Here is a 55,827-nt window from a genome sequence, read left to right as displayed (position 1 = left end):
GGAGCCGTCGGCCAGCAGCGGGGCGACGGCGTCCTCCTTGGTGCGGAAGTAGCGGTAGAAGGTGCGCAGCGAGACGCCGGCGGTGCGGGCGATGTCCTCGGCGGTGGTGCCGTCGGCGCCGCGTTCGGAGAACAGGCGGGCGGCGGTGAGCGCGATCTCCTGCTGGGTGGCGGCCTTGCGGCGTTCGGTGAGGGAGAGCGCGGGGCGTTCGGGTTCGGCCATGGTGTGGTCCCCCGGGGTGGTGGTCGGGCGGTGGGCGGCCGCCGGGCGGGTGCGAACCGGTGCAGGTCGGACGGGTCGGCGGCGGCCGGGCGGTCCTCAGCGTAGCCGCCCGGGCGTCACGGGATGCGGGTGTGGCACAACGTGCCATGTTGGCGTACCGTGCAGGAACGAGAGGTCGGAGTGCACCCCGCCCGACCCGCCGCACGACAGGGAGACCCCCATGAACCGCTTCGAAGGCCGCCGCGTCCTGATCACCGGCGCCGGCTCCGGCATCGGCCGGGCCACCGTCCACCGGATCCTGGCCGAGGGCGGCACCGTGGTCGGCGCCGACGTGGTCGAGGCCGGGCTCGCCGCGACCCGTGCGCAGGCCGAGGCCGACGGCACCGCCGACCGCCTGATCACCAAGGTCGTCGACATCTCCGACGAGGCGTCCGTCAAGGCCGGCGTCGGCGCCGCGATCGCCGAGCTCGGCGGCCTGGACGCGGTGGTGAACGCGGCGGGCATCCTGCGCTCCGCCCACACCGAGCAGACCACGCTGGAGTTCTGGAACCGGATGCTGGCGGTCAACCTCACCGGCACCTTCCTGGTCACCCGTGAGGCGCTGCCCGCGCTGCTCGCCACCGGCCGCGGCGTGGTGGTCAACTTCTCCTCCACCTCCGCCGCCTTCGCCCACCCCTACATGGCGGCGTACGCGGCGACCAAGGGCGGCATCCAGTCCTTCACGCACGCGATCGCCGCCGAGTACGCCAAGCAGGGCCTGCGCGCGGTCTGCGTCGCCCCCGGCTCGATCGCCTCCGGCATGACGGCTGCCCCGGGCCTGCCTGAGGACGCGGACATGTCCTGGTTCGCCAAGCTCCAGCCCGCGCTCGGCCAGGGCTTCGCCGGGCCCGAGACGGTGGCCGGCGTGATCGCGATGCTGGCCTCGGACGACGGCGCGTTCGTCACCGGCACCGAGATCCGCATCGACGGCGGCACCCACGCCTGACGCCCCGTCAACCCGACCCCCGCCGTCCCGCCCGTCCGTGACCGGGGCGGCGGGACGGACATTCCCGGGCGGCCGCCGGTGCGGGCGCCGCAGCGTGCATACTTAGCCGGCACGTTCGGCACGGCCGCGCCGAGCCCGTTCGTCATCGGCTGGTGGATGCGCGGCGAGGGGAAGACACGGGGATCACGGCCATGGGGCTGACCGGCACGACGCTGCTGCTGTTCACGATCGAGATCGCACTCGTGGTGCTGGGCGCCACCGTCTGGTGGTGGCCCGCGTTCGCGAAGCGCCACTGGCGGGCCGTCCTCGGCCGGGTCGGCCTGCTGTTCGGCAGCCAGCTCGCACTGCTCGCGGTGATCGGCCTGCTGGTGAACAACTACTTCTCGTTCTACAGCAGTTGGAACGACCTGCTGGGCACCGGCAAGGACGGCCCGGTCTCCGTGAAGGCCGCCGCCGCGCCCGCCCCGCCGCTCGGGGCGACAGCCTCCCCGAGCGCCTCCCCCACCGTCGAGCCCGAGCCCGCCAACCTGCCGGTGCTGCCCGCGCAGGAGCTCGGCAGGGAACCCGTCGACACCACGGTCGGGCGCGACCCGCAGAAGGTCGGCGAGATCCGTTCCGTGCGCATCCCTGGCGCGCGCACCGGCCTGAGCACCGACGGGTACGTCTACCTGCCCCCGCAGTACTTCCAGTCCGGCAACGAGCAGCGGAAGTTCCCCGCGGTCATCGCGATGACCGGCTTCCCCGGCGACGCCAAGGCGCTGATCACCCGCTTCAACTACCCCGGCGTCGCGCTCGACGAGATGCGGGCCGGCCGGATGCAGCCCACCGTCCTCATCCTGATGCGGCCCTCGCCCGCGATGCCCGCCGACCCCGAGTGCGAGAACGTCCCCGGCGGGCCGCAGGCCGAGACCTACTTCGCCAGGGACGTCCCGCGCTCGATCGCCGCCGCCTACCGGATCTCCACCGCCCCCGGGGCGTGGGGCGTGATGGGCAACTCCACCGGCGGGTACTGCGCCGCGAAGCTCGCCATGCGGCACCCCGAGATGTTCGCCGGCGGCGTCTCCATCTCCGGCTACCTGAAGGCCGCCGAGGACGTCACCACCGGCGACCTGTTCAAGGGCAGCCAGCAGCGCCGCGACGAGGCCGACCTGCTCTGGCGGCTCCAGCACCTGCCGATGCCCGCCACCGCGATCATGCTCAGCGGCGCCGAGAAGGGCGACGGCGACTTCCGCAAGGACGCCGACGCGTTCACCGCCGCCGCCAAGGCCCCGATGACCACCGGCGTCGCCTCCGTCCCCGAGGGCGGCCACAACTTCACCACCTGGATCAAGCTGCTCCCCGCCGGCTTCCAGTTCCTCTCCGCCCACCTGAAGCCGTGACCCGGCCTGAAGCCGTGACCCGCCCCGGGGCCGTGATCCCACCCGGGGTGTGACCGGGCGCGGGCCCGCGGCCGGACGGGCCGGCGGGCGGGTGCGGTAGGCGGGCCAGCAGGCAGGCGGGTGCCGGCGGGCCGGGCGTCAGGCCGGGGTGAGGGTGCCGGTGTGCAGCTCGCCGACCCGGCCGGACTCGCCCTCCCACGTCCAGAAGGCCTTGACGGTGAGCGAGTTGAGGTCCATGACGTGGCTGACGGTGAGGCCGCTGCGCTCCGTCCAGGAGACGAACCAGATGCCCGGGGCGATGGCCGCGGTGTGCAGCGGGACGTCCTCGAACTGGCCGGCGGACTCGCCGAGGCCCTCCCAGCGGAGCCGGGCGCCGTCCGCGGAGTAGGAGTTGCGGAAGGCCGCGCCGTTGTCGACCTGGAAGAGGTAGGTGCGGCCGGCGAAGCCCGGCAGAGCGGCGGTCATGTGTGGGCGGTCCTTCGGGCGGGTCGGTGCGGTGGACGGGTGCGACCGGTGGGGTCGCACCCGTCCCAACCTATCGGACCGGGGTCAGACGCGGGGCTCCGATCAGCAGGCGAAGTCGACGCGGCGGAACGTCGCGTAGTGGTCGGCCGTGTAGTAGTCCTCGTGGTGGACCTTGCCGGTGATGATCCGTCGGGTGCCGCGGGTGGGGCTGCCCGGGGTGATGACGGTGTACTCGTGGTAGTACCCGGTCGACTGGGCGGGCAGGACGCCCTCGCGGTTCTGGAAGACCACGCCGTCCTGGGAGTACGGGAAGGGCCCGCCGGCGTCGATCAGGCGGATGGTGTCGCGGCCCTGGCTGGGCAGCGCCGTGTAGCAGACGTTCCCGCTGACGGCCGCGTGCGCCTCGGTGGCGACCGCGGCGGTGGGGGCGAGGGTCAGCAGACCGAGGGCGGCGACCGAGGCGGCACGGACCTTCAGCGCGCGTGGAGTCATTCGCATGCCGCCAGTGTGATGCGGCGTCAGCCGCCGCCGTAACCCTTGTCGCGAACACTTCACCTGCTGGTCGCGGCCGGAAAACCCGGACGACGCGCGGCGTACCGGGACCGGCCTGTGGCGGGCCGACACCGCCGGACCCCGCGCCCTGTGGTTCCGACACATGGGTGGCCGGACGCACCGCCCCTAGCGTGACCTGACCCACAGTCGGACCGCCGACCGGCCCACCCCCACGTGGCCGACCGCCGGCGGTCCACCCGTCCGTCGAAGGAGGACCAGGTGCGCCACCCGCTCAGGTCCGTGTTGACCGCCCTGTCGGCCGGTGCGCTGCTCGCGCTCGGCCTCGCCCCCACCCAGGCCGCCGCGGCCCCCGCCGTCCCCTCCTACCTCAGCCAGGAGGCCGTGTTCGGCTCGCCCGGCAACGGCTGGGCGCAGGTCGAGCGCTACCTGGACGGCACGTCCGGGTTCACGCAGGAGCAGTACCCGTCCGACGGGCGCGGCGACCAGGACGGTGCGCGGGTCGGCTACTTCGGCGGGGTCAAGCGGCCGTTCTCCGGCCGGTTCCTGCTGTACAGCGCGCAGGGCTGGAACACCGCCACCGGAACGCCCGTACTGCTGGTGCACGGCGCCAACGACAACGCCGACCGGGCCTGGGCGAACCCCGGCGAGACCGGCAACTGCGGCGCGTCCGGCTGCCCGGGCACCGGCATGGCGCAGGCGCTGGCCGCGTCCGGCCACCGGGTGTTCGCGATCGGGTTCGCGCACAAGCAGGGCGACAACCTGATGCAGGCCCAGGCCGTCGGCGACGCCATCGCGGTGATCAAGGCCCGCACCGGCGCGGCCCAGGTGGACGTGGTGGCCTGGAGCAAGGGCGAGGTCGCCGCGCGCTCCTACGTGTCGTCCGTGAAGCCGGGCTGGGGGCGCGCCTACGCGGGCGACGTCCGCCGACTGGTGACGCTCGGCGGCCCGAACGGCGGCCTGGACTACACCTACGCCCACGGCTGGGCGTTCTCGCTGGCCACCTGGCCGGCCTGCGGCGGCACCGCCAACGCACCCTCCCCGCACCTGTACATGACCTGCTACGGCACCTACACCGCGCAGCCCTGCCTGGGCGTGCTGCCCACCGGCGGCTACGACTGCTTCCCCGGACAGCGCCAACTCCTCGCCCGCTGGGACGGCCCCTACGGCGTGGACGCCACCATGCAGGACTGGTGGACCACCTACTACGGCGGCCAGGGCTACTACACCTCCAGCCAGGGCATCCAGGCCGCGATCGACGCCGGCTCGCTGATCAAGCCCCTCCAGCAGGCCGGCGTTCCGGTCACCGTCCCCACGTACCTGCTGGCCGGCGGCTCCGCCGACATCCCCGGCATCCTCAACGAGGGCCGCGGCCCGAGCGACGGCCTGGTCCTCACCGCCAGCGCGCTGGACACCACCGGCATCGCGAAGGTCGGCGGCACCGCCCTGCTCGGCGGCCTCAACCACATGGAACTCGCCTGGGCCCCCGCGGCCGTCTCACAGGTGACGGCCTGGCTGGGCTGACCACCGGGGCGGGTGGCCGTCGTCCACCCGCCCCGTACCCGCTGTCGGGCGTCCGCACTACAGTGCCGCGCATGACGACGTCTCTGCTTGCCATCGTCCGCGACCGTGCCGCCGTCGCCGACTACTTCCGCTGGCCGGGAGAACTCGACCTCACCCGGACCGAGCACGTGGAGCCGGTCCACCTGGCGTCCGGCCTCCGGCTGGAGGCGTTCGCCGGGGACGGCGGGGGCGGGACGTACTTCTTCTGCGGGGAGGGCGGCGAGGGGCGCCCGATCCTGTTCGCCGACTCCGAGGGCGGCGCGGCCCTCCTCGCCGTCGGCCTGCCCGAGCTGCTGCGCCTGCTGCTGGCCGCGCCCTGGTGGCGCGACTGCCCCACCTGCACCGCGGAGGAGAGCGATGAGGCCGCCGTCGAGTACCTGGAGGACGAGCCCGCCCTGCTCGCCGCCCGCGACACCGTCGCCGCCACCCTCGGACTCACCTACCCGACCGCCGCCGAGGCCCTCGCCCGCCTGCACCTGACCGCCACCGGCATCGGCCGCGAGTTCGACCTGATCTACACGCCCGAGGGCACGTCCTACCGGACGCTGATCGGCTGACGTCCTCGACGGGACGGCCGGCTTCTCCCGGCCGGAGGTCAGCCGACCGCGAGGCCGATGGCGATGCCGATGCCGATCAGGATCAGCACGCAGGCGACGACGCTCACCGCCAGGGCTCTTTTCACCACGCGCGGGATGGCGCGGGGGTCCTTCCTGTCGAGTGTCCTGCAGGCTCTGAGGCGGACGTACCAGGTGACCCAGCGGAGCCAGCGCTTGTCGGCCTTCTGCACGGCCTTCGGGTCGGTGGCGACGAGGGGGCGGGTGACGGCGAGCACCTTGCGCCACTGGGGGCCGGCGGCCGCCGATGCCGCGGCGGCCTCGTCCCGGTCGGTGTTGCCCAGCAGCGCGGTCGCCGAGCAGATGATGGCCCGCAGGCCGGCCGTGCCCTGTTCGGTGTCGAGGATCCGGTCCAGCAGCTCGGTGTCCCTGGTGGTCCGAAGCTCTTCCAGGTTGTGCTCCAGCTGGTCCTTGGCGGAGGTCGTGGCCGCGTGGTCCCGGGTCTCCGCTTCGAGGATGGCGAGGTGGAGCTTCTCCTCCCAGGCCAGGCGTTCCTCGCGGGACGGGACGAGCAGGAAGAGCAGGTGGTGGGCGGCGTCGAGTCGGCCCCAGATGAAGTCGGAGCGGCGCCACTCGCGGTTGATGAAGGCGCCGAAGTGCTGGAAGCGGATGCCGTAGAGCTTCCGGTCGCCGAGATCGGCGAACCGGTCGACGTTGAACACCGGACTCATGCTGTCCGGCCCGAGCCGCAGGAATTCGAACGCCGGGGTGAGCGGCCCGGCGGCCTTCGACGGGGGCGCGTACATCCTGGTGACCACTTCGACCGCCAGGCAGTCGTGCACGACGTCCCCGAGACCCTTCCAGTGGCCGAGGCCGGCCTGCCGGGTCACCTCGGCGAACCGGCTGCAGGCCTTCGCGACGAGCCCGCCGATCGTGGCCGGGACGTCCAGATCGTCGAAGACCCGGCCGAGGAGCCCGCCCAGTTCCAGGTTCGACAGCTCCAGCCCCGGCCGGTACTGGTCCCGGATCCGGTGTCTGACGGCCTTCGCGACGGCGAGCGCGCGGCGCTGCTGCCGGCTGATGTCCGTCGCGCCGTCGAGCAGTGCGCGCTGTCCGTCGGGATCCGCGTGCAGGTCCTTGGAGTCGAGGTACTGCTGGAGGTAGCCGCCGAGGGTCTCGAAGAGCCGTTCGGCGGTGATGAGTCCCCAGCGCCACTGGGACATGTCGGGGCTGTTGATGTCCTGGCTCGGCCACTGCGGGCTCCAGTTGGGGTTCTCCCCGAGGATCCGACCGAGCTCGTCGGGGTCCGCCTCCGGCACGGCGACGAGCTCGGTCACCGTGCCCACCTCGGCGAGCCGCTGACGGGTCTCCCAGAGCACTGCGCTGGCCCGGCTCAGCCGGTACTCGCCGAGCATCGTCTCGGCCGCGTCCCGCACGTAGTCGCGGAGGTCCTTCTCCTTGCTCATCCGGTCGAACAGACTCAGCTGCGTGCCGCGCACGCTCGTCCCGAGCCGGGTCGAGAGCTCCTGCGTCCCGGACCGGAAGTCCGCCTCCCGCGGGTACTGCAGCGCGTTCAGGGCCGAGGTGACGAACGAGACGTCACCGCAGGCCGACTGTCCCGCCGTGTTCACCGTCTCCAGGCCGACCGACGGGGTCACGTAGACGACCACCCGGCGCACCCGCTCGTCCAGTTGACGTTCGGTGATCGCTTCGAGGACCGGGCCGAACGGGGCGTTGTTGAGCACCCCGCCGTCGATCACGCAGCTCGCCGGGGCGTCGGCGGCCGGAGCGGGGAGCTCGCGGAAGTGGACCATCGGCTGCTCGTCGACCGGCGGGAAGGCCACCGGAAAGCCGGCGCTCGCCCGCGCCGCCTGAACCAGCGCGTCGTTGTTCACCGTGCAGAAGTCACAACGGCTGTCGAGCTCGAAGCCCATCGTGCCGTCGTCCAGCTTCCGGAAGACTTCCGCATGTTTGTCGTACTGGAACCGGTACACGCGCCGGTGGTCACGGACGTCGAACCGGCTGCCGAAGCCGTCCTTGAAGTTGCGCGCCCGGCCGCCCAGCGAGGTGGCCGTCATGAAGAGGCTGATCGGCTGCTCGGGCGATTCGGCCTCGGGCATCTCCTCCAGCTGCGCCCTGATCCGTTTCTCGAAGTAGGTGCCGTCGAGCAGGCTCTGCCGGGAGGGCGACTTCAGCAGCTCCGGCAGCGAGGCGGCCGCTTCCCAGACCTCGCGCAGCGAGCCCAGCTCCGAACCACGGCCGATCGCGGTGGCCAGCAGGAGCCCGTTGAGGCCGCCGGCCGAGGTGCCCGAGACGATGTCGATCACCACCCGGGCGTTCGCCCCCGTCGCGTCGGTGATCTGCCGCCAGATCTCGGCCACCTCCCGCTCGGACGGGGAGAGCGATTCATCGGGTTCGTCGGCGGAGGCACGGCGCAGCAGGTCCAGCTCGTGCGTGACACCGCCCATCCAGACCGCGAGGCTGACGCCGCCGTTCATCACCAGGGCCAGCCGGACCTCTTCCTTCACCGCCATGTCTCGCACCGTAGGGCGGCGGTCTCCGGACCGCTCACGCAGTGCGAGCCGGTTGGTCCAGCGCGCGGCCCGGGGCTGGCCGGGCGGGGCCGGGGCGGCGGACGGTCGGTCAGAGCGCCGAGCCGAGGCGGGCTGCGACGGACTGCATGAGGGGGACCAGGGCGGCGGGGCCGGACTGGGCTTCGAGGGCGTGGACGCGGGCCTCGGGGCCGGAGACCGAGAGGGCGGTCGGAGTGGGGGCGCCGGGGACGGCCACGGCGAGGCAGCGGACGCCGATCTCCTGCTCCTGGTCGTCGACGACGTAGCCGGACTCGCGGGCGGCGGCGAGCTGGGCGAGCAGCACGGCGGGGTCGGTGACGGTGTGCGGGGTGTGGGCCTGGAGCGGGCCGGGGCCGAGCAGGGCGCGGGCCTCGTCCTCGGGGAGCTGGGCGAGCAGCGCCTTGCCGACGCCGGTGCAGTGCGGCTGGGCGCGGCGGCCGACCTCGGTGAACATCCGCATGGAGCGCCGGGACTGGACCTGGCCGACGTAGACGACCTCGCAGCCCTCCAGGACGGCGAGGTTGGCGGTCTCGCCGGTGGCTTCCATGAGTTCGGCGAGGAACGGGCGGGCCCAGGAGCCGAGCAGCCGGTTGGCGGTCTCGCCGAGGCGGATCAGGCGCGGGCCGAGGGTGTAGCGGCGGGCGGAGTCCTGCCGGACGTAGCCCTGGGCGAGCAGGGTGCGGACCAGGCGGTGGATGGTCGGCATCGGCAGGCCGGAGGCGGCGGAGAGTTCGCTGAGGGTGGCGATGCCGCCCGCGTCGGCGAGGGCCTCCAGGAGGAGGAAGGCGCGCTCGACGGACTGCACCGAGCCGGTGGTGCGTTCGGTGGGGCTGCTGGCCACGGGACGGTTCCTTACACGGGCGGACTTCGCGACCTCTCAACGGAGCGTTGAAATTCTGCATCGCGGAAACTAATCTCACTGTACAGAACGGAACAGCGGAACGGCCCGAGGGGAGTGCCGCCGATGGCTGCAGGTCAGGGTGCGTCTGTTCCGGGCGCGGTGGTGGCGGGCCCGCCGGTGGAGCGCGCCGGCGAGGTGCTCACCCCGCAGGCGCTGGCGTTCGTCGCGGGCCTGCACCGCGCGTTCGACGGCCGCCGGCGGGAGTTGCTGGCCGCCCGGGCGGCGCGCCGCACCGAGGTCGCCCGCACCGGCACGCTCGACTTCCGGCCGGAGACGGCGGCCGTCCGGGCGGGGGAGTGGCGGGTCGCGCCCGCGCCGCCCGCGCTGACGGACCGCCGGGTGGAGATCACCGGCCCCACCGACCGCAGGACGACGGTCAACGCGCTGAACTCCGGCGCCCGGGTGTGGCTGGCCGACTTCGAGGACGCCACCGCCCCCACCTGGGCGAACGTGGTCTCCGGGCAGCTCAACCTGATCGACGCGTTCGAGCGCCGGATCGACTTCACCGACGCCCGCGGCAAGGCGTACGCGCTGAAGCCCGCCGGCGAGCTGGCCACCGTCGTGGTGCGCCCGCGCGGCTGGCACCTGGACGAGCGGCACCTGACGGTGGACGGCGAGCCGGTGGCCGGCGCGTTCGTCGACTTCGGCCTGTACTTCTTCCACAACGCGGCCCGGCTGCTGGCGCGCGGCGCACAGGACCCCAACTCCGGCCCGTACTTCTACCTCCCGAAGACCGAGAGCCACCTGGAGGCCCGGCTCTGGAACGAGGTCTTCACCCACGCGCAGGCCGCACTCGGCATCCCGCACGGCTCGATCCGCGCCACCGTGCTGATCGAGACCATCACCGCGGCCTTCGAGATGGACGAGATCCTGTACGAACTGCGCGAGCACGCCGCCGGGTTGAACGCCGGACGGTGGGACTACCTGTTCTCGATCGTGAAGAACTTCCGGGACGCGGGCGCGCACTTCGTGCTGCCGGACCGCAACGGCGTCACCATGGCGGCCCCGTTCATGGCCGCCTACACCCGGCTGCTGGTGCGGACCTGCCACCGGCGCGGTGCGCACGCGATCGGCGGGATGGCCGCGTTCATCCCGTCCCGCACCGACCCGGAGGTCAACGCGGCGGCGCTGGCGAAGGTCCGGGCCGACAAGGAGCGGGAGGCCGACGGCGGCTTCGACGGCTCCTGGGTCGCCCACCCCGACCTGGTGCCGGTGGCGCGCGAGTGCTTCGACGCGGTGCTGGGCGAGCGGCCGCACCAGCAGGAGAACCCCGGTGCGGCGGACGACGTGACGGCGGATCAGCTGCTGAACGTGGCCGGTGCGGAAGGCAGTTGCACGTCCGCCGGGCTGCGCAACGCCGTCCGGGTCGGCGTCCGGTACATCGAGGCGTGGCTGCGCGGGATCGGCGCCGTCGCCATCTTCCACCTGATGGAGGACGCCGCCACCGCCGAGATCTCCCGCTCGCAGATCTGGCAGTGGATCCACAACGGGGTGGTGCTGGCCGACACCGGCGAGCAGGTGACGGCCGAGCAGGTGCGACGGCTGCTGGCGGAGGAACTCGCCGTGCTGCGGGAGGAGGCGGGCGCCGGGCGACGGTGGGACGACGCCGCCGCGCTGTTCGAACAGGTGGCGCTCGGCGAGGAGTTCCCGGAGTTCCTGACGCTGCCGGCCCTCGCGCTGCTCGACCCGAGCGGCGACGAATAATCCGGTGCGGCCGGTGGCGGCGGGCGACTAGGGTCGTCCTCGTCCAGGTGCGCAGGCAGGGGTTACTTCCACTCTGAATGGGCAGGTCGCGGGTTCGAGTCCCGCCGCCGGCTTTCCAGCCGGCGTAGCTCAGTCGGTAGAGCAGCTGATGTCGCCTCCGCCGCTTCTGTTCTCTGGACGTCCAACTTCAGAAAACTGCCACCTCCCGGTGCGCAGGCGCCGGTTACTTCCTCCAAAGAACTCCACCGGCGCCACCTTTGATCTCGGGAGGGCAACCGCGCCGGGGCGTCCGGTGCGCAGGTCGGGGGTTACTTCCGGATCTGGCGGTTCCGGGTTCGAGTCCCGGTCGACCGTGCGCGAGCACGGCCGATAGCTCAAGGGAGAGCACCAGACTTCTACCTCCGCCGAGGCCGGCCCGTGCGGTCGGCAATTCTCGGACGCCCCGGTTCGGCCTGCCTGCCCGCAGGAGGAGTCGACCATGTCCCGCTTCAACTTCCGCCGTTCGAAGAAGACCGCCCCCGCCGTGACCGAGGCCGGGCCCGGCTCGCCCGTCACCACGACCGGGCAGCTCACCGCGAACCACCAGGGCGGGCCGGGACACCTGCGCGACGAGAAGTCCGAACTCTTCCTGCTGGCGATGGCCAACCTGGTCGGCCAGGACACCTTCTACGAGCGCGGCGGCGCCCGCGACGACCGCTACACCGCCCTGGTGCGCTCGCTCGCCGTCAGCGATCCCGAGTGGACGCTCGGCCTGCTGCGCTGGCTGCGCCACGGCGCCGCGATGCGCACCGCCTCGCTGGTCGGCGCTGCCGAGTTCACCCGCGCCCGGCTGGACGCGAAGTTCCCCGGCCACTCCCGGCAGGTGATCGACGCCGTCCTGCGGCGCCCCGACGAGCCCGGCGAACTGCTCGCCTACTGGACGTCCCGGTACGGGCGGGCGCTGCCCAAGCCCGTCAAGCGCGGCGTCGCCGATGCCGTCGCCCGGCTGTACAACGGCCGGGCGCTGCTCAAGTACGACACCGGCACCAAGGGCTACCGGTTCGGCGACGTACTGGAGCTCACCCACCCGACGCCGGATCCCCGCAAGCCGTGGCAGAGCGAGCTGTTCCGCTACGCGCTGGACCGGCGGCACCGCCCCGACACCGCCGTTCCGCCGGCGGGCGACGCCCTGCTGACCGCCCATCGCGCGCTGCTGGCCGTCCCCGTGGAGGAACGCCGCGCACTGGTCACCGGCCCCGACGGCGCGCAGCGCCTGGCCGAGGCCGGGATGACCTGGGAGGCACTGGCCGGCTGGCTCCAGGGCCCGCTGGACGCCGCCGTCTGGGAGGCCGTCATCCCGTCCATGGGCGCGATGGCGCTGGTGCGCAACCTGCGCAACTTCGACCAGGCCGGGGTGTCCGACGAGGTCGCCGAAGAGGTCGCCCGGCGGATCTCCGACCGGGGCGAGGTCACCCGCTCCCGGCAGTTCCCGTTCCGCTACCTGGCCGCGTACCGGCACGCGCCGTCGCTGCGCTGGGGCCACGCGCTGGAGCGGGCGATGAAGCACTCGCTGGCCAACGTCCCCGCGCTGACCGGCCGTTCGCTGATCCTGGTGGACCGGTCCGGCTCGATGTTCGACCGGCCGAGTGCGCAGACCCAGCTCAACCGGGCCGACACCGCCGCGATCTTCGGCACCGCGCTGGCCCTGCGGGCAGCCGAGGCGGACCTGGTCGAGTTCGGCTCCACCAGCCGGGCCGTCCCGCTGGAGCGCGGCGACGCGGTGCTCCGGGTGCTGGACCGGTTCGGCAACCTCGGCGGCACCGACACCGCCGGGGCGGTCCGCCGGCACTACCGCGACCACGACCGGGTGGTGATCGTCACCGACGAGCAGGCGTACGGCGGTCGGGCGAGCCACCCGCTGGAGTCCGTCCCCGCCCGGATCCCCGTCTACACCTGGAATCTGGCCGGCTACCGCCCCGGCCACGCCGCGTCCGGCACGGCCTACCGCCACACCTTCGGCGGCCTGACCGACGCCGCCTTCCGGCTCGTCCCGCTGCTGGAGGCCGGGCAGGACGCGGCCTGGCCGTGGGAGGAGTGACGGCGGCTCACTCCTCGCGGCGGCGCCGGTGGTAGGCCCAGGTCAGGGCCAGGACCAGCGGGCCCCACAGGGTCAGCGGGAGGGCGGCCGCCGCCGCGAGGGCCTTCCACCAGCCGTTGGAGTACTCGACGAGCGGGACTCCGAGGTCGAGGAAGGCCAGCGGCAGCGGGTCCCACAGTGCGACCAGGGCCAGCCCGCCCAGGGTTGCCGGGACGATCGCCGCGAACGGCGGAATGCGTCGGCCGCCGATCAACGGCAGCCAGGCAGGCGCGACTTCGCCCCAACCGGCCACCAGACCGAAGGAGAGGTAGGCGATCCCCTCGGACAGGACACTGAGCCCGAAGACGTAGAGGATCACCCACCAGTGCCAGGTCTTGTGGACCTCGTAGACCTGGCCCATCTCGAACTCGAACGCGAAGGGCAGCCGCCAGAGGCAGGACGGAAGGACGGCCAGCGGTATCAACCGGGCGGCGCGGACGGCCCAGGGCGGGACCGGCCGTGCCGTGCCGCCCAGCCTCGGGGTCGGGTGAAGCAGCTCGAATCGCATGCCCCGATCCTCCCGACCCGACCGGCGCCGGGGATCGGCCTGAGGCAGTGTCAGGTACTCGCCCGTGCGAAGGAGATCGCCTCCTCCGCCAGGTGGAAGGCCGGCGACTCCGGTCGGGCCGAGGAATGATCCGGGCACCGGCCTATGCCCCGCCGGCCACCAGCGCGTCGCCGAGCGGGGAGCGGGCGTACAGGACGGAGCGGCCGGCGCGGGTGCGGGTGAGGAGGCCCGCGGTGGCCAGGGCGGAGAGGTGGCGGCTGACCGCGCCCGGGGTGACGGCGAGCCGGTGGGCGAGCGCGGTGGTGGAGGCCGGCTGGTCCAGCAGGACCAGCAGGCGGGCCCGCGGCAGGCCGATCAACTCGGCCAGCGCGTCCGGGACTCGGGGCGGGGAACTCTCGCCCATCAGGGCGTTGCCGCGGGCCGGGTAGGTGATCACCGGCGGCTCGTCCGCGTCGATGACGGTGTGCGCGCCCAACGCGCACAGCGTCGGCATCAGCACCAGACCGCGGCCCGCCACCGGCGTGTACCGGCCGCCCAGCGCCTGCACCCGCGGATCCGGGTCGTCCAGCCGCAGCACCCCCGCCTGCCAGGACAGCCGGGAGTCCAACTCCGCGAACAGGCCCTCCGCGCCGCGCTCCGCGAACATCCGCCCCCGGTACGCCAGATCGGCCTCCAGCACCGTCCGCGCCCGCGGCCACCACTGCGGCAGCAGGCAGCGCTCCCAGTACCCGCGCAGCTGCGCCACGCAGCGCGCCAACAGCTCCGCCGGATCGGCCAGCAGCGAGGCCACCGGCTCCGGGACCGGCGCCCCGTCGCCCCGGTAGGCGGCCGCGAAATCCTTCACCACCGTCTCCGGCGGCGTGCCTGCGATCGTCTCCAACTCGGCCTCGAAGGACGGGCGTTGGACCATCGGTCGGGGCGTCAGGAAGTCCGGCGCCCAGGCCCGGGGCGTCACCAGGGACTCCAGCAGCGGGACGTCCAGCGCCCGGTACGCCGACTCCCAGGACTCCATCCACCGCTGCTGGAACGGGTACTTGTGCGGGTAGCGGCGCGCCCGCAGGCTGAACACCGCCTCCTGCGCGGGGGAGTAGGTGAACCAGGTGGTGGCGAGGTCGTCCACGCCTAAGGCGAACTCGAACATTGACCCCAACGGTAAAAGGATTCCGGCGAGTTGGGAACCCTGGTGTGCTGACGGCCATGACCGCCACCGCCGCGCCCGCCGGGCGCCGCTCCCTGCTGCCCGCCGAGCCCGTGCTGCGCCGGCTCGCCGTGATGACCGGCGTCAACACCGTCGGCAACGGGCTCTACTACTCCGTCAGCGCGCTCTACTTCACCCGCCAAGTCGGGCTGAGCGCCGGACAGTTGGCCCTCGGTCTGGCCGCGGCCGGAGTCGCCGGGATGCTGTCCGGCGTACCGTTCGGGCGGCTCGCCGACCGGGTCGGGCACCGCCGACTGCTGTACGTCCTCGGGCCGTTGCAGGGCGCGGCCGTGCTCGGCTACGTCTTCGTGCACGGCTTCGCGCCGTTCGTCGCCGCGATCGTCGTCGCCACCGTGCTGGAACGCGGCGCCGTCGTGGTGCGCAGCGCACTGATCGCGCACCTGCTGCCCGCCGCCGACCAGGTGCGCTCGCGGGCCCTGCTGCGCTCGGTGATGAACGCCGGACTGATGCTCGGCGGCGCGGGCGCGATGCTCGCCCTCCAGGCCGACACCCACTGGTCGTACGCCACCGTGCTGGCCCTGGACGCCGCGAGCTTCGCCGCCACCTCGCTGCTGCTGCGCGGCCTCCCCGACGCGACGGTTCCCGCCGCTCCGGCCGCCGGTCGACCGCGGCCGCGCACCGCGCTCGCCGACCGCCGCTACCTGCTGGTCGCCTTCCTGCACGCCGTGCTGGAACTCCAGTTCGCGATGCTGGAGATCGGCATCCCGCTGTGGATCGCCGTCCACACCACCGCGCCGCGCGCCCTGGTCGCGGTGGTCGCCATCGTCAACAGCCTTGCCGTGGTGCTGTTCCAGGTCCGCGCCAGCCGCGGAGTGGTCGACGTGCGCTCGGCGGCCGGGGCCTGCGCCCGCGGCGGCGTCCTGCTCGGTGCGGCCTGCCTGGTGTACGCGGCGGCGGGCGGACGCGGCACCGTGCTCGCCGTGACCCTGGTGCTGGCCGGCGTGCTGCTGCACTCGCTCGCCGAACTGCTCACCTCGGCGGGCGGCTGGACGCTCAGCCTCGACCTCGCCGACCCCGCCGCGCACGGCGAGTACCAGGGCGTCTTCATGAGCGGGCAGGCCGGCTCGCACGTGATCGGCCCACTGATCGTCACCGCCACCGTGCTCGCCCACGGCGTCGCCGGCTGGGCGGTCCTGGGCGCCCTGCTGGCGACGGCCGGCCTGGCGATGCCCGCGGTCGCCGCCCGCCGTTGACGGACCGCCGGGCGGGTCGCCGTCAGTCGCCGGAGAAGCCGAACACACCGAAGTGGGTGGGCTCGCCGTCGGTGTGCAGGACGACGTACTTCCCGGTCCACCGCAGGTCGACCTCGGTCCGCAGATACGGGGAGTCGGCGAGGACCCGGGTGAACTGCTCGACCGTCGGACGCTCGGTGCCGAAGTAGTCCAGCAGGCTCTGCGCCGGGAGCGGGCGGACGCTGCCCACGTCCTCGAACCCCAGCGGCTCCGAGGAGTCCTCGACGGCGTACGGGACGTCGAGGATCGAGTGGGTGCCCTGCTCGTCCATGAACTCCTCGTCGGCCCACAGCTCTTCCAGCGTGTCGTACTCCTGGCCCGCCCAGTGGGCGGCGAACTCCGCCCGGTGCAGGGCGTCCAGACTGCGCTGCGGCGAACCGAGGTAGGGCGTGAGGTAATGCCACTCGCTGGCGCCCATCCGAGTGCTCCTCCTGCTGCGGTCGACGTGCCTGGAAGCTACCGGAAGCCGCAGACAGGCCGAGTGGCCGTCAGTCGTGGCGGGCCGCCAGGGTGCGGGCGGCCTTTGCGCAGGTGCGGGCGATGGCGGGCTCGTCGGCGGTGGTGAGGTGGCCCCGTTCGACGACGGGGCGGCCGTCGACGAGGAGGAGGGTGAGCGGGGGGAGGGCGCCGAGGACGAGGGCGGCGACGGGGTCGGCGATGGTGGAGTGGAGGAGGCCGTCGACCTTCCAGAGGGCGAGGTCGGCGAGCTTGCCGGGTTCGACGGAGCCGATCTCGTGCTGACGGCCGAGGACCCTCGCGCCGCCCATGGTGGCGAGGCGCAGGGCCTGGCGGGCGGTGAGAGTGTCGGGGCCGCCGCGCAGGCGGCTGATCAGGAGGGCGTTGCGCAGTTCGGTGCCGAGTTGGCCGGACTCGTTGGAGGCGGTGCCGTCCACGCCGAGGCCGACCGGGACGCCGGCGCCGAGCATGTCGGGGACGCGGGCGATGCCGGCGGCCAGGCGGGCGTTGGAGGACGGGCAGTGGGCGACGCCGGTGCCGGTCTCGGCGAACTTGGCGAGGTCGGAGTCGGTCATGTGGACGCAGTGCGCCATCCAGACGTCCTCGCCGAGCCAGCCCGTGGACTCGAAGTAGTCGGTGGGGCCCATGCCGAACAGCTGGTGGCAGAAGGCCGCCTCCTCGGCGGTCTCCGAGCCGTGGGTGTGCAGCCGAACCCCCTTGCGGCGGGCCAGCTCGGCCGAGCGGGACATCAGTTCGGTGGAGACCGAGAACGGCGAGCAGGGCGCCAGGGCGACCTGCAGCATCGAGCCGGAGGAGCCGTCGTGCCACCGGTCGACCGCGGCCTCGGAGGCGGCGAGGATCTCGTCGGTGTCCTCCACCGCGTGGTCCGGCGGCAGGCCGCCGTCCTTCCGGCCGCGGTCCATCGACCCGCGCAGCGCGGTGAACCGCAGGCCCAGCTGCCGGACGGCCTCGATGGACGCGCCGAGCAGGTCGCCCGCGCCGCGCGGGAAGACGTAGTGGTGGTCGGCGGCGGTGGTGCAGCCCGAGGTGAGCAGCGCCGCCGCCGAACCCAGGGTCGCCGCGTGCACCAGCTCGGCGTCGATCCGCGCCCAGGACGGGTACAGCTCCACCAGCCAGTCGAACAGGATGCGGTTCTGCGCCAGTCCGCGGGTCAGCCACTGGTAGAAGTGGTGGTGGGTGTTGACCAGCCCCGGCGTGAGCAGGTGCCCCTCGCCGTCGATCCGCCGTGCCACGTCGGCCAGGCGGGGCGGCGGGGGCCCGTCGCCGACCGACTCGACGGTGTTGCCGAGGACGACCACGTGCCCGCGCGCGTACTCGGTGCCGGCGGCGTCGACGGTGGCGATCGCCGCGTTCTCGATCACGATCCGTCGAGCGGCGGCCGGGGGCTGCACTGCCATGGGAACTCCTGGGGGAGGCGACGGGTCGTCAGGAGACGGGGATGACCGGGGTGACGCCCTCCCGGTGCACGGTGCCCTCGATCAGGCCGTACATCCGGTCGGCGGCGAAGTACACCTCGTTCTCGTTCGTGAGCCCGAACGGCGCCAGGTCGACCAGGAAGTGGTGCTTGTTCGGCAGTTCCAGGCGGACCTCGTCCACCTCGGTCCGGTGGTTCAGCACCCGGGTGCCCATCGCGTGCAGGGTCTGCTGCAACGAGTACGAGTAGGTGTCGGCGAACGCCTCCAGCAGGTGCCGCCGGACCTCCTGGTACGAGTGGTTCCACTCCGGTTGCGGCCGGCCGTCGCGGCCGTGGAAGCCGAACGCCCAACGAGCCGTCACCTGGGTGGCCAGGATCCGGTCGTAGGCCTCCCGGAGGGTGGTGTACCGGTCCTTGAGGTAGCCCCAGAACTCCGAGTCGGTGGTGTTCATCACCACCAGGTCCTTGAGCCCCGAGACCACCCGGAACCGGTCGCCGTCGTACAGCACCTCGGTGGTGCGCACCTCCTGCCCGCTGCGGACGAAGGAGTGCCCGCCGTCGCCGGCTTCCGCGGCCCGGTCCGCGGTGCGGATCCGCTCCCAGCCGTACTCCTCGACCCGGATCCGGGCGCTGTGCACCACGCCGCGCTCGGTGTGCTCCACGAAGTGCCGGGCCAGCAGGGCGGCGAACCCCTCGGCGGACTCGATGCCATACTGCTTGGCGAACGCGTACACGGTGTTCTTGGTGGAGTCGGTGGGCAGGCAGTTGGCGTTCGAGCCGGTCAGGTGGACGTCGTCGAACTCGCCGCGCAGCGAGACCGAGACGTTCAGGTCCTTGATCTCGTGGCGTCCGGAGTCGCGGCGGACCCGGACGATGCGGTTCTCCGCCTTGCCGTACTGGTTCTGCCCGAGCACGTGGGCCATGACGTGTCTCCTAAGCGGTGGGCGGCGTCCAGGGGGTTAGCTGCCGCGGTAGACCGAATAGCCGAACGGGTTCAGCAACAGCGGGACGTGGTAGTGCCGCTGGACAGGCGCGACGGTGAAGACGATCGAGACCTCCGGGAAGAACGGCGGCTGTCCCGACCCCGGGTCGGCCGCCTGCGCCGCGTGGTACTTCGCGGTGTCGAACAGCAGCCGGGCGACCGAGCCGCCCGCCACGTCCGGCAGGTCCGTGACCCGGCCGTCGGCGTCCGTGGCGGAGGCGCCGAGCACCTGCCAGCCGCCCTCGGCGTGCACGGCCAGCTCGACCGGGACGCCCTCGGCCGGGCGGCCGAGGCTGGTGTCGAGCACGTGGGTGGAGATGCCGGCCATGAACCGTCCTTGCGTGTGGGTGACCTGACGATGCGTCAGGCGGAGAGGGCGAGCAGGCGGAGCTCGTTGATCCGGCGCAGTTCCTCGCGGACGGTCTCCGCCTCGGTGGCGGCGTCGTGCGGCAGCCGCTCGCGCAGGGCGGCGAGCAGGTCGGCCGCGGTGCGGCCGGTGGCGCAGATCAGGAACAGGTGGCCGAACTTCGCCTCGTAGGCGGCGTCGGCCGCGGCCAACTCGTCCAGCACGGACGGCTCGACGCCCCGGAGGCCGGCCTGCTCGCGTTCGGACGCCGCGTCGCCGGCCTTCGGCGTGCCGATCCGGGCGTGGCCGGCCAGCGCCTCGGTCAGCTCGGCCGGCGACAGCCGGGCCGTGGCCGTCGCGTTGGCGGCCAGCAGCGCGGCGCGGTCGGGCCAGGGGCGGGAGGCCGCGACGGCGGCGGCCCAGGCGGGGCTGGCGCAGACCTCCAGCAGGATCGCCAGCAGGTGGGCGGGCTCGGCGGAGGACAGCGCGGTGAGCGGGAGAGGGGCGGCGGGCGGCTCCGGGGATGGCTCGGTCACGGAGGGACCTCCTGGGGTTGGTGCCACCCGGACAAGCTAGAGCGGGCCCGACGGGCCGTCAACGCTTTGTTGAACTGTTTGTGGCGGGGGCGTGCGGCGGCGGCCGTGCGCGGCGCCTGCCGGTCAGGACTTCTCCTGCCGGTTCAGGTAGTTGTACACGGTGAACCGGCTGACACCGAGCGCCGACGCGACCGTCTCCACCCCATGGCGGACGGTGAACGCCCCGCGTTCCTCCAACAGGGCGACCACCCGCTGCTTCTCCGTGCGGTTCAGCTCGGCCAGCGGGCGGCCGTCGAACTGGCGGGCCGTCTCGGCCAGCAGCCGGTCCAGCGCACTGCCCAGGTGCGGCAGCCGCACCGCGACGGCCGGTGCGCCGTCCCACTCCAGGACGACGTCCTCGGCCCGCGCCTCGGCCGGATCGACGGCGGTGGCGCCGATCGCCTCCAGCAGCGGCCGCAGGGCCGCCGTGAACGGGTGCTCGTCGAGCGGTGCGGGGCCGGCCGGCGCCGGGCCGTCGGCCAGCACGCTGACCTGGAGCGAGATCCGGCTGGCGCCGACCGCCAGGGTCTCCCGCAGCAGCCGGGCCGTGGCGGCCAGCGCCTGCTCGGCGTCGCCCTCGGCGCTGGTGCCGAACGGCCCCACGGCGACGGCCAGTCCGGCGTCCTCGACCGCCCGGCGGGCGGTTCTGGCGTGCTCGGGGAAGCCGTCCAGCTCGAACGGCTCGGTCGTGAACTCCACCATCACTCGCACACGCTCACCTTAGCGATCGTCCGTCGAAATGTTTGTCGGATGTAATGACCAAATGGAGCGATCGGTCGGATTCGGTGATCGCTGCCGACCTGCCGGGTTCGGCGTCAGCGCGGGCGCACCATGACGGTGAGCCGCGGCGAGTCGGGCGCGGCCCGCTGGCTGTTGAACGCCCGGTAGCCCCAAGTCCCGTACAGCGTCTGGACCTTGCCGTTCCCGGCGAGCGGGTTGACCATGAGCGTGACGCGGCTCTCGGTGCGGTGGGCGAGGAGTTCGTCGTGGATGCGGCGGGCGGTGCCGGTGCCGCGCCAGGCGGCGCGGACGCCGATCTCCTTGAGGGCGAGCACCGGGGCGTCGGTGAAGCCGTCGGGGAGCGGCTCGGCCATCCGCGACCAGTACCGGTCGTCGGCGTCGACGGTGTTGCCGTAGGCGTACCCGACCGGGAATCCGCCGCGGTAGCCGAGGACGAGTCCGAAACCGGGGTCGGCGAGGTGCCGGTCGAGGCGTTCGACGAACGCTTCGACGCGGTAGTTGGCCAGTTGCAGCAGCGGGGCCCGGACGTCCGCGTAGACGTCCAGCAGATCGCGGCGGGCCTGCGCGGTGAGGGCGGTGAGGTGGCGGAGTTCGACGGTCACGTGGTGGTCCTCCTGGCGGCGAAGCGGGTGAACCCGGCCCGGATGCGAGCGAGTTCGCTGTGGGTGGTGAGAGACAGCAGCATGCCGGTCGCATTGACGGTCGACCGGGGCGGGCCTACGCTCCCAGGACTCTCCCGGCGTTCGGAGGCCCCTGATGCCGCTCGGCGATGGTGTGGTGATCCGCAGTCGGCGGGTGGTGCTGCCGGACGGCGAACGGGCGGCCGACGTGGTGGTCCGGGGCGGACGGATCGAACAGGTGGCGGCCCACGGGGCGGTGGGCGGCCGAGGGGTGACCGACCTCGGCGCACTCGTGCTGATGCCCGGACTGGTCGACACCCACGTGCACGTCAACGAGCCCGGCCGCACCGAGTGGGAGGGCTTCGCCTCCGCGACCAGGGCGGCGGCCGCCGGCGGAGTCACCACGATCGTCGACATGCCGCTCAACTCCGTTCCACCCACCACGAGTTCGGCCGGCCTGTCGGCCAAGCGGAAGGCCGCCGAGGGCCGGCTCTGGGTGGACGTCGGCTTCTGGGGCGGGGCGGTGCCCGGGAACCTCGGCGAGCTGGAACTGCTGCACCGGGCAGGAGTGTTCGGCTTCAAGTCGTTCCTGGCCCCGTCCGGAGTGGACGAATTCCCGCACCTGACCGGCCCCGCCGAGCTGGTGGCCGCGCTGACCGAACAGGCCCGGCTCGGCGCGCTGGCGATCGTCCACGCCGAGGACCCGGCCGTGCTGGACGCCGCCCCGAACGTCGGCGGCGCACGCTACCGGGACTTCCTGGCGTCCCGTCCGGACGCCGCGGAGAGCGTCGCGGTGGCCGGGCTGCTGGACTGCGCCCGGCGCACCGGCGCCCGCGTGCACCTGCTGCACGTTTCGAGCGCCGCCGTCCTGCCGCTGCTGCGGCAGGCCCGGGCGGACGGCGTGCGGGTCACCGCCGAGACCTGCCCGCACTACCTGACCCTGGCCGCCGAACAGGTCCCCGACGGGGACACCGCGTTCAAGTGCTGCCCGCCGATCCGGGACGCGGCCAACCGGGAGCTGCTCTGGCAGGCGCTGGCGGCGGGCGAGTTCGCCGCCGTGGTCTCCGACCACTCGCCGTCGACGAGCGAGCTGAAGCTGAGTCAACGCCATGGTGGGAGCGGCGACTTCGCTGCCGCGTGGGGCGGGATAGCGTCGTTGCAGGTGGGCTTGCCCGCCGTGTGGACCGAGGCGCGACGGCGGGGGCATTCGCCGGCGGACGTGGTGCGCTGGATGGCGGCCGGGCCGGCCGGGCTGGTCGGTCTGTCGGGTGTGAAGGGCGCCATAGCGCCCGGCTGCGACGCAGACCTGGTGGCGTTCGACCCCGACGGCGAGTTCACCGTCCGGCCCGAACAGCTCCGCCACAAGAACCCCGTCACCCCGTACGCGGGCCGCACCCTCACCGGGCTGGTCCGTCGCACCTGGCTGCGCGGACGGGTCGTCGACCTCGACGGCGCGCCGCACGGCCGGCAGCTCGTCCGTCGTTGAAGTCCGTCAGGAGGAGGGTCGGTTGAGTACTGGATCGGATCCGGACGTGCCGTTCACCGAGCTGGTCGACCTGGCCTCGCGGGCGCTCGGCGCGGGCGTGGTCGCCACCAACGAGGACACCTTCGCCGACGCCGAGAACCTGCTGGTCGCCGCGCCCGCCGAGTTCCGCCCGCACACCTTCGGGCACAAGGGCCAGATCATGGACGGCTGGGAATCCCGCCGCCGACGCGGCGTCAGCGCCGAACAGCCCCACCCCGTCGACGAGGACCACGACTGGGTGATCGTCCGGCTCGGCGCGGCGGGCGTGGTGCGCGGCGTGGTGGTCGACACCGCGCACTTCACCGGCAACCACCCCGAGACGGCGTCCGTCCAGGCCGCGTCCGTCCCCGGACACCCCTCGCCGGCGGAGGTCGCCGCGGCCTCCTGGACCGAGATCGTTCCGCGGACGGCGCTGCGCGGCGACAGTGCGCACCTCTTCGCGGTGTCGGACCCCGTGCGGTACACGCACGTCCGGCTGAACATCTGGCCGGACGGCGGCGTCGCCCGGCTGCGGGTGCACGGCGTGGTGCTGCCCGATCCGCGAGAGCTGGTCGGGCTGACCTTCGACCTGGCCGCGCAGGAGTACGGCGGTGTCGCCGAGGACGCGTCCGACCGGTACTACTCCTCCCCGCACCACCTGAACGCGCCCGGGCGGGCGCGGGTCATGGGGGAAGGGTGGGAGACCCGGCGGCGACGCGACAAGTCCCACGACTGGGTGCGGATCGCGCTGGCGGGGGAGGGCGAGGTGCTGGCGGTGGAGGTGGACACCTCGTGCTTCGTCGCGAACGCGCCGGGGTGGGTGGAGCTAGTGGGTCTGGGCGGGGAGGGCGAGGTGGTGCTGCTGCCGCGGACGCGGTTGCAGCCGGACACCCGGCATCGGTACCGGCTCCCGGGGGGCGCGCCCGTGACGCACGTGCGCGTGAACGTGTATCCGGACGGGGGGTTGGCGCGGGTCCGGCTGACGGGGCGTCTGACGGAGGCGGGGTGGCACGGGCTGGTGGGGCGGTGGGTGCGGGCGGTGCCGGAGGCGGAGGCGAGGGCGGAGGTGATCGGGGGGCTTTCGGGTGCGGGTCGGAACAGGGGACCGGAAACGGCGGGACGCGACGCGCCCTGCTGATCGCGGGCAGACCCGGCCTCGCCGTTCCCCGAGCCCCTGCGAGAGCTCCCGCGCACGGACTCTTCGGGGCATATGCCTGTCAAGGGGGTGGCGCTCTGGTGGGGGAATATCCGGTGAGCTGATGATGGGGCGGTGATCGGCTGGATACGCTGGGCTGACGGTGGGATGCGAGGGAGGGGGTCCGGGAGATGACGACGGTGAGCCGGGGTCGGAGTGATCTGCTGGGGCCGGGTGGCGGGGGTGCGGGCCCGTTCGGGGTGTTGCGGCGGGCGCTGCGATTGCTGGAGGCCGTGGACCGGTACGCCGACGGGTGCACGACGGCGGAGCTGTCGCGGGCGCTGAGCATGCCGGAGTCGGCCGTCCGGCAGTTCGCGGAGGAGCTGGAGACCGAGGGGTACCTGATGCACCTGGACGGGGTGTGGACGCTCGGCGGGGCGTTCACGCTGCTCGGGGCGCAGCACCGGGAGCCGCTGGTGCGGGCCCGGTTGCACCATCGGCTGGAGGATCTGCGGGACGAGCTGGGCGCCGCCGTGTACTTCAGCCGGTACCAGGACGGCGAGTTGCTGGTGGAGGCGGTCTGCGACGGCGAGGACGCGCCGGCCGTGCACGAGTGGGTGGACTTCCGGGCCACCGCGCACGCGTCCGCGATCGGCAAGTGCCTGCTCGCCCAACTCGACCACGCCGCGAGGCTGGACCACTTCGCCCGGCACCCGGTGGCCCGGCTCACCGCGAGGACCATCACCGAGACCGACCGCCTGCTGCACCGGCTCGACCGGCAGCCCGCGACCGTCCCCGTGCTGGACTTCCAGGAGTACTCGATGGACGCGGTCTGCGCCGCTGTCCCGATAGTCGCCGGGAACACGGTGGGCTGCCTGGCCACCTCGCTGCCCGCCGAGCAGGCCCACCGGCTGCGCGAGGCCGCCGAGTTGCTCACCGCGCGGGCGACGCCGCTGATGCTCGCGATGGCGGTGTGACCGGCTGACGGGTGGGGGCGTCGTACCCCGGCATTACGGTCGCCGGCGCCGATCGAAAGCAGCAGGCCCGGGAGGCCCTGGCCCGGTGTGCGGACGCCCCGCCCACCGGGTGCTGGAGCTGCGTACCGCGCTCGGGATCGCGAATTTGCGGCAGGGGAGGGGTGACAGCACGTTGGCCGGTGCGGTGGCGGACTGGCGGGCGTACTTCGGGGAGGAGCACGACGGGACGGTCGCCGCCCGGGAGGCGCTCGCGGGGTAGCAGAACGGGGGCCGTCGCGTGGATCCGGCGATCCGGTGCGACAGCCCCCGTCGGTTTCGACGTTCCCCCCTCGTTCTCCGGACCGGCGGGCAGGCCGACGGTCCGGAGCGACGTCGAAGGTCGAGCCCGTCCCCCGGAACGGGCTTCCCCCCTGGACTCCACGCTAGGGCGGACGGGTGGGGTGCGGTTTGGCACTGGGTGCCCGGCCGGTTGGCGAGGCGTCAACTGTCAGGGCAGGAGTGGCGGCGGTGGTCGCGCGGGGCGAGGCCGTACGCGGTGCGGAAGGCGCGGCTGAAGTCGTCGGGGCGGGGGATGCCGCAGCGGGCGGCGATGGTGCCGATCGGGACGTGGCGCAGGGCGGGGTCGGCGAGGTCGCGGTGGGCCTTCTCCAGGCGCAGGCGGCGGATCCAGGCCGCGACCGTGTCGCCGTCGGTGTGCTGGGCGAACAGCCGGTGCAGGTAGCCGACCGAGATGTGGTGGGCGGCGGCGACGGTGGCGGGGGACAGCTCGGGGTCGTGCAGGTGGCGGCGGACGAAGGCGCGGACCTGTTCGACGGTGGCGCGCTGCCGGGCGGTCTCGGGGAGTTCGGTGTCGTCCGCCAACTCTTCGGCCAGCCAGGCGGCGACCAGGTCCACCGCGATCGGGCCGAGCCGGTCGGCGAGGGCGGGGCCGAGGACGGGGGCCTGGCGGTCCACGCTGAGCAGGAAGTCCGCGAGGATCGCCGCGGACCCCTCGGTGGCCCGGAAGCCCCGGCCGAGCAGTCCGCGCAGCCGGTGCGGGGGGATCGGCAGCAGCGCCGTCGGGAAGTCGATGCCGACGCCCTCGACACGCGGTTCGCCGCCCGTCGCGGTGCGTTCGCCGAGCGCCCGCAGCTCGTACGGGCGGGAGCTGTCCAGCATGGTCACCTCGCCGGGGCGGAACAGCTGGGTCGGCTCGCCGTCGCGGGTCAGCGCGAGCGCGCCGTGCTGAACGAACGTCAGGTGGAACACCCCGGGGTCGGAGCGCCGGACCCGGGCGTCGGTGCGGCGGAACCGGGCGGACGGGAAGGAGGTGCCGAGGAAGGTCACCGGTCCGAGTGCGGAGCGGCGCAGTTCGGCGTCGAAGCGGTCGATGTCGGCGCTGGTGGCGTCGCAGTCCCTGGTCAGTCCGATCAGGTCGCGCCAGACCTCGAACCGCTCGTGTGGTCGGAGCTCCCCGAGCGGGTCGTCGCTCTCCGCCGCCGCGGCCATGCTGTGCCCACCTTCCGTTGCCCTTCGGCGACTCGCCGTGTCCGCCGACAGCATCGCAGGCCGCCACCAGGGCCCCGTACGGCGGGTGTCATCACAGGGGGATGCGACGGCCGCGCCTGGGCCGACCGGGCGAAATCGGTGAACACGCGCGCGGCCGGAGCGGCCGCGCCCCCGGGCCGGACTAAACAGGGCATACCAGTCAGTTCGGGTTCGGGCCACCGTATTTCACCGGCGTATTTCACCGGCGCATTTCACCGACAACGGAAGTCCTGGAGTATTCAGGAGAAAACGTGACGCATGGTGTCGGCCGTGGCCTGCGCCGAGCCCCGGACCGTGAACCGCCGGGCCGCCTGGCGGCCTCGCTGCGCGGCGGCGTCCAGGTCGATCTGCCACCGCAGCTGCGCACCGGGGCGTTCACTCCCGCCGCGCCGTGGGCGGCCGGCTTCCGGGCCGGCGCGGCGTACGGGCAGGCGCCGGGCGAGGAGGCCGAGACCGCCTTCGGCGCGCCCGGCCGACCGCCTCGGCGCACTCGTCAACACCGGCGCCGACCGTAGCGACAGCGAACTCGTCCGCGGCATCGCCGAGTTGCCCGGCACCCGCCGCCAGGACCGGCCGCGCGCCGGGCGAGACCGAGCGAGACCGAACGAGGAGAACGGTGAACCACGGAATCAGTGTGCTGTTCCGGGCGATTCCCCTGCTCATGGGCGCGGTGTCGGCCGCGCTGGGCGGCTACGTCCTTGCGCACTCCACCGGGCCGAGCGCCCGGGTCGCGGGCCTGGTGCTGGTCTTCCTGGCGGCCGTCTGCCTCTGCCTGTTCGCCACCGCGGCGACCGTCGTCCGGCAGCTGATCGGCCGCTTCACCGCGCTGGACCGGTTCGGCTACCCGGCGTTCGGCTTCGCGGTCGCCGGGGCCGCCATCGGCTACGGGGTCTGCCTGCTCACCGAGAGCCACCGGCCGCCGCCGGACTTCGTGGCCGGGAGCGCGGTCCTCGGCATCGGCCTGGTCTGCGTGTGCGTCTCGTCGGTGGCCGCCGTCTCCACCCGGTTCGCGCTGATCAGCGAGAACGCCGCCCTTCCCGAGGGTTCCCCGCCGCGCTCGCCCGCGCCGTTCCGTCCCTTCGCGGCCCGGACCCTGGTGGCGGTCCCGGTCCTGGCAACCGTCGTCGCCGCAGCCTGGGCGACCGTCCTGCTGGCCAACGGGGGCGGCGGGGACGAGGCCGGGCGCTTCACGGCCGGGCACGTGGTCGTCGACCTGGCGATCGTCTGCACCTGCCTGGTCGGGCTGGTGGTCAGCCTGCTGCGGCAGATCCAGAACACCTACAGCCGGCGGGACCGGATCTGGTGGCCCGTCGTGGCGGGCACGCTCGGGGCCATGGACATCACCGGGGGCCTGGTCGTCGTCGCCCTGGACCCGCGGCCCACCCAACTGGCCACCGGCTACGTTCAGATCGGGCTGGGGCTGATCGCCTGGACCGTCCTCGGCACGCTGCTGCTGCTCGTCCTCGTCTGGCGCCGCGACGCTCCGTCGGCCGACCGCATCCCGCTGATCCCGATCGGCACCGCCCTGGTCTGCCTGTTCATGTCGGCGTTCCTGTTCGAGTCGGCCGACCCGGACGTGATCGTCGCGGCCCGGGTCCTGGTCGGCCTCGGCGGCGTCTGCTTCGCGTTGTTCTCCCTCGTCTCCATCCTGGAGAGCGGCACCGGCGGCCGGGGCTGAGGAACCGCCGGGGAGAAACAGAAGAGGCAGGGAGCCGATGCTCTCCTGCCGCTATCCAACTTATATCCGACGGGGGGCCTTGCGGCAAGGCCCCCTCGATGGCGGACAATCGCTGACTGAATCGGGAAAGCAGCGCAAAGAGCATCAAACCGGGCAGAGTACGCGAAGTGCCCGGCAGGGGATCGGAGAAGCAGGACATGACCCACCAGACGACCAGTGCCTTCGAGCTGCCCGAGCGGCTCGCCGCCAAGGCGGACCCGGCCCTGATCGCCGACGACGAGCGGCACTTCGCCACCGTCGCCGCGACCCTCGAACAGGACATCGCCGAGCTGACCGCCCGCCTCGACCAGGTCCGCCGCAGCCCCGGCGGGACCGGTCGCGCCGCCATGGACCGTGACAACGAGGTCCACCAACTCTCGTCCCGACTCCGGACGTTGCGCCGCTTCGGCAGCGACCTGTGCCTCGGCCGGATCGTTCAGGCCGACCAGTCCGAACCCGTGTACATCGGCCGGCTCGGCCTCGCCGACGGCGACGGCCGCCGACTGCTGATCGACTGGCGCTCGCCCGCCGCCGAACCGTTCTTCGCCGCCACCCACGCCAACCCGATGGGCCTCACCAGCCGCCGCCGCTACCGCTGGCAGCGCGGAAAGGTCGGCGACTACTGGGACGAGGTGTTCACCGCGGACGCGCTCGACGGCCACGCCGCGCTCGACGACCAGTCCGCGTTCATCGCCAGCCTCGGCTCCGCCCGCTCCGAGCGGATGCGCGACGTCCTCGCCACCATCCAGGCCGACCAGGACGCCATCATCCGGGCCGGCTCGCGCGGCGCCCTGGTCGTCGACGGCGGCCCCGGCACCGGCAAGACCGTGGTCGCCCTGCACCGCACCGCCCACCTGCTGTACTCCGACCCGCGCCTGGGCCACCGCAAGGGCCGGGTGCTGTTCGTCGGCCCCCACCAGCCGTACCTGGCCTACGTCGCCGACGTGCTGCCCAGCCTCGGCGAGGAGGGCGTGCAGACCTGCACGCTGCGCGACCTGCTCCCCGAGGGCGCGGCCGTCGCCGAGGAGGAGGACGCCGAGGTGGCCCGGCTGAAGGCCGTCGCCGGCATGGTCGGCGCGATCGAACAGGCCGTCGGGATCTACGAGGAACCGCCCACCGAGGCCTGCAAACTCGCCATCGAGTGGTACGAGATCTCGGTCCAGCCCGAGGACTGGTCCGAGGCCTTCGCCGCCGTCGGCCCCGGCACCCCGCACAACGAGGCCCGCGAGACCATCCTCGACGAACTCATCACCATCCTGATCGACAGGAACGCCCACGCCCTCGACGACGAGGAACACGGCATCTCGCCCGAGATGCTCGCCCGCGAACTCCGCCGCGACCGCGAACTGCTCACCGCGCTGCGCCGTGCCTGGCCGATCCTCGAACCCACCGACCTGGTCGGCGACCTGTGGACCGTCCCCGCCTACCTGCGGCTGTGCGCGCCCTGGCTGAGCCGCGAGGAGATCCGCACTCTGCAGCGCACCGACCCCGCCGCCTGGACGCTCTCCGACCTGCCGCTGCTGGACGCCGCCCGCCGCCGCCTCGGCGACACCGCCGCGGACCGCCGCCAGCGCGCCCACCGGGCCCGGCTGGCCGCCGAACGCGAAATGATGGACGGCGTCGTCGACCACCTGCTGAACGCCGACGACGACGGCGAGGGCGCGACCATGATGCTGGGCGGCGCCGACCTGCGCGACGCGCTGATCGACCACTCCGAGCCCGAGCCGGTCAACCCCGACCTGCTGGCCGGCCCGTTCGCGCACATCGTGGTCGACGAGGCGCAGGAACTCACCGACGCCGAATGGCAGATGCTGATCGCCCGCTGCCCGTCGCGGTCCTTCACCATCGTCGGCGACCGCGCCCAGGCCCGGCACGGCTTCACCGAGTCCTGGACCGAACGCCTGGAGCGGGCCGGCCTGGAGCGGATCACCCTCACCTCACTGAGCGTCAACTACCGCACGCCCGAGGAGGTCATGGCCGAGGCCGAGCCCGTCATCCGGGCCGCCCTCCCCGACGCCAACGTCCCCACCTCGATCCGCCGCAGCGGCCTGCCCGTCCTGCACGGCGCCCCCGCCGACCGCGACGCCCTGCTGGACGCCTGGCTGGCCGAACACCCCGAGGGCACCGCCTGCGTCATCGGCGACCCGGACTACCCAGGCCTGCCCCGGGTCCGCTCGCTCACCCCCGAACTGGTCAAGGGCCTGGAGTTCGACCTGGTCGTGCTGATCGACCCGGAGTCCTTCGGCGAGGGCATCGAGGGCGCCGTCGACCGGTACGTCGCGATGACCCGCGCCACCGGGCAGCTCGCCGTCCTGCGCCACTAGGAGCTGTTCAGGGTTCGGGTCAGGTGGCTGGAGTCAGGGACTCCAGCCACCTGATCGATCCGCGAAGGCGCAGGCCACCGCCCGGGGTGGCGGTGGCGTCGCGGTGGGCGCGGCGGCGGCAGCGGAGCCACCCGCGCCCACGGATGGTCAGGCGCAGGATCGTCCGGCACGCGCGGCACTCCGCCGTCCGCGACCCTCGACTGCCGGGCCCCTGAACCGAACTCACTCCGGAACGGTCAGTCGGGGTGTCAGCCCGTCGGGCCCGACGGGGTAGCGGGCGAGGATCTTCTTCCTGGCGTCGGCGGACGGTCGGTGGAAGTACACCAGCTCACGCGTCGTCCCGGTGCACTGCGCCGGCCCGGCCAGCACCGCCCGCTCCGTGTCGTCCAGGACCAGCAGATCGCGTTCGGCGGCCAGCCCGGGCAGCCGGGCGAGGACGTCCCGGGCATTGTCGTCGTCCACCTCCAGCAACGCGTACGAGGTCGGTTCGGGCAGGCGGCCGGCCAGCGCCCGCGCGGCGTACTCCATCCGGACCGTGCAGTCCAGCCAGCCGAGGCGGCGTTCCGCCTCCGCCGGGTCGAACGCCCGGCAGATGACCTGCTGGATCGCCACATCGGCCACCGCCGCGTGCTTGGCGACGAAATGGTCGAGGTTGGTGCGCCACTGGCCGAGCATCTCCGCCGTGACCTCGCGCCGCGTCTGGTAGGACAGCGCCTCCGGCTGGAACGCGAACGCCAGCCCCCGGCGCCGCAGCCGGTAGCCGAGCTCGGAGTCCTCCAGGCCCCAGCCCCGGAAGCCCTCGTCGAAGCCCCCGATCGCGAGCAGGTGCTCGCGGCGCACCGACAGGTTGCAGGTGAACGCGTAGTGCCAGCAGGTCTCCAGGTTGTCGAGGTTCTCCGAGAACTCGGCCAGCAGGAACTCCCGGCCGTCCCATCCGACGATCTCCGGCATCGCGTCGAGCGAGAACTCCCGGGCCAGTCGCTCGTCGTCGATCTCCCCCTCGGCCATGTCGCCCCGGGGGCCGGCCACGACCAGGTCGGTGCGGAGCCGGTGGTACCGGGCGTGCGCAGCGAGGAAGCCGGGTTCGACGACCTGGTCGGCGTCGACCAGGACGACCACGTCGCCGGAGGCCGCGCGGATCCCGGCGTTGCGGGCCGCCGCCCGGCCGGAGGCCGAGGTCCGCGGCAGGAACAGGTACTCCAGGGGGTAGGGCGGCGCCAGTGCGGCGAGGAGTTCCCCGGTGCCGTCGTCGGAGCCGTCGTCCACCACGACGACTTCGAACGAGTCGCCGGCGTCGAGCTCGCAGAGGGCCAGGCACGACAGCAGTCGCCGCACCTGCGGGCCCGCGTTGTAGGACGGGACGACCACGCTGATGTTCATCGTGACCCGACCAGGCGTACGTTCACTTCGACTCCCCGTCCCGGTGTTCCACCGCGGCCGCATCCCGCGCACGCCAGGGTCCCACAGGGCCGGCGGGCCGGGCTAGGAGCCGGTTCGAGGTTCCGATCTTGTCGGCTCGCGTCTCTGGCAGAACTCGGAGTTGTGGCGCGTTCTGACCTGACGGATGCCGAGTGGGCCTTGATCGAACCGCATGTTCCGGTGGCTGCGGAGCCGATGCCGGACACCGTCCGTGGCTCCGCACGGGTTCGTGCCCGGGCACGCCGTAGGCGCAGGGCCCGGGCCGGCGACGGCCGGACTCGGCCGGTCCCCGGGCGGCCCGAGCAGCAAGATCCATGCGCATTGAACACGGCGGGCCGACCGTACGTACTACCGGACGGGGGCGCTTGGCCGTCCGGCCTCGCGCAACCGCTCACCGATGGAGGACGGATGCTTCGCACGATGGCAACGGGACTCCTCGCCGGCCTGCTCTGCTTCGGCGGCGCGGCCACCGCCATGGCCGCCGCCAACCCGAGCGGAACCGGGCCCCCGAACCAGTCCTGTCAGAGCTTCGAGACCCCCGGCACCGGTGCCGGAGCGCCGGGGCACTCCGGGACATCACCCGGGTCGGTGTTCAACGAACCCGGCTTCGGCAGCACGAACGGCGGCACCGGCGGAGCGGCCTACAACAAGGCGGGCGCGCCGTCGCAGTACGACGTCGCCTGCTTCCAGGTCAGTCAGCACTGACACCCGCTACGGCCCGGGCCGTCGAGCCCGGGCCGATCCGGTGGTCGGAGCGGTCATGAGCAGCAGTCAGTCGGCGGTGTTCGGGCCGAGCACCCGGTAGCGCAGGTGGGTGACGGTCGCGGAGGGGATCACCTCGGCGGGCTCCAGCTGGATCCGGAGGCCGTCGAGGAGCCGCTCGCCGGCGCCCAGGGTGACGGGGACGAGGTGCAGGACGAGCTCGTCGAGCAGCCCGGCCCGGAGGTACTGGCGGACGGTGGAGGCGCCGCCGGCGATCTCGACGTCCTGTTCGCCGGCGGCCGCGCGGGCCCGGTCGAGGGCGGCCTCGATGCCGTCGGTGACGAACTCGAAGGTGGTGCCGCCGCCCATCGGGAGCGGCTTGCGGGCGTGGTGGGTGAGCACGAACACCGGTGCGTGGTACGGGGGTTCGGGCCCCCACCAGCCCGTCCAGGTCTCGTCCCAGGCGCCCCGGCCCGGGCCGAACATGTTCCGCCCCATGATGTGTGCGCCGGTGTTGGCGTGCAGCGTGCCGAGCAGGTGCGCGTCCTGCTCCCGCCCCGGCCGGTCGGTCTCGAACATCCAGGAGGTCAGGGCCTCCCGCGCGCCCGTGCCGAACGGGTGCTCCAGGCTCTGGTCCGGCCCGGCGGTGAACCCGTCCAGCGAGACGGCCATGTTGGCGGTGACGATTCCCACGAGGGCTCCCGGTGGTTTTCGACGGCGGTGTTCCCCCGGCGATGCTAGGCAGCCGGGCCGCCGTTCAGCGGGAGCCGGGCGGCGGAGTGTCTTCCGGGGTGTCGTCGATCGGGAGCTCGGGCGGGTCGAGTCGGACGCGGCGGGCGGTCGGGTCGTCCGCCAGGTAGCGGACGGTGCCCTCCGCGCCGAGCTGCGGCGGCAGGTGCACCGGGAACTCGTACCGCACGCGGACGGTGGACTCCCCGTCCTGCCGGTCGGTGTAACGCAGCGTCAGGACGGCGGCCGTCCGGCCCCGGTGGTCGATCTCCTCCAGGGTCTCGCCCATCCCGACCACCACCGCCCGGCGGGCCACCGCCTCGGCGGCGAACCGCCGCTCGTGCAGGGCGCGCTCACGCGGCCGGTTCAGGGAGAACAGCCGCCGCTCACGATCCCGCCGGGCGGTGAACACCACTCCGACCGCGGCGGCCGCCGCCACCGGCAGCGGCCAGGGGCTGGACGACCCGACCGTCGCGCCGACCGCCATGGTCAAGGCGGCGGCCAGGGTGGCCGTCCACGGCCCGAACACCGGGTACACGTGGTCCAGGGTGTCCCAACCCGCCACCGCGAGGGCCATGAACGCCCCGTACGTCGCCACGGCCGCCGTCATCACCAGCGTCGTCGGCTGCTCCCGGTACCCCGCCCCGGTCAGCCACCCGCCGCCCAGCCCGACCCCGAGCGCGATCGCCAGCAGCACCCAGCGCAGCCAGAACAGTCGCGGCCACTTCCCCGCCGGTGGTATCGAACATCGGTAGTCCATGGGCGGGGATGGTAACCGGTCCACCGCCGAAGCGGGTTCGCGCCCCGCGGTCAGGCGTCGCGCAGCATGCAGGTCAGGCGGCAGCTGCTGATGCGCTTCCCGGCGTCGTCGGTGACGGCGATCTCGTAGGTGGCGGCGGTTCGGCCCCGGAAGACGGCGGTCGCGACGCCGGTGACGTGGCCGGAGACGGCCGGGCGGTGGTGGGTGGCGTTGAGGTCGACGCCGACCGCGTACCGGCCGGATCCGGCGTGGAGGGCTGCGCCGATCGAGCCGAGCGACTCCGCGAGTGCGGCGGAGGCGCCGCCGTGCAGCAGGCCGTACGGCTGCTGGTTGCCGTCGACCGGCATGGTGCCCACGACCCGGTCCGGGCCGGCCTCGAGGATGCGGATGCCGAGCCGTTCGGCGAGGCGGCCGAGCGGGATGAGGCCGGGGTCGGTGCTGAAGTCGGCGACCTGGTCGGGGAGGTCCTGGAGCGGGTCGAGCGGGAGTGCCTGGTTGGTCATGGCGTTCCTTCCGGTAATTGCTTCAGGACTGTAGCTACAGGAGTGAAGCTTTCACAAGATAGGCTGGCGCCATGGTTCGACCGCCCACACCCGCGAAGCGCCCGTACGCCCCGCGGATGGCCCCCGCCGAGCGGCGGGAGCAACTCCTGGACGCGGCACTGGAGATCATCAACCGCGACGGCGTGGCAGCCGTCTCGGTGGACGCGGTGGCCAAGGCCGCCGGCGTCACCCGGCCCGTGGTCTACGGGCAGTTCACCGACGCGGACCACCTGCTGCGCGCCCTGCTCGAACGCGAAGGCGAGCGGGCCCAGGCCCAGATGGCGGCCACGCTGCCGGGCGACCTGAACGGAGCGGACCCGGTCGAGGTCTTCACCGGCGTCGCCCGCGGGTACTACGACGCGGTGGTCACCGCCCCGGGCCGCTGGCGCGCGATCCTGCTCCCGGTGGACGGCACGCCGCCCGCCGTGCGCAAGTACAAGGAGCGCAGCGACGCGCTGATCCGCGAGCAGTTCGCCCGGGCCGTCCGCTGGTTCCTCCGCGACGCCGCCGACGCCGCCGATGCTGCCGACGCCGCCGCCGACCTCGACGTCGAGCTGCTGATCCGCCTGCTGCTGGCGGCACTTGAGGAGGGCGGCCGCCTCGTCCTCGACGACCCCGACCACTACCCGCCCGAACGCCTCACCGCGATGGCCCGGTTCCTCGTCGAGACCCTCCTCCACCGCTACCCGCACACCGCGCGCCGACCGCCGGCGGCATCCGCCCCGGGCCGGGGCGGTTCGCCCAGGCGGGCGAGCCGGTCCGCATCGACCTGATGGCGTAGCCCGGCCACTCGTTGGGGCACTCCGTGCGGCCGGCCCGGCCGCCGGCGGCCCGAGCGGCCCGGACCTGGCCGATGATCACATGCACCGCTCCGTGCCCGGCCCTCGCCCCTGGAGGCTCCGATGACCACCAGCAGCCCGCCCCGGCGCATCCTCGTCGTCTGCCTCGGCAACTACTGCCGCAGCCCGTTCGCCGCCCGGGTGCTGACCGACCTCGGGGGCGACGCGGTCGAGGTGCGCTCCGCCGGGCTGATCGGGACGTGGCAGGAGGCCCACCCCGAGATGGTCGCCGTGGCGGCCGTCCTCGGCTACGACCTGACCGGCCATCACCCCGCCCCCGTCACCCCCGAGCTGATCGAGTGGGCCGACCTGGTCCTCGCCATGGACCACGCCGTCCTCGACCGCCTCCACGCCCTGGTCGGCCCCGACAGCACCACCGAGATGCGCCTCTACCTCGACCACGACCGCGACGTCCCCGACCCGATGGGCCGCTCCGCCGTCGAATTCGTCTACTGCGCCCTGCTGATCGAGGCGGGCGCGGCGAACCACCTGCCCTGATGGCGCGTCAACCGCGACGGGCCACCGACAGCAGGACGTCCACCAGGCGGTCCGCCGCGTCCGGGCGGCCGTGTTCGCGGGCGCGTGCCGCCATCGCGGTGCGGCGCGGCTCGTCCTCCAGCAGGGGGCCGAGGGCGGAGCGGAGGTGGTCGGGGGTGACGGTGCCGAGGAGGGCGACGGCGGCGCCGGCCTGTTCCAGGTGGGCGGCGTTGTGGGCCTGTTCGTTGCCCGCCGAGGAGGCCAGTGGGACGAAGACCGCGGCCTTGCCGAGGGCCGTCAGCTCCGCGAGGGTGCCCGCGCCGCTGCGGCTGACCACGATGTCCGCCAGGGCCAGGACGTCCGGGAGTTCGGCGCCCAGGAAGCCGGTCAGGAAGTAGCGGCCCATCAGGTCGGCGGGCAGCCGCGCCGCCCGGGCGTGCAGGTCGGCCTCGTTCGCGGGGCCGCACTGGTGGACGACGTTGGCCCGCTCCAGCAGCCAGGGCAGGACCTCGGCCACCAGGGTGTTGATCTGCACCGAGCCCTGGGCGCCGCCCGTCACGTACACCGTCGGCAGCGACGGGTCGAAGCCGTACAGCCCGAGCGCGGCCACCGCCTTGTCCGGACGGCCCGTCAGGACCGCGGGGCGGACCGGGTTCCCCGTCACCACGGCGGTGCTGCGGGCGGCCTCCGGCAGCAGGGGCAGCGTCGACTCGGAGGAGACCGCCACCCGGGTCGCGGCCCGGGCCAGCACCTTGTTCGCCAACCCCAGGCGCACCGTCTGCTCGTGCACCACCAGCGGCGCCCGGCAGGAGCGCGCGGCCAGCCCCACCGGCACCGCGACGTACCCGCCCGTCGCCAGCACCACGTCCGGCCCGAACCGGCGGATCAGCGACCGGGCCTGGAACGCGCCCCACGGCACCCGGAGCATGTCCCGCACGTTCGCCGGGGAGATCAGCTTCAGCGGGTTCCTGGACCGCCGGACCTTCCCCGTGGCGACCGGCTCGAAGCTGATCCCCTCCGCCGGGGCGATCCGCGCCTCCAGGCCCTTCGCGGTGCCCACCCAGAGCACGTCCACGCCGCGGCGCTCGGCCGCCAGCCGCGCCTGCAACGCCCGTACCGCCGTCAGCGCCGGATACGTGTGCCCGCCGGTGCCGCCGCCCGTCACCACCAGCCGGAGCGCCCGCTGTTCGCTGCCCATCCTCGTACTCCTCCCGATCGATTCCGTGCCGTCCCCAAGGGTGCACGCTTACCTGGCGGTCCGTCACATTCCGTGGCGGAACGATGAGAAGGGTGGGGAACGGGTGCGCGAGGCGTACATGGATCGTGCGGTCGCGGCGGCGGTCGCGGCCCGCGGCGGCGTGCCGGAGCCGCTGACGGCGGAGCGGCTGCGGGAGTGGCAGCGGGCGGACGCGGCGGCCCGGCCGCGGCCCGGGCTGCGGGAGCTGGCCGACGGGGGCCGGTTCGAGGTGGGGCTCGGCGAGGGCGTGGTGTGGGCGCGCCCGGCCGGCGCGAGCGGGCGGTTGCCGGTGCTGCACTACCTGCACGGCGGCGGGCTGATCGGCGGCAACGCGTACGCCGTACTGCCGCGCGTGCTGCGGGAGTTGGCGGAGCCGCTGGGGATCGCGGTGGTGTCGGTGGAGTACCCGCTCGCGCCCGACGCGCCGTACCCGCAGCCCCTGCACGCCTGCCGCGACGCCCTCCGGTGGACGCTGGCCAACGCCGCCCCGCTGGGCCTCGACCCGGCCCGGGTGGTGCTGGCCGGGAAGAGCGCCGGGGGCGGCCTCGCCGCCGCGCTCGCCCTGCTGCTGCGCGACGAGGGCGGCCCGGTGACGATCGGTCAGCTGCTGCTCAGCCCGATGCTCGACGACCGGGGCGGCACCGCGTCCGCCCGCCAGCTCGCCGGGCGCGACACCTGGGACGCCGCCTCGAACGCCACCGCCTGGCGGGCGGCCCTCGGCGCGCGGTACGGCACGCCCGACGTCCCGCCGTACGCCGCGCCCGCCCGCGCCACCTCGTTGGCGGGGCTGCCGCCGGCCTACCTGGAGGTGGGCTCGGCGGAGACCTTCCGGGACGAGGTGGTGGCCTTCGCCGGCGCCCTCTGGCAGTGCGGCGGCAGCGCCGAACTGCACGTGTGGCCCGGCGCCTGCCACGGCTTCGACACCCTGGCGCCGGGTGCGGCCGTCAGCCGGGCGGCCGTGGCGGCGCGGCAGGGGTGGCTGCGGCGACTGCTGGAGTGAGAGGGGCCGTCAGTGCGGTCAGTCCGCCCGCAGGATGCGCGAGAGGTAGATCCGCGGCGGGTCCGCGTCGTCGTCCACCGTGTACTCCACCAGGCCGAGATCGCGGGGCAGCGGCGCCGAGTGCATCCCGGGCCGCCCCGGGACCGGCAGGCTCAGCTGCGGGAACGGGTGTTCGCGCAGGTCGACCAGGAACGCCACCAGGGCGGAGAACACGTCCGGCGGCGTGCCCGGATCGCCCAGGGACTCCGCGACGGCCGGGGAGAGGACGAGCGGATCGTCCTCGGACTCGCCGTGGCCGCTCACCGGTCCTCGAGGCGGCGCAGTACCGCGGACGCCGGGGTGCCGGGTGCGGTGCCGGACCGGACGGCGGTGTGGATGCGGTCGCCCTCCGGGTCGCGGTAGAGCTCGGCCCGCAGCCACCACCGCCGCAGGACACCGCCGATCGTCGTGTCGTCCGCCTCGCCCATCTCCCGGTAGAACTCCATCCGTTGCGCCGGCGGCAGCGCGGCGGCCACCGCGTCCTGGGTGCGCGGGATGGGCGGGGTGCCGTCGTGATGGCCGTACAGGGATGCGGCGCTCACCATGTCCTCCGGAGTCTCGGGCGGGCGGGGCCACCGCCCAGTGTGCTCTCCCCGGATTCGCGGCCGACGGCCGGGGCGCGGGGTCGGGCGGTGAGTGCTCGGATCAGCCGGGGACGTCGGTCGGGACCCAGCCGGTGGAGGTCCAGCCGGCGGGGGTGCGGGTGAGGAAGACGTGCCGGTGGCGGCGGTCCCCACTCGCCTGCCAGAACTCGGCGGTGACGGCGTGCAGGGCGTAGCAACTCAGCGCGGGGGAGGGGGTGGCGCACTGCGGTGCGGGCCGGACGGGGCCGCGCAGGCGGACCTGGCGGCCCGGTTGCGGCCAGTAGAAGGTGAGGGCGGCGTCCGGTCGGGCGGCGAACTGACGGGCCTTCGGGGAGCCGGGCTCGGTCCAGAAGTGCCAGGCGCCGGCGGCCCGGTCGACGTCGCGCAGGACGAGCACCCGGGCGTCCGGGCGGCCCTCGGCGTCGACCGTCGACAGGGTCATCACCTGCGCGTCCGGGACGCCGGCCGCGAGGGCGTCCAACAGCCAGGCGGTGAACACGGCGGCCGGGTCGGCAGGGGTGGCCGGGTCCGGGGCCGGGTAGCCGGCGGCAGCGAGGACCGGGTGGCCGATCAGGGCCCGGACCAGCGGGTCGGGTGCGGTGCGGTCGGTCAAGGCGTCTCCCGGGGTGGCTTCGGATCACCCTATCGAGCGGCTTATTAGACTCAATGTTGATAAGAACCGTCGAAACCCTTGTCGGGCCCGCTACCCGCGAGTAGTTTGCCCCTGTGCCCACGGGCCCGCCGGGACCGTTCCGACCCCCTCCCGGCGGCCGGGCCGACGCCCACTCCACTCCACCCCACCCCAGCCGTATGTCCACCCGCAGGTACTGGAGGCACCCCCATGCCGCGCACCACCCCCTCCCGCAGCCTTCGGCCCGGGCAGCCCGCGTCCGTGCACGACAACCTGGTCCTCGAACCCCGCGACGTCCACTTCGACTGGTCGCGGCTGCCCCTGCACTGGATCCCCGACGAGCCGATGGCCACCCACACCATCAACGTCCTGCACCTGCTGCTCCCCGAGGGCGAACGGTGGTTCGTCAAGGTGTTCAAGGAAGCGCTGCCGCTGATCCGCGACGACCAACTGCGCGAGGAGGTCCTCGGCTTCATCGGCCAGGAGGCGATCCACGCCGAGGCCCACCAGGAAGTCCTCGACCACCTGCTCGGCCAAGGCCTCGACCCGCGACCGTACGTCCGGCAGATCAGCTGGCTGTTCCACCGCGTCCTCGGCGACAAGCCCGGGCTGACGGCACGTCAACGCCGCGAGAACGTCATCGAACGGGTCGCCTTCATCGCCGCGATCGAACACTTCACCGCGTTCCTCGGCAACTGGGCCCTCAACTCGCCCGGTCTCGACCGCGCCAAGGCCGACCCCACCATGGTCGACCTGCTCCGCTGGCACGGCGCGGAGGAGGTCGAACACCGCAGTGTCGCCTACGACCTGATGCGCCACCTCGACCCGGGCTACCTGCGACGGGTCCGGGGCATGGCGGTCTCCGGGCCGCTGCTGGTCCACCTGTGGATCCGGGGCACGCGGTTCATGCTGGCCGCCGATCCGTCGCTGAACGGGAGCCTGGTGCCGACGTGGCGGGAGGCGCAGAAGGCCGCGCGGCGGGGACTGCTCCCCGAACCGGGGCGGTTCGTGAGGTCGGCGCTGCGGTACTTCGGCCCGGGGTACCACCCGACGAACGAGGGATCCTCGTCGCAGGCGCTGGCGTACCTGGCGAAGTCGCCTGCGGCGAGGGCTGCCGCGGCGCATTGATGTAGGGGGCGCGAAACGCAGGCGGGCGCGAAAACAGGGGCGCTGGGGGCACCCCCAGGCGAAGCCGAGGGGGCGGAACTGCGCGACAAGCGCACACCACGTCCGCAAGGTCGCGATCAAGTGCAAGTCATTCTCCTGCATCGCGATCTTGCGGGTGGGTGCCTTCCGCTGCGCGCAGTTCTCCCCCAGCCCTGGCGGGCCGGGAGGTACCCCCACGCGCCCCTGCTTTCGCACCCACTCGCACCCACTCGCGCCCCTGCTTCCTCCCTCCGTCCCCCCAAGAACCCCGGAGTTGCCCGCCCATGGATCTCGAAACCCCGCCGCCGGACCTGTACGGCCGTCCCCGGGCCGATCGGATGTTCTCGCGGTTGACCGCGTTCGGTGACTGGTACAGCCCTGCGCTGGGGCGGCCGGGGTTGCGGCGGAGTCCTCGGCGGGCCGAGTCGCGGCCGGTGCCGCCGTTGTACCTGGTGGTGACGTCGCACCAGGTGGTCGCCGAGGACGTGGTCGAGCTGCGGTTGGCCGATCCGTCGGGCGGGGTGCTGCCGGAGTGGCAGCCGGGGGCGCGGGTGTCGGTGACGTTGCCGTCGGGGCGGGAGCGGCACTATTCGTTGTGCGGGGATCCGGCCGATCGGCTGGTCTACCGGGTCGCGGTGCGGCGGATCGCCGACGGCGGCGGCGGGTCGGTGGAGGTGCACGACGAGCTGCACGTGGGGGTGCGGCTGCGGGTGCGCAGGCCGCGGAACGGGTTCGCGTTCTGCGGGGAGCGGCAGGTGCTGTTCCTGGCCGGCGGCATCGGGGTCACGCCGTTGCTGCCGATGGCGCGGGCGGCTCAACACGCGGGCATCGACTGGAAGTTGATCCACGTGGGCCGGACGGCTGCCGCGCTTCCGTTCACCGCCGAGCTGACGGCGCTCGATCCGTGCCGGGTCGAGATCCGGACCGACGACGTGCACGGCGTCCCGGATGCGGCGGAGCTGCTGTCGCACGCCGCGCGGAACGCCGCGGTGTACGTGTGCGGTCCGGCGCCGATGCTGGGTGCGGTGCAGCGGGCGCTGGACGCCTCGCCCGCGGCGTCGTTGCACTTCGAGCGGTTCGGGGCCGCGCCGGTCGTGGACGGTTGGCCGTTCGCGATCAGGCTGGGGGAGGGCGGGGAGACGGTGGCCGTTCCGGCGGACCGTTCCGCGCTGGACGTGGCGCGGGAGTCGAAGCCGGATCTGGCGTACTCCTGCAAGCAGGGCTTCTGCGGGACGTGCGTGCTGAAGGTGGCGTCCGGGACGCCCGAGCACCGCGACCGCAGGTTGACCGAGGAGCAGCGGGCCGCGGGCCTGATGCTGCCGTGCGTGTCCCGAGCCGCCGAGGGCGAGACCCTCGTCCTGGAGGTGTGATCCGATGAAGCAGCGCGGACAGTTGCCCCGATTCCCGTTCGACGAGCGGGACCTGGCGAAGTTCCGGGAGGTGCAGCAGCTGGCGTACCACTGCGCGGAGCAGGTCGCGGCGTGGATCGAGCCCGGTGTGACGGAGCGTCAGGCGACCGCGAAGCTGCGGCGCAGCCTGGTGCGGGCCGGGGTGCAGGACTTCTTCCACGTGCCGTTCGCGTGGTTCGGCGACCGCACCGCGTTCCGGCACTTCCACACGCCGCTGCAGTTCTTCGCCGGCTCGCGAGTGTTGCGGGAGGGCATGCCGTACGTGCTGGACTGCGCGCCGGTGGTGGACGGCTACACCGCCGACATCGGGTACGGCGGCAAGGTCGGCGAGAACCCGGTGTGGGACCGGCTCGCGCAGGACCTGCGGGTGTACCGGGAGCTGATCCTGCGCGAGGTGAAGGCGCGCAGGACGTTGGACCAGGTGTACGCGGCGGTGGACGCGCAGATCGCCGAGCACGGCTACGACAACCGCCACCAGGTGTACCCGGGCCGGGTGATCGGCCACCAGGTGACCAGAACGACCGCGCGCGGCCCGGCCGGCGTCAACCTGTTCGGCTTCGGCGTGCGCACCCTGCAGACCCTCGGGCGGGAGCTGGTGAAGGAGCGACTGGAGGGGCGCTCCCCGCTGTGGGCCGGCGGCCGGGCGTCGCGGCACGCCCCCACGCCCGGCCTGTGGGCGGTGGAGCCGCACATCGGCTTCCGCGAGGTGGGCATCAAGTTCGAGGAACTCCTCGTGGTCACCGACGAGGACGCGTACTGGCTCGACGACGACCTGCCGCACGTGCGGCGCTGGGCACTCCAGGAGGGCACCGCATGACCGGCCGCAGCACCGAGATCCGTCGCCGCACCGTCGACTCCGGCGGGCTGAAGCTCGCCGTGTACGAGCAGGGCGACCCGACCCGCCCCACCGTGCTGATGGTGCACGGGTACCCCGACGACCACAGCGTCTGGGACGACGTGGCCGCCGACCTGGCCGTCGACCACCACGTGGTGCGGTACGACGTCCGCGGCTGCGGCGCGTCCGGGGCGCCCGGCGGGCGGGAGGGCTACCGGCTGGAGCTGCTCGGGCAGGACCTGTTCGCCGTCGCCGACGCCGTCAGCCCCGACCGGCCGGTGCACGTGGTGGCGCACGACTGGGGCAGCGTGCAGTCCTGGGAGGCCGTCACCGCCCCCGGCTCGTACCGGCGGATAGCCAGCTACACCACCATGTCCGGCCCCTGCCTGGACCACATGGGCTTCTGGATGCGGCACCGGCTGCGCCGGCCGACGCCCCGGCACGTCTCCCAACTGCTGCGCCAGGGCGTGCACTCCTGGTACATCGGCCTGTTCCACCTGCCCGTCGTCGCGCCCGCCGCGTGGAAGCTCGGCCTGGCCCGGCTGTGGCCCCGGGTGCTGAACGACCTGGAGGCCGTCCGCCCCCGGCCCGGCCACCCGCAGCGCACCCTCGCCAAGGACGCCGTGCACGGCATCGAGCTGTACCGGGCCAACATGCGGCCCTCGATCGCCAGGCCGCGCGAACGCCGCACCGAGGTGCCCGTCCAGCTGATCACCCTGCAGCGCGACCACTACGTCGCGGAGTTCCTGTCCGAGGGCCTGGAGCGGTGGGCGCCCCGGCTGACCCGTCGCACCCTGAACGCCACCCACTGGTCGGCGCTGCTGGAGAAGGGCCCCACCGTCGCCGCGCTGGTCCGCGAGTTCGTCGCCCGCGACCACGGCGCGCTGCGTCAGGAACCCTCCGGGGGCGGCGAGTTGGTGGTCGTCACCGGTGGCGGCAGCGGCATCGGCCGGGCCACCGCACTGGCCTTCGCCGACCAGGGCGCCCGGGTGGTGGTCTGCGACCGCGACCTGCCCGCCGCGCAGCGCACCGCCGAACTGTGCGCGCTGTCCGGCGTCAAGTCCGGCGCGTACCAGGTGGACGTCAGCGACGGCGCGGCCATGGCCGCCTTCGCCGAGCAGGTCGCCGCGGACTTCGGCGTCCCCGACGTGGTGGTCAACAACGCGGGCATCGGCCACTCCGGGACGTTCCTGGAGACCACCGAGGAGGAGTGGCGGCGCGTCCTGGACGTCAACCTGTGGGGCGTCATCCACGGCTGCCGCGCCTTCGGGCAGCTGATGGTCGACCACGGCCGGGGCGGACACCTCGTCAACCTGGCCTCCGCCGCCGCCTACCTGCCGTCCAAGGTGCTGGCCGCGTACGCCACCTCCAAGTCGGCGGTGTACATGCTCTCCGACTGCCTGCGGGCCGAACTCGCCCCGCACCGGATCGGCGTCTCCACCATCTGCCCCGGGATCGTCAACACCAACATCACCCGCACCACCACCTTCTCCGGCCTCGACACCGACGAACAGGCCGCCAAGCAGGCCCGGGTGTCCAAGATGTACGCCCGCCGGGGCTTCCCGCCGGAGAAGGTCGCCGCCGAGATCGTCCGCGCCGTCCGCACCGGCAAGGCCGTCGTCCCCGTCACCGTCGAGGCCAAGGCCGCCAGGCTGCTCGGCCGGATCAGCCCCGGGCTGCTCCGGCTCGGGGCCCGGATCAACGCGGGCTGACGGAACGGCAGTTGGCGGGTGCGGCGCGGCCGGTGGGAGAACCGGCCGGGCCGCACCCGCCGGGCGCGGGGAAAACCGGCTGCACAACGCGGGTTCTCGGCGTAAGACTGCCGTCCATGGACACACCCGAAGCCCGAGCCCTGCGGCACGTCGCCGCCCGCAGCAGCGGCGACCCGCTGCCCGCCGGGATCGACGTCACGCTCAACTTCCACCCCGACCGCGAGCTCGACGGGGTGCCGATCCTGGAGTCGCTGGCCCGGGACGGCGTGTACCGCTCCCAGTTCTCCACCGGCACCAGCAACGGCGGCCTCACCGCCCACCCCGGCGGCGACCGGTGGACGTGGGAGAGCCGGATCTTCGGCGGCGCCTACGACGACGCCCCCGCCGAGCGCCGCCCCGTCTACGGCGCGCTCAACCACCTGCGCAGCCCCTACGGCGGCGCACCCCGGTTCGGCTCCGCGCACTTCCGGCTCGCGCCCGGGGCGCTGGACCGGGCCACCTTCTGCTACCCCGACAGCGTCTTCGAGCCCGAACACTTCGGCACCGCCGCCGCGATGGCCCTGATCACCCTGGTCGAGGCCGACGGACCGGACCTGCTGGACGCCTACGTGGAGGCCCAACTGCACGGCAGCGTCCGAGTGCCGGACCACTTCGACGCACTCGTCCTGGACCCCTGCTACCGGGGCACCGCCGTCGAGACCGCCGCCCGCGCGCTGCCCTGCCGCCTCGAATGGCACCCCGGCCACCGGCTCACCGTCGACGAGCTCGCCCGCCACGACGACTACCGCGGCCCGCACATCACCGCCCTCGGCGCGAAGATCGCCCGCGACGGCTCGCCCGGGGGATCGACCGGCGGCGTGCTCGACCCGGCCGTCATCGGGGCCGCCGTCCGCAGCGGGCAGTACGACCCGCAGGAGCTGAAGAAGGTATGGCACTGTCTGGCCCGGTTCGGCCGCCCCGTAGACTGACAGTCCATGGATCTCACCGCCATGGCCGCCCCCCTCGCCTCCTTCGCGCTGGTCGTGGGCCTGCTCACCCTCACCCCCGGCCTCGACACCGCCCTCATCCTGCGCACCGCCGCCCTCGGCCACCGCCGCCAGGCCTGGGGCGTCGTCATGGGCATCCAGACCGGCACGATGCTGTGGGGCACCGCCTCCGCCGCCGGCCTCAGCGTGCTGCTCACCGCCTCCCGCGCCGCGTACGAGACGCTGCGCTGGGCCGGCGTCTGCTACCTGCTGTGGATGGGCGTCCAGCTGCTCCGCAGCCGCAAGCACGACAGCTCCTCCGACGGGCCGGAGGAGACCGACAACCCCGGTGGCTGGTGGGCCGGTTGGCGGCGCGGCACGCTCACGAACCTGCTCAACCCGAAGGTCGGCGTGTTCTACGTCGCGGTGCTGCCCCCATTCATCCCCGCCGGTGCCCCGCACCTGCCGGCCGGCGTCCTGCTCACCTCCGTGCACGTGATCGAGGGCACCCTGTGGTCCGCCGTCCTGATCGGCTTCGCCCACACCCTGCGCGGCTGGCTGCGCCGCCCCGCCGCCCGCCGGGTGCTCGACCGCGTCACCGGGACCGCCGTGGTCGGCTTCGGGGTCAAGCTGGCGCTGAGCGACTGACCTCCCCGGGCCCCGCGGGCTCCCCGGGCTGCTCGGGTTCTGTCGGTCCTGCGACGGCGGCGGCGAAGCGGGCCGCCGCCGCGGCGACCGCCGCACGCAGCTCCGGGCCGCCCACGACCCGGAAGTCGAACGGGACTCCCGACAGCCATTCCCGGGCGTACATCGTCGGGTTGCGGGTGCTGCCGCGCAGGACGCACCGCCGCTCGCCCGCCGCTTCGAGGCGGCCCATCGGCCCGGCGACCCACGGGGCGACCTGTGCCAACGGGGCGTCGAACACCACGTGGGTCGGGTAGGCCCAGCCCGAACCGAGATGCGCCTCCAGCAGCGCGACCGGGTCGAGGTCGGCAGGCATCCGGAAGCCGGTCGTGGTCTCCTCCGCCGCCAGCACCCGGTCGATCCGGAAGGTGCGGATCGCGTCCGACCGGTGCGAATGGCAGAGCAGGTACCAGCGGGCCCGGCGCACCACCACCGCCCACGGATCCACCTCCGCCCGCCACTCGTCGCCCGCCGCGCTCCGGTACGTGATCACCGCCCGGCGGTGCGCCGCCACCGCCTCGACCAGCGTGTTCGTCACCCCCGGATCCGCGTACACCGCCCGCGGGTCCGGCGCGGCTGCCGCATGCTCGCGCAGGGCCGCCGCCTGCCGCCCGACCTCCTCCGGCAGCACCCGCACCACCTTGTCCAGCGCCGCCCCCACCGGATCGCCCGGCTCACCGGCCGCCGGCCGCCCGTCCAGCACCGCCATCACCAGGCCCAACGCCTCCGCCTGGGTGAACGCCACCGGCGCGAGCCGCGTCCCGCGCCGCAACCGGTACCCGCCGTGCGGCCCGCGCTCCGACTCCACCGGAATCCCGGCCTCCCGCAGGATCGCCACGTACCGCCGGGCCGCCCGGTCCGTCACCCCGAGCCGCTCCGCCAACTCCTCCGACGTGGTGCCCGGCCGGGCCCGCAGGATCTCCAGAGTGCGCAGCGCGCGGGCGGTGGGACTCGTTCCGGTCGACATGTCGGCCAGCGTAGGCCGATCCCGCGACAATCAGGAAGCAGATCGTCCGGAACCGCACCTAGCCTTTGAAGCGCCCGCTTCCCTTCTCTCTTCTTCGGGAGCTCATCGTGGACATCCTGCTCATCGGCGGTCTCTGGCTGGACGGCGCCGCTTGGGACGGCGTGACCCCCGTCCTCCGCGAACTCGGCCACCGGCCCGGCCCGTTGACCCTGCCCGCCGGGCCCTCGACCACGCTGGACGAGCAACTCGCCGCGGTCGTCTCGGCAGTGGACGCGGCGGCCGACCCGGTCATGCTGGTCGCCCACTCCGCCGCCTGCACCCTCGGCTGGCTGGCCGCCGACGCGCGGCCCGAACGGGTCGCCTCGCTCGTCCTGGTCGGCGGGTACCCGCAGCAGGACGGCGCGCCCTACGCCGAATTCTTCGAGATCCGCGACGGCGTCATGCCGTTCCCCGGCTGGGGGCCGTTCGAAGGCCGGGACAGCGCCGACCTCGACGAGAGCCAGCGGCAGCGGATCGCCGCCGAGGCGATCCCCGTTCCCGAACACGTCGCCCGCGGAATCGTCCGCCTGACGGACCCGCGCCGGTTCGACGTCCCGATCACCATGGTCTGCCCCGAATTCGACCCCGACCAGGTCCGCGCCTGGGTCGCCGAGGGCCAGGCCCCCGAACTCGCCGCCGCCAAGCACGTCGAGTACCTCGACTTCGACTCCGGCCACTGGCCGATGTTCACCAAGCCGGCCGAGCTCGCCCGCCTCCTCGCCACCCTCGCCTGACAGGCCGTCACAACCACCGCTCGGCGGCCTCCACGCTGTCGCTCATGCCGGCGTTCCGGAACGTGACCGGGGCGGCCCAGGTCTTCGGGGTCGATGCCGTCCGGGCAGCGGGTGCGGATCGGGCTGCCCCGGACTGCTCCGGGCCGGTGGCTCCCGGCGCGAGGCGATTCGCACACCCGCTGCGCGTGCTCAGCTCGCGTCGGCGGGGCCTTCGAGGACGAGAGTGGTCTCGTTGATGCGGCGGAAGCGGCCGTCCGCGGCGAACTCGGCGAAGAGGTAGACCTCCATGTGGAGGGTGGAGCCGTCCTTCATCGAGATGGCGGCGGTGTGGTGGTCGGCGTAGTTGTCGCCGTCGAAGAGCTCCTGGTGCATCTCGATCACGCCGGAGACCACGGCCTCGCGGAGATTCGCCATGTTGACGAGAAACGCCTCGCGCTCAACGGTTCTGCCGTCGATGCGCTGGACGAAGTCGGGGGTGATGTGACGCTCGGCGGCCTTGTCGAGATCGAGGTCCGAGGAGAAGACGATGTCGTCGAGGGCGGCCCGGATGTCGGTGCGAGGCATGCTGCAACTCCCTGTGTCGGACGGCGACGTCGGTGCCGGAAGGACCACCGGGCGGTGGGCCGGAGCCGAGGCGCCGGCCGGCCGGAACCCGTTGTCGCCGCTGATGTAACTGCTCTTATACCAAAGGGAGTTCATCCTCCGTGGCGGTACGCCGATTCACGTTGCGGCGGCTTCCCGGACAGCGGGGAGCCGGGGGAGTGCGGCATGCCGGAGGACGGTCGTCGGGCGGCCGCAGCGCGTGCGGCGCGCCGTCGGCCGGGGCGGTTGGGCCTGCGACGGGCGCGTTCGCCGAGGGCGAGGGGGTCAGGGCCGGTCTGCCGCGTTCCGGACGGCCGTGATCGAGGTGTTGAGCAGGCGGGTGGCCGTGGCGTGGGCCGCGGCGGGGTCGCTGCGGGTGATGGTGCGGGCGAGTTGTTCGAGGTCGGCGGTGCGGCGGGATTCGTCGCGGAGGGCGGCCATGAAGTGCTTTGCCGTGGGGGAGTCGTCGATCGCTTCGAGGCCGGCCATCAGGGTGTTGAGGGCGAGGCGGTAGGGGAGGCTGTTGGTGCCGGTGACCAGGGCGGTCCAGTAGGCGGCGCCGGTGGCGGAGAGTTCGGCGTCGGACATCGCGTCGTGGGGGAGCAGGTCGAGCAGGTGGGCGCCGACGTGGGGTGAGCGTTCGGCGCAGAGGCGGGCGGCGTCGGCGCCGATGCAGGCGCGGAGTTCGAGGACGCCGACGGTGGCCTCGTCGTTGAACGTGCCTCGGGCGATGACGAGTTCGGGGAGCAGGTCGAGTCCCGCGTGGGCGGGGATGTCGAGGACGCGGGTGGCGCCGCCCTGGTTGACCTCGACGAGGTTGCCCTGCTGCAGGCGCTTGATGGCCTCGCGGACGGCGTGCCGGTTGGCGCCGAAGGTTTCGGCGAGTTCGCGCTCGGACGGGAGGGCGCCGGTGAGCGTGCCGTCGAGGATCGCGTCCATCAGCTGACGGTGGATCTGGCCGGAGAGCGGCATGGGGCCCACGGGTCGGAGGTTCACGCGGTCAGCATACTCAGGCGGGCCGTCCGCATTACTCGTTGTCTGGTTGGACCAGTAACCCTATGCTCCGGGCTCATGGATCTCGCATCGCTCGTACTCTGGCTCTCCGCCCCGGTCTTCCTCCTCGGCATGCTCGTGGAACTGTTCGTGCTGCGCCGACGCCGGCTGCCCTCCTACGACAGGCGCGACTCCCTGCTGAACATCGCGACGGCCGTCGGCAACCAACTGGTCGCCATGCCGTGGGCGATCGTCGAGGCCGTGGTGCTGCTGCGGCTGCACTCGGCGGTGCCGTGGCACCTCGACGGCTGGCCGGCCTGGGTGGCCGGGATGATCGCCGTGGACTTCGCGTACTACTGGTTCCACCGCGCGCACCACGAGATACGGGTGCTGTGGGCGGTGCACGTGGTGCACCACAGCAGTGAGCGGTACAACCTGTCGGTCGCGCTGCGCCAGCCGTTCCTGCTGGCGGTCACGGCGCTGCCGTTCCTGGTGCCGGTCATGCTGATCGGCGTCCGGCCCGAGGTGCTGACGGCCTGTTTCGCGATCAACCTGGTCTACCAGTTCTTCATCCACACCGAGCTGGTGGACCGGATGTGGGCGCCCGTCGAGTTCGTCCTCAACACCCCGAGCCACCACCGTGCCCACCACGGATCGCAGCGCCAGTACCTCGACATCAACTACGGCGGGATCCTGATCCTCTGGGACCGGCTCTTCGGCACCTTCGAGCCCGAGGGCGAACGGGTGCGCTACGGCCTGACCAAGAACATCGACACCTACAACATCCTGCGGGTGCAGACCCACGAACTCGTCGCGATCGCCCGGGACGTGCGCGGCGCCCGCAACTGGTCCGACCGGTTCGGCCACGTGCTGCGCGGGCCGGGCTGGACGCCGAAGCCGACGCAGGCCTGACGGGAACCCGGGAGCCGGGAGTCGGTCGGACGGGGACGGGAGGTGTGCACGGACCGGACGCGGCGGGTGCGTCGTCGGGCCGGCCGGGGGCGGGGCGCGTTCCTGGGGTGGAGGTCGATCCGAGCCCAACTTCGAGGGAGCGCACCGTGACTGGCGCGAACGCGGTCGGCCGGGGGCCGGTCCTGGAGTCCGAGGCGCAGGCCTCTGCGGCGGCGACCCCGCCGACCCTGCGTCAGGGGTGAGCGCGATGAAGCCGCCGACCACCGAGCCGCTGCTGAACCAGTGGGGACGGCAGGCCCGCGCCGCCTGCCGGGGCATGGACTCCGCCGTGTTCTTCTCGCCGTGCGGCGAGCAGGGCGAGGCCCGCCGGATGCGCGGGCGGCGGGCCCGGTCGGTGTGCCACGACTGCCCGGTCCGCTCGGAACCGTCAGGGGAATTGTCTCAAAGTCGACTTGGCGGCAATGGTGCGCTTTGACGGCGGGGCGGTTCGGTCGTGATGATCTGCAGTCGTACTCACGCACCGGCCCCGCGGGAATGGGTGCGGGGATTTCTGCCGCGCGCCGGGCGTGCCGGGCGTGCGAGCTGCGGGGGAATGGTGGGGAGCCGCGAGGTGGGGAGCGGCGTACGGGCGCGCGGGCCGGCTTCGGGGCGTGGGGAGCGCACGGAACTGATCGGTCGTGCTTCCTGATGAATCGTCAATTTGCTTGGTAAGTAAGCGGGACGTGTCTATTCCGCTTACTATTCGGCCAAACGAGGAGTGCGCGGGACCGAATCGGTGAACTTGCTGCGGGGGTTCGGCGTGCCTTCCTGACGACGAGAGCAGGGCATGACCCAGACAGAACAGGAAACCCGAGCGCCCGCGCCCCGCGCGGGCCGGCGGACGGCCGGGCGGGCCGCCGCCGTGGTGGCGGCCCTCGCCGCCACCGCAGCCGTCACCGCGCCCTCCGCCTCGCCGGTGACCGCCGAAGGTTCGGTGACGGTCCAGGTGGTGCGGACGGTCGACGAGAGCGGAACCTGGTCCGGACCGGCGCTGGAGCCGGGCATGGCCGGAGTGACGGTCACCCTGACCGGCGACGACGGCGCCGTCGGCACCGCGGTCACCGCCGCCGACGGCACCGTGACGCTGAAGCCCGCCAAGGCGACGGCGAGCGGCAAGTACCGCGTCGAGGTGGTCAATCCGAAGCCGGGCGTGCTGTTCCCGGCCTTCGCCTCCCGTGAGGGCCTGGCCGGTGCGCCGGACAAGCTCAGCAGCAACGAGGAGTTCGTCGACCTGTCGGCGGGCAAGCACGCGACCCTGACCACCGGCTTCTGGAACCCGGCCGACTACTGCCAGCAGAACGCCCCGCTGGCCACCGCCTGCCAGCCGGCCTCCCTGGACCCGGCGAGCGGCCGCACCCTGCTGACCTTCCCGTACCGCTCCCGGGGCGTGAACCAGGACGTCACCGACATCGCCAACACCGGCGACACCGGCAACGTCTTCGGCATCGCCTGGAACCGCGACGACCAGCGGCTGTTCAGCTCCGCCCAGGCCAAGCGCGCCACCGTGTACGGCTCCGGCGGGCCGGGCGCGATCTACGTCACCGACCCGGCGACGAAGACCACTTCGCTGTTCACCGTCGTCCCGAACGCCGGCAGCACCGCGCACGCCGGCAACGCCCAGGACGACGCGTTCGTCGCCCCGGTCGGCAAGGAGAGCCTCGGTGGGCTGAAGCTCTCCGAGGACGGCCGCGACCTGTACGTGGTCAACCTCCACGACCGGAAGCTGTACCGGTACGACGCCACGGCGAAGACGGTCGAGAAGCCCAAGGCCGTCTACGCGATCCCGACGCCGAACTGCCCGTCGGCGGACGACTGGCGGCCGTTCGGCCTCGGCATGCAGGACGGCGTCGGCTACGTCGGCGGCGTCTGCTCCGGCCAGTCCACCCAGAAGATCGGCGACCTGCGCGCGATCGTCCTGCCGTTCGACCCGGCCACCGGGACGTTCGACGCGGCCGTGCTCGACCAGCCGATCGACTACCACGGCACGCCGGCCGGGAACGCCTGCGGCGGCTACTTCTGGTACCCCTGGCAGGACACCGTGCCGATGGCGAACGGGCAGGTCTGCGGCCTCAACCCGGAGCCCGAGCTCGGCGAGATCGGCTTCGAGACCGACGGCTCCATGCTGCTCTCGTTCCGCGACCGCTACGCCGACCAGGCCGCCGCCGCCCCGCCCGAGGGCCCGCTGCCGAACGGCTTCGTCTACGTGCTCGCCTCGGCCGACCTCAACAAGGCCTGCAAGTCCGGCGACTCCTACGTCATGGACGTCAACCTCGGCTGCGGGATCACCACCAAGGGCAAGGGTTTCTTCAACCTGAACCGCCCAGCCCCGGTCGGCCACCCGTACGCGTCGTTCGCGGGCATGGCGCTCTCCAAGGTCGAGAACTCCATCGCCACCTCCGGCTACGACGTCTCCAACCACATCGTCACCGCCGGCACCATGTTCACCCTCCGCGACGGCGGGATCGACCCGGGCTTCGGCAACGAACTGTCCAACGGCACGTCCCGGTTCGGCAAGGGCGCGGCGATGGCCGACCTCGAAGTGCTCTGCGACAAGGCGCCGCTGCAGATCGGCAACCGGGTCTGGTACGACCCGGAGCGTTCGGGCCTGCAACTGCCGCAGCAGAAGCCCGTTCCGGGCGCGACGGTGAACCTGTACGACGCCGACGGCAAGAAGGTCGGCACGGCGAAGACCACCGCGCGCGGTGAGTACTACTTCGACGACACCAACGTCACCGGCGGGCTCAAGCCGAACACCAAGTACACGATCCGCCTGGACAACCCGGCGGACTACGCCAAGGGCGGCCCGCTCTACCACTGGGTCCCGACCAAGGCGAACGTCGGCGACAACAAGGCGATCGACTCCGACGGCACCGTCCCCAAGGGCGGCACCTACGTCGAGCGCGCGCTGACCACGGGCGGCCCGGGTCAGAACGACCACACCTTCGACTTCGGCTTCAGCCAGCAGCAGGGCGCGCTGCGCCTGGTCAAGCACGACCAGGACGGCAAGCCGCTGCCGGGCGCGGTCTTCCAGCTGTGGCGCGAGACCAACGGCACCGACGGCCTCCAGACCGACGGCGACAAGGCGGACACCAAGATCGGCGACCCGTGCACCACCGGCGACAACGGCACCTGTGCCGGCAATGTCGACAAGGGCACGTACTACTGGCAGGAGGTCACCCCGCCCAAGGGCTACCAGGCGCCGGAGCAGCCCGTCCTCGGCCCGGTCGTGCTCGACGACGAGCACCTGGAGGACGGCGTCACCACGACCGCCGTCAACAAGCTGATCCCGCCGCCGCCCACCACCCCGGCCCCCACCCCGCCGGCGACGCCGAGGCCCACCCAGGCCCCGACGCAGCCGTCGGGCGGCCTGGCCTTCACCGGCATGGACGACACCGCGCTGACCTGGACCCTGGTCGGCGGAGCGGTCCTGCTGGCGGTCGGCACCGGAATCCTGATCGTCGCCCGGAAGCGCCGCACCGCCTGACGCCCGAGCACAAACGCACGACCGAGGGGCCCCGGGATACTCTCCCGGGGCCCTTCCCCGAGCACCGACCGTCCCGCACCGAGGAGCGACACACCCCGATGGCATCCGAGAAGAAGCGCCCGTCCCGCCGCAGCCTGATCGTCACCGCCGTGGCGGCGGCCGTGCTCGCGGGCGGCGGGGTGACGGCCTGGCAGCTGGTGGGCGGCGAGGAGGAGAGCCGTCCGCTGTCCACCGAGGAGGCGTCCCGACTGGCGCTGTCCCGGCTGAAGGTCTACCAGGCCAGCCCGCTGCGGGTGACGTTGAAGGCGCAGGAGGGCAACGGCATGGTGGTCGAGGTGCAGGGCGTGGTGGACTACCGCAGCAAGCACGCGGCGGGCAGCTACACCGTCAGCGGCAAGAACGGCACCATCGACCAGGGCCTGGTGGTGTGGGACACCGGCGGCCTGGGCCTGGCCAAGGCGCCCGCGGGCGCGAGCGGCCCGGCCTGGGAGCAGGCCGAGCACGTGCCGCGGGCCGGCTGGTCCTCGCGCAGCTACGGCACCGACCCGCTGGACGCCGGGCTCCAACTGCTGATCCAGCTGGGCGCGGACCGGCCCGACAACCCGCTGCTGCTGGTCCAGTCCGGGCCGCGCTGGCTCGGCCGGGACCGGATCGACGGCCGCGACTACGACCGGATCGCCGGCCCGCGCTCCCGCGACGCCGCCGACAAGGACACCGGCGCCACCTCGCCGATCACCTACTGGCTCGACGGCGACGGCGGCCTGCGCCGGGTCACCATGCGGATGGCCGGCCTCGGCACCCCGACCACCCTGGAGATCGGCGGTCAGGACGCCGGGGCCAAGCTCCCGGAAGCGCCCTGGGCGACCACGGGCTGAGATGCCGTCAGACCGCGGCGGGCAGCGGGTAGCCGTCCGGGTCGACCTTGCCCGGCAGGTCCACGGCGGGGACGGCCGGGGCGTTCGGGTCGGCCATCGACGGCTGCGCGGGCGGCACCGGCACGGCGTTGAACGCCATCCCCGGCGGGGCCTGCACCCCGGCGGCCCGGCCCGGCGGGACCTTGCCGCCGCCGCTCGCCCCGCACGCGGCCAGCTGTTCCAGGTCGGCGGGGCTCTGGGTGCCCGGGCTGTTACCGGAGAAGCAGTTGCCCGGGTCGACGGCCGAACTGACCAGGTCCACACCGTTGCCGGTGGCCCGGTTCCCGGTCACCCGGTTGCCCGAGGCGGGGTGCCCCGGCGGGTCGGTGACCACGACGCCCGCCGCCCGGTTGCCCTGGACGAGGTTGCGCTCGACCCGGTTGTCGGTGCCGCCGCCGATGCCGATCCCGATGCCGAAACCGCCGTCGGCCTGCTGCGGCGAGTCCGCCGAGTTGTTGTTCGCGACCACGTTGCCGGCGATCACCGCGGCGTGCTGCGGGGCCAGCGACTCCAGGTCGTTGGAGTTGACGGTCACGCCGACCCGGTTGTTCACCGCCCGGTTGCCCACCACGGTGAGGTTCTCCGAGGCGTTGGTGATCTCGATGCCGACCGCGTTGCGCTCCACTGTGTTGCCCCGCACCAGCGTGTTGCACGGCTTGCACTGGCCGACGTAGATCCCCGAGTCGGCCATCCCGGACGCGTACGAGTCCTCGATGATCCCGTCCCGCGCGTCGAACGCGTAGATGCCGTACAGCGCGTTCCCGTACGACGTCACCTTGCTCGCCCGGAAGCCCTGCACCGCCGGGAACCGGGTGGTGTCCAGCGGGTCGTACGCGGAGCCGCCCGCGCCGTGGCGCTGCAGCTTCTCGTCGGTGACGCCGGTGAACAGCACGCCGTTGGCCAGGAAGCCCCGCACGGTGAGGTTCTCGACCACGGTGCCCGCGCCGGTCGCGGTGATGCCGTTGATCAGCTTCAGGTCGCCGTCGAAGACCACCGTGTTGCGGTCCGAACCGCGCAGCACGATCCGGGGCTTGGTGATCCGCACGCTCTCCTTGTACACGCCGGGATGCACCAGGACGAGGTCGCCCGGGTCGGCGACGTCCACGGCCCGCTGCACCGTCGGGACGTCCTCGGGCACCTGGATCACCGTGCCCGGCGGGTGGCGGTCGGCGGACGTGGACGC

General features: G+C 73.3%; 56 protein-coding genes and 1 tRNA gene (2 of these 57 running past the window's edge). 30 read left to right on the top strand and 27 right to left on the bottom strand.

Annotated features, from left to right (window positions below):
* Positions 1-222 carry the beginning of a TetR/AcrR family transcriptional regulator gene (locus CG736_RS05310; RefSeq protein ID WP_100584921.1) on the bottom strand. The gene continues 405 nt to the left of window position 1, outside the view, so the window shows 222 of its 627 coding nt (coding positions 1-222); the start codon lies at positions 220-222; its stop codon lies off the left edge, out of view.
* A 220-nt stretch (positions 223-442) separates the two neighbouring features.
* Here CG736_RS05310 and CG736_RS05305 point away from each other — a divergent pair, with 220 nt between their 5' ends.
* Both CG736_RS05305 and CG736_RS05300 read left to right on the top strand, forming a co-directional pair.
* Complete coding sequence (locus tag CG736_RS05305; RefSeq protein WP_100584920.1) at positions 443-1,207, top strand: SDR family NAD(P)-dependent oxidoreductase; 765 nt, start codon at positions 443-445, stop codon at positions 1,205-1,207.
* Between the two features lie 191 nt (positions 1,208-1,398).
* On the top strand, positions 1,399-2,586 hold the full coding sequence (locus CG736_RS05300) for an esterase family protein (RefSeq protein WP_100584919.1): 1,188 nt from the start codon (positions 1,399-1,401) through the stop codon (positions 2,584-2,586).
* Between the two features lie 138 nt (positions 2,587-2,724).
* Here CG736_RS05300 and CG736_RS05295 read toward each other — a convergent pair whose 3' ends face one another.
* The gene (locus CG736_RS05295) at positions 2,725-3,051 is read right to left on the bottom strand and encodes a hypothetical protein (RefSeq protein ID WP_043911147.1); all 327 of its coding nucleotides are present in this window, start codon (positions 3,049-3,051) and stop codon (positions 2,725-2,727) included.
* Between the two features lie 102 nt (positions 3,052-3,153).
* A complete protein-coding gene (locus CG736_RS05290) occupies positions 3,154-3,549 on the bottom strand; it encodes a ribonuclease domain-containing protein (RefSeq protein ID WP_100584918.1) in 396 nt (131 codons plus the stop codon).
* Positions 3,550-3,822: 273 nt separating this feature from the next.
* On the opposite strand from CG736_RS05290, the gene CG736_RS05285 reads away from it, so the two are divergent.
* Complete coding sequence (locus tag CG736_RS05285; RefSeq protein WP_157815423.1) at positions 3,823-5,085, top strand: triacylglycerol lipase; 1,263 nt, start codon at positions 3,823-3,825, stop codon at positions 5,083-5,085.
* Between the two features lie 71 nt (positions 5,086-5,156).
* Complete coding sequence (locus CG736_RS05280) at positions 5,157-5,681, top strand: hypothetical protein (protein ID WP_100584917.1); 525 nt, start codon at positions 5,157-5,159, stop codon at positions 5,679-5,681.
* 38 nt (positions 5,682-5,719) lie between these two features.
* Here CG736_RS05280 and CG736_RS05275 read toward each other — a convergent pair whose 3' ends face one another.
* Positions 5,720-8,212, bottom strand: a complete 2,493-nt coding sequence (locus CG736_RS05275; protein ID WP_100584916.1) for a patatin-like protein — start codon at positions 8,210-8,212, stop codon at positions 5,720-5,722.
* Between the two features lie 109 nt (positions 8,213-8,321).
* The gene (locus tag CG736_RS05270; RefSeq protein WP_100584915.1) at positions 8,322-9,092 is read right to left on the bottom strand and encodes an IclR family transcriptional regulator; all 771 of its coding nucleotides are present in this window, start codon (positions 9,090-9,092) and stop codon (positions 8,322-8,324) included.
* Between the two features lie 123 nt (positions 9,093-9,215).
* Between CG736_RS05270 and aceB the strand changes: the two genes are divergently transcribed.
* From aceB to CG736_RS05260, 3 genes are all read left to right on the top strand, one after another.
* The gene (gene aceB, locus CG736_RS05265) at positions 9,216-10,856 is read left to right on the top strand and encodes a malate synthase A (RefSeq protein ID WP_100584914.1); all 1,641 of its coding nucleotides are present in this window, start codon (positions 9,216-9,218) and stop codon (positions 10,854-10,856) included.
* A gap of 51 nt (positions 10,857-10,907) precedes the next feature.
* A tRNA-Ser gene (locus CG736_RS35950) sits at positions 10,908-10,969 on the top strand.
* A gap of 365 nt (positions 10,970-11,334) precedes the next feature.
* Complete coding sequence (locus CG736_RS05260) at positions 11,335-12,933, top strand: TROVE domain-containing protein (RefSeq protein WP_100584913.1); 1,599 nt, start codon at positions 11,335-11,337, stop codon at positions 12,931-12,933.
* Positions 12,934-12,940: 7 nt separating this feature from the next.
* On the opposite strand, the gene CG736_RS05255 is transcribed toward CG736_RS05260, so the two are convergent.
* Complete coding sequence (locus CG736_RS05255) at positions 12,941-13,480, bottom strand: hypothetical protein (RefSeq protein ID WP_100584912.1); 540 nt, start codon at positions 13,478-13,480, stop codon at positions 12,941-12,943.
* 142 nt (positions 13,481-13,622) lie between these two features.
* The gene (locus tag CG736_RS05250) at positions 13,623-14,621 is read right to left on the bottom strand and encodes a winged helix-turn-helix domain-containing protein (RefSeq protein ID WP_100584911.1); all 999 of its coding nucleotides are present in this window, start codon (positions 14,619-14,621) and stop codon (positions 13,623-13,625) included.
* Between the two features lie 56 nt (positions 14,622-14,677).
* Between CG736_RS05250 and CG736_RS05245 the strand changes: the two genes are divergently transcribed.
* Positions 14,678-15,892, top strand: a complete 1,215-nt coding sequence (locus CG736_RS05245) for an MFS transporter (RefSeq protein WP_157815422.1) — start codon at positions 14,678-14,680, stop codon at positions 15,890-15,892.
* A 22-nt stretch (positions 15,893-15,914) separates the two neighbouring features.
* Here CG736_RS05245 and CG736_RS05240 read toward each other — a convergent pair whose 3' ends face one another.
* From CG736_RS05240 to CG736_RS05210, 7 genes are all read right to left on the bottom strand, one after another.
* Entirely contained in the window at positions 15,915-16,349 is a 435-nt protein-coding gene (locus tag CG736_RS05240) for a hypothetical protein (RefSeq protein WP_100584909.1), read from the bottom strand.
* Between the two features lie 70 nt (positions 16,350-16,419).
* A complete protein-coding gene (locus tag CG736_RS05235; protein WP_100584908.1) occupies positions 16,420-17,805 on the bottom strand; it encodes an 8-oxoguanine deaminase in 1,386 nt (461 codons plus the stop codon).
* A gap of 28 nt (positions 17,806-17,833) precedes the next feature.
* A complete protein-coding gene (gene pucL, locus CG736_RS05230) occupies positions 17,834-18,745 on the bottom strand; it encodes a factor-independent urate hydroxylase (RefSeq protein WP_100584907.1) in 912 nt (303 codons plus the stop codon).
* Between the two features lie 36 nt (positions 18,746-18,781).
* Positions 18,782-19,132, bottom strand: a complete 351-nt coding sequence (gene uraH / locus CG736_RS05225; protein WP_100584906.1) for a hydroxyisourate hydrolase — start codon at positions 19,130-19,132, stop codon at positions 18,782-18,784.
* Positions 19,133-19,167: 35 nt separating this feature from the next.
* Complete coding sequence (gene uraD, locus CG736_RS05220) at positions 19,168-19,686, bottom strand: 2-oxo-4-hydroxy-4-carboxy-5-ureidoimidazoline decarboxylase (protein WP_100584905.1); 519 nt, start codon at positions 19,684-19,686, stop codon at positions 19,168-19,170.
* A 123-nt stretch (positions 19,687-19,809) separates the two neighbouring features.
* Complete coding sequence (locus tag CG736_RS05215) at positions 19,810-20,208, bottom strand: helix-turn-helix domain-containing protein (RefSeq protein WP_100585053.1); 399 nt, start codon at positions 20,206-20,208, stop codon at positions 19,810-19,812.
* A 332-nt stretch (positions 20,209-20,540) separates the two neighbouring features.
* On the bottom strand, positions 20,541-21,068 hold the full coding sequence (locus CG736_RS05210) for a GNAT family N-acetyltransferase (protein ID WP_100584904.1): 528 nt from the start codon (positions 21,066-21,068) through the stop codon (positions 20,541-20,543).
* Between the two features lie 154 nt (positions 21,069-21,222).
* Between CG736_RS05210 and allB the strand changes: the two genes are divergently transcribed.
* The 4 genes from allB (at position 21,223) to CG736_RS35945 (ending at position 24,961) form a co-directional block, all read left to right on the top strand.
* On the top strand, positions 21,223-22,572 hold the full coding sequence (gene allB / locus CG736_RS05205) for an allantoinase AllB (RefSeq protein WP_100584903.1): 1,350 nt from the start codon (positions 21,223-21,225) through the stop codon (positions 22,570-22,572).
* 22 nt (positions 22,573-22,594) lie between these two features.
* On the top strand, positions 22,595-23,728 hold the full coding sequence (gene alc, locus CG736_RS05200) for an allantoicase (protein WP_100584902.1): 1,134 nt from the start codon (positions 22,595-22,597) through the stop codon (positions 23,726-23,728).
* A gap of 188 nt (positions 23,729-23,916) precedes the next feature.
* Positions 23,917-24,702 carry an IclR family transcriptional regulator gene (locus CG736_RS05195; protein ID WP_100584901.1) on the top strand — a complete coding sequence of 262 codons (786 nt, stop codon included), beginning with the start codon at positions 23,917-23,919 and terminating at the stop codon, positions 24,700-24,702.
* An 85-nt stretch (positions 24,703-24,787) separates the two neighbouring features.
* The gene (locus CG736_RS35945) at positions 24,788-24,961 is read left to right on the top strand and encodes a hypothetical protein (protein WP_157815421.1); all 174 of its coding nucleotides are present in this window, start codon (positions 24,788-24,790) and stop codon (positions 24,959-24,961) included.
* Positions 24,962-25,182: 221 nt separating this feature from the next.
* On the opposite strand, the gene CG736_RS05190 is transcribed toward CG736_RS35945, so the two are convergent.
* On the bottom strand, positions 25,183-26,190 hold the full coding sequence (locus CG736_RS05190) for a helix-turn-helix domain-containing protein (protein ID WP_100584900.1): 1,008 nt from the start codon (positions 26,188-26,190) through the stop codon (positions 25,183-25,185).
* A gap of 290 nt (positions 26,191-26,480) precedes the next feature.
* Between CG736_RS05190 and CG736_RS05185 the strand changes: the two genes are divergently transcribed.
* The 3 genes from CG736_RS05185 (at position 26,481) to helR (ending at position 30,270) form a co-directional block, all read left to right on the top strand.
* Positions 26,481-26,744, top strand: a complete 264-nt coding sequence (locus tag CG736_RS05185) for a hypothetical protein (RefSeq protein ID WP_100584899.1) — start codon at positions 26,481-26,483, stop codon at positions 26,742-26,744.
* 101 nt (positions 26,745-26,845) lie between these two features.
* Positions 26,846-27,907 carry a DUF2776 family protein gene (locus tag CG736_RS05180; protein WP_100584898.1) on the top strand — a complete coding sequence of 354 codons (1,062 nt, stop codon included), beginning with the start codon at positions 26,846-26,848 and terminating at the stop codon, positions 27,905-27,907.
* A gap of 197 nt (positions 27,908-28,104) precedes the next feature.
* On the top strand, positions 28,105-30,270 hold the full coding sequence (gene helR / locus CG736_RS05175) for an RNA polymerase recycling motor ATPase HelR (RefSeq protein ID WP_100584897.1): 2,166 nt from the start codon (positions 28,105-28,107) through the stop codon (positions 30,268-30,270).
* A gap of 222 nt (positions 30,271-30,492) precedes the next feature.
* Here helR and CG736_RS05170 read toward each other — a convergent pair whose 3' ends face one another.
* Complete coding sequence (locus tag CG736_RS05170) at positions 30,493-31,650, bottom strand: glycosyltransferase family 2 protein (protein WP_157815420.1); 1,158 nt, start codon at positions 31,648-31,650, stop codon at positions 30,493-30,495.
* A gap of 459 nt (positions 31,651-32,109) precedes the next feature.
* On the opposite strand from CG736_RS05170, the gene CG736_RS05165 reads away from it, so the two are divergent.
* The gene (locus CG736_RS05165) at positions 32,110-32,394 is read left to right on the top strand and encodes a hypothetical protein (RefSeq protein ID WP_100584895.1); all 285 of its coding nucleotides are present in this window, start codon (positions 32,110-32,112) and stop codon (positions 32,392-32,394) included.
* Between the two features lie 66 nt (positions 32,395-32,460).
* Here the strand turns inward: CG736_RS05165 and CG736_RS05160 are convergent, their stop codons facing one another.
* The 3 genes from CG736_RS05160 to CG736_RS05150 form a co-directional block, all read right to left on the bottom strand.
* On the bottom strand, positions 32,461-33,063 hold the full coding sequence (locus tag CG736_RS05160) for a dihydrofolate reductase family protein (protein WP_100585052.1): 603 nt from the start codon (positions 33,061-33,063) through the stop codon (positions 32,461-32,463).
* An 85-nt stretch (positions 33,064-33,148) separates the two neighbouring features.
* The gene (locus CG736_RS05155; RefSeq protein WP_157815419.1) at positions 33,149-33,880 is read right to left on the bottom strand and encodes a hypothetical protein; all 732 of its coding nucleotides are present in this window, start codon (positions 33,878-33,880) and stop codon (positions 33,149-33,151) included.
* Between the two features lie 50 nt (positions 33,881-33,930).
* Complete coding sequence (locus CG736_RS05150; RefSeq protein WP_100584893.1) at positions 33,931-34,383, bottom strand: PaaI family thioesterase; 453 nt, start codon at positions 34,381-34,383, stop codon at positions 33,931-33,933.
* 71 nt (positions 34,384-34,454) lie between these two features.
* On the opposite strand from CG736_RS05150, the gene CG736_RS05145 reads away from it, so the two are divergent.
* Entirely contained in the window at positions 34,455-35,195 is a 741-nt protein-coding gene (locus tag CG736_RS05145) for a TetR/AcrR family transcriptional regulator (protein WP_100584892.1), read from the top strand.
* A 129-nt stretch (positions 35,196-35,324) separates the two neighbouring features.
* On the top strand, positions 35,325-35,759 hold the full coding sequence (locus tag CG736_RS05140; protein WP_100584891.1) for a low molecular weight phosphatase family protein: 435 nt from the start codon (positions 35,325-35,327) through the stop codon (positions 35,757-35,759).
* A 7-nt stretch (positions 35,760-35,766) separates the two neighbouring features.
* Here the strand turns inward: CG736_RS05140 and CG736_RS05135 are convergent, their stop codons facing one another.
* The gene (locus CG736_RS05135; protein ID WP_100584890.1) at positions 35,767-36,936 is read right to left on the bottom strand and encodes a glycosyltransferase; all 1,170 of its coding nucleotides are present in this window, start codon (positions 36,934-36,936) and stop codon (positions 35,767-35,769) included.
* Positions 36,937-37,039: 103 nt separating this feature from the next.
* Between CG736_RS05135 and CG736_RS05130 the strand changes: the two genes are divergently transcribed.
* Positions 37,040-37,975, top strand: coding sequence for an alpha/beta hydrolase fold domain-containing protein (locus tag CG736_RS05130; protein WP_232733791.1), 936 nt, complete (start codon positions 37,040-37,042; stop codon positions 37,973-37,975).
* 18 nt (positions 37,976-37,993) lie between these two features.
* Here CG736_RS05130 and CG736_RS05125 read toward each other — a convergent pair whose 3' ends face one another.
* From CG736_RS05125 to CG736_RS05115, 3 genes are all read right to left on the bottom strand, one after another.
* A complete protein-coding gene (locus CG736_RS05125; RefSeq protein WP_100584889.1) occupies positions 37,994-38,278 on the bottom strand; it encodes a hypothetical protein in 285 nt (94 codons plus the stop codon).
* Complete coding sequence (locus CG736_RS05120; RefSeq protein ID WP_157815418.1) at positions 38,275-38,556, bottom strand: hypothetical protein; 282 nt, start codon at positions 38,554-38,556, stop codon at positions 38,275-38,277. Before CG736_RS05120 ends, CG736_RS05125 begins: the two co-directional genes overlap by 4 nt.
* Positions 38,557-38,659: 103 nt before the next feature.
* Entirely contained in the window at positions 38,660-39,211 is a 552-nt protein-coding gene (locus tag CG736_RS05115) for a pyridoxamine 5'-phosphate oxidase family protein (protein ID WP_232733790.1), read from the bottom strand.
* Between the two features lie 228 nt (positions 39,212-39,439).
* Between CG736_RS05115 and CG736_RS05110 the strand changes: the two genes are divergently transcribed.
* The 6 genes from CG736_RS05110 to CG736_RS05085 all read left to right on the top strand — a co-directional run bounded on the left by CG736_RS05110 (position 39,440) and on the right by CG736_RS05085 (position 45,944).
* Positions 39,440-40,357 (top strand): metal-dependent hydrolase, encoded by a 918-nt coding sequence (locus CG736_RS05110; RefSeq protein WP_100584887.1) that lies wholly within the window; start codon positions 39,440-39,442, stop codon positions 40,355-40,357.
* Between the two features lie 302 nt (positions 40,358-40,659).
* Positions 40,660-41,745 carry a PDR/VanB family oxidoreductase gene (locus CG736_RS05105; RefSeq protein ID WP_100584886.1) on the top strand — a complete coding sequence of 362 codons (1,086 nt, stop codon included), beginning with the start codon at positions 40,660-40,662 and terminating at the stop codon, positions 41,743-41,745.
* A 4-nt stretch (positions 41,746-41,749) separates the two neighbouring features.
* Positions 41,750-42,601 carry a M24 family metallopeptidase gene (locus CG736_RS05100; protein ID WP_043911183.1) on the top strand — a complete coding sequence of 284 codons (852 nt, stop codon included), beginning with the start codon at positions 41,750-41,752 and terminating at the stop codon, positions 42,599-42,601.
* Positions 42,598-44,331, top strand: a complete 1,734-nt coding sequence (locus tag CG736_RS05095; RefSeq protein WP_100584885.1) for an SDR family oxidoreductase — start codon at positions 42,598-42,600, stop codon at positions 44,329-44,331. The genes CG736_RS05100 and CG736_RS05095 overlap by 4 nt, the downstream gene beginning before the upstream one ends.
* Positions 44,332-44,447: 116 nt before the next feature.
* Positions 44,448-45,299 (top strand): DUF3626 domain-containing protein, encoded by an 852-nt coding sequence (locus tag CG736_RS05090; RefSeq protein WP_100584884.1) that lies wholly within the window; start codon positions 44,448-44,450, stop codon positions 45,297-45,299.
* Between the two features lie 6 nt (positions 45,300-45,305).
* A complete protein-coding gene (locus CG736_RS05085; protein ID WP_232733789.1) occupies positions 45,306-45,944 on the top strand; it encodes a LysE family translocator in 639 nt (212 codons plus the stop codon).
* Here CG736_RS05085 and CG736_RS05080 read toward each other — a convergent pair.
* Positions 45,922-46,947 carry a YafY family protein gene (locus CG736_RS05080; protein ID WP_100584882.1) on the bottom strand — a complete coding sequence of 342 codons (1,026 nt, stop codon included), beginning with the start codon at positions 46,945-46,947 and terminating at the stop codon, positions 45,922-45,924. The genes CG736_RS05085 and CG736_RS05080 overlap by 23 nt on opposite strands.
* A 107-nt stretch (positions 46,948-47,054) precedes the next feature.
* Here CG736_RS05080 and CG736_RS05075 point away from each other — a divergent pair, with 107 nt between their 5' ends.
* Positions 47,055-47,720, top strand: a complete 666-nt coding sequence (locus CG736_RS05075) for an alpha/beta fold hydrolase (protein WP_100584881.1) — start codon at positions 47,055-47,057, stop codon at positions 47,718-47,720.
* A 189-nt stretch (positions 47,721-47,909) separates the two neighbouring features.
* On the opposite strand, the gene CG736_RS05070 is transcribed toward CG736_RS05075, so the two are convergent.
* Positions 47,910-48,284: a hypothetical protein gene (locus CG736_RS05070; protein ID WP_100584880.1), complete on the bottom strand. Its 375-nt coding sequence runs from the start codon at positions 48,282-48,284 to the stop codon at positions 47,910-47,912.
* Between the two features lie 303 nt (positions 48,285-48,587).
* A complete protein-coding gene (locus CG736_RS38345; protein WP_157815417.1) occupies positions 48,588-49,298 on the bottom strand; it encodes a FadR/GntR family transcriptional regulator in 711 nt (236 codons plus the stop codon).
* A gap of 75 nt (positions 49,299-49,373) precedes the next feature.
* Between CG736_RS38345 and CG736_RS05060 the strand changes: the two genes are divergently transcribed.
* The 4 genes from CG736_RS05060 to CG736_RS05045 all read left to right on the top strand — a co-directional run bounded on the left by CG736_RS05060 (position 49,374) and on the right by CG736_RS05045 (position 54,605).
* Positions 49,374-50,207 carry a sterol desaturase family protein gene (locus CG736_RS05060; protein WP_100584878.1) on the top strand — a complete coding sequence of 278 codons (834 nt, stop codon included), beginning with the start codon at positions 49,374-49,376 and terminating at the stop codon, positions 50,205-50,207.
* A gap of 247 nt (positions 50,208-50,454) precedes the next feature.
* Entirely contained in the window at positions 50,455-50,682 is a 228-nt protein-coding gene (locus tag CG736_RS05055) for a WhiB family transcriptional regulator (RefSeq protein ID WP_100584877.1), read from the top strand.
* A gap of 351 nt (positions 50,683-51,033) precedes the next feature.
* The gene (locus CG736_RS05050; protein WP_100584876.1) at positions 51,034-53,730 is read left to right on the top strand and encodes an SdrD B-like domain-containing protein; all 2,697 of its coding nucleotides are present in this window, start codon (positions 51,034-51,036) and stop codon (positions 53,728-53,730) included.
* Between the two features lie 98 nt (positions 53,731-53,828).
* Positions 53,829-54,605 carry a hypothetical protein gene (locus CG736_RS05045; RefSeq protein WP_100584875.1) on the top strand — a complete coding sequence of 259 codons (777 nt, stop codon included), beginning with the start codon at positions 53,829-53,831 and terminating at the stop codon, positions 54,603-54,605.
* 7 nt (positions 54,606-54,612) lie between these two features.
* Here the strand turns inward: CG736_RS05045 and CG736_RS05040 are convergent, their stop codons facing one another.
* Positions 54,613-55,827 carry the 3' portion of a nitrous oxide reductase family maturation protein NosD gene (locus tag CG736_RS05040; protein WP_232733788.1) on the bottom strand. 120 nt of this gene lie beyond the right edge of the window, so 1,215 of the gene's 1,335 nt are visible here — the last part of the coding sequence; its start codon lies beyond the right edge, outside the window; its stop codon occupies positions 54,613-54,615.

It is taken from the genome of Kitasatospora sp. CB02891 (assembly GCF_002803145.1).
GTDB classification, from domain to species: domain Bacteria; phylum Actinomycetota; class Actinomycetes; order Streptomycetales; family Streptomycetaceae; genus Kitasatospora; species Kitasatospora griseola.
This window is presented reverse-complemented; position numbering and strand designations above follow the sequence as displayed.

Coding starts and splice junctions, on each gene's coding strand:
- CG736_RS05305 (WP_100584920.1), top strand. CDS start 443: ATGAACCGCTTCGAAGGCCGCCGCGTCCTGATCACCGGCGCCGGCTCC.
- CG736_RS05300 (WP_100584919.1), top strand. CDS start 1,399: ATGGGGCTGACCGGCACGACGCTGCTGCTGTTCACGATCGAGATCGCA.
- CG736_RS05295 (WP_043911147.1), bottom strand. CDS start 3,051: ATGACCGCCGCTCTGCCGGGCTTCGCCGGCCGCACCTACCTCTTCCAG.
- CG736_RS05290 (WP_100584918.1), bottom strand. CDS start 3,549: ATGCGAATGACTCCACGCGCGCTGAAGGTCCGTGCCGCCTCGGTCGCC.
- CG736_RS05280 (WP_100584917.1), top strand. CDS start 5,157: ATGACGACGTCTCTGCTTGCCATCGTCCGCGACCGTGCCGCCGTCGCC.
- CG736_RS05275 (WP_100584916.1), bottom strand. CDS start 8,212: ATGGCGGTGAAGGAAGAGGTCCGGCTGGCCCTGGTGATGAACGGCGGC.
- aceB (WP_100584914.1), top strand. CDS start 9,216: ATGGCTGCAGGTCAGGGTGCGTCTGTTCCGGGCGCGGTGGTGGCGGGC.
- CG736_RS05260 (WP_100584913.1), top strand. CDS start 11,335: ATGTCCCGCTTCAACTTCCGCCGTTCGAAGAAGACCGCCCCCGCCGTG.
- CG736_RS05255 (WP_100584912.1), bottom strand. CDS start 13,480: ATGCGATTCGAGCTGCTTCACCCGACCCCGAGGCTGGGCGGCACGGCA.
- CG736_RS05250 (WP_100584911.1), bottom strand. CDS start 14,621: ATGTTCGAGTTCGCCTTAGGCGTGGACGACCTCGCCACCACCTGGTTC.
- CG736_RS05245 (WP_157815422.1), top strand. CDS start 14,678: ATGACCGCCACCGCCGCGCCCGCCGGGCGCCGCTCCCTGCTGCCCGCC.
- CG736_RS05240 (WP_100584909.1), bottom strand. CDS start 16,349: ATGGGCGCCAGCGAGTGGCATTACCTCACGCCCTACCTCGGTTCGCCG.
- CG736_RS05235 (WP_100584908.1), bottom strand. CDS start 17,805: ATGGCAGTGCAGCCCCCGGCCGCCGCTCGACGGATCGTGATCGAGAAC.
- pucL (WP_100584907.1), bottom strand. CDS start 18,745: ATGGCCCACGTGCTCGGGCAGAACCAGTACGGCAAGGCGGAGAACCGC.
- uraH (WP_100584906.1), bottom strand. CDS start 19,132: ATGGCCGGCATCTCCACCCACGTGCTCGACACCAGCCTCGGCCGCCCG.
- allB (WP_100584903.1), top strand. CDS start 21,223: ATGCCGCTCGGCGATGGTGTGGTGATCCGCAGTCGGCGGGTGGTGCTG.
- CG736_RS05195 (WP_100584901.1), top strand. CDS start 23,917: ATGACGACGGTGAGCCGGGGTCGGAGTGATCTGCTGGGGCCGGGTGGC.
- CG736_RS05190 (WP_100584900.1), bottom strand. CDS start 26,190: ATGGCCGCGGCGGCGGAGAGCGACGACCCGCTCGGGGAGCTCCGACCA.
- helR (WP_100584897.1), top strand. CDS start 28,105: ATGACCCACCAGACGACCAGTGCCTTCGAGCTGCCCGAGCGGCTCGCC.
- CG736_RS05170 (WP_157815420.1), bottom strand. CDS start 31,650: ATGAACATCAGCGTGGTCGTCCCGTCCTACAACGCGGGCCCGCAGGTG.
- CG736_RS05165 (WP_100584895.1), top strand. CDS start 32,110: ATGGCAACGGGACTCCTCGCCGGCCTGCTCTGCTTCGGCGGCGCGGCC.
- CG736_RS05160 (WP_100585052.1), bottom strand. CDS start 33,063: ATGGCCGTCTCGCTGGACGGGTTCACCGCCGGGCCGGACCAGAGCCTG.
- CG736_RS05155 (WP_157815419.1), bottom strand. CDS start 33,880: ATGGACTACCGATGTTCGATACCACCGGCGGGGAAGTGGCCGCGACTG.
- CG736_RS05150 (WP_100584893.1), bottom strand. CDS start 34,383: ATGACCAACCAGGCACTCCCGCTCGACCCGCTCCAGGACCTCCCCGAC.
- CG736_RS05145 (WP_100584892.1), top strand. CDS start 34,455: ATGGTTCGACCGCCCACACCCGCGAAGCGCCCGTACGCCCCGCGGATG.
- CG736_RS05140 (WP_100584891.1), top strand. CDS start 35,325: ATGACCACCAGCAGCCCGCCCCGGCGCATCCTCGTCGTCTGCCTCGGC.
- CG736_RS05135 (WP_100584890.1), bottom strand. CDS start 36,936: ATGGGCAGCGAACAGCGGGCGCTCCGGCTGGTGGTGACGGGCGGCGGC.
- CG736_RS05110 (WP_100584887.1), top strand. CDS start 39,440: ATGCCGCGCACCACCCCCTCCCGCAGCCTTCGGCCCGGGCAGCCCGCG.
- CG736_RS05105 (WP_100584886.1), top strand. CDS start 40,660: ATGGATCTCGAAACCCCGCCGCCGGACCTGTACGGCCGTCCCCGGGCC.
- CG736_RS05100 (WP_043911183.1), top strand. CDS start 41,750: ATGAAGCAGCGCGGACAGTTGCCCCGATTCCCGTTCGACGAGCGGGAC.
- CG736_RS05095 (WP_100584885.1), top strand. CDS start 42,598: ATGACCGGCCGCAGCACCGAGATCCGTCGCCGCACCGTCGACTCCGGC.
- CG736_RS05090 (WP_100584884.1), top strand. CDS start 44,448: ATGGACACACCCGAAGCCCGAGCCCTGCGGCACGTCGCCGCCCGCAGC.
- CG736_RS05085 (WP_232733789.1), top strand. CDS start 45,306: ATGGATCTCACCGCCATGGCCGCCCCCCTCGCCTCCTTCGCGCTGGTC.
- CG736_RS05080 (WP_100584882.1), bottom strand. CDS start 46,947: ATGTCGACCGGAACGAGTCCCACCGCCCGCGCGCTGCGCACTCTGGAG.
- CG736_RS05070 (WP_100584880.1), bottom strand. CDS start 48,284: ATGCCTCGCACCGACATCCGGGCCGCCCTCGACGACATCGTCTTCTCC.
- CG736_RS05060 (WP_100584878.1), top strand. CDS start 49,374: ATGGATCTCGCATCGCTCGTACTCTGGCTCTCCGCCCCGGTCTTCCTC.
- CG736_RS05055 (WP_100584877.1), top strand. CDS start 50,455: ATGAAGCCGCCGACCACCGAGCCGCTGCTGAACCAGTGGGGACGGCAG.
- CG736_RS05050 (WP_100584876.1), top strand. CDS start 51,034: ATGACCCAGACAGAACAGGAAACCCGAGCGCCCGCGCCCCGCGCGGGC.
- CG736_RS05045 (WP_100584875.1), top strand. CDS start 53,829: ATGGCATCCGAGAAGAAGCGCCCGTCCCGCCGCAGCCTGATCGTCACC.